Annotated in this window: 48 protein-coding genes; 24 read left to right on the top strand and 24 right to left on the bottom strand. The window is 57.9% G+C overall.

Annotated elements, in window-relative coordinates:
* From VGC62_RS09085 to glcC, 3 genes are all read right to left on the bottom strand, one after another.
* Window positions 1-749: 4-hydroxyphenylpyruvate dioxygenase family protein (locus VGC62_RS09085; protein ID WP_331186739.1), on the bottom strand; the 749-nt coding region annotated here is incomplete at its 3' end.
* A 141-nt stretch (window positions 750-890) separates the two neighbouring features.
* Window positions 891-1,523: a maleylacetoacetate isomerase gene (gene maiA / locus VGC62_RS09080; RefSeq protein WP_331186738.1), complete on the bottom strand. Its 633-nt coding sequence runs from the start codon at window positions 1,521-1,523 to the stop codon at window positions 891-893.
* Window positions 1,524-1,758: 235 nt separating this feature from the next.
* A complete protein-coding gene (glcC, locus tag VGC62_RS09075; RefSeq protein ID WP_331186737.1) occupies window positions 1,759-2,526 on the bottom strand; it encodes a transcriptional regulator GlcC in 768 nt (255 codons plus the stop codon).
* A gap of 237 nt (window positions 2,527-2,763) precedes the next feature.
* Here glcC and glcD point away from each other — a divergent pair, with 237 nt between their 5' ends.
* The 5 genes from glcD to VGC62_RS09050 all read left to right on the top strand — a co-directional run bounded on the left by glcD (window position 2,764) and on the right by VGC62_RS09050 (window position 9,346).
* Window positions 2,764-4,263: a glycolate oxidase subunit GlcD gene (gene glcD / locus VGC62_RS09070; RefSeq protein WP_331186736.1), complete on the top strand. Its 1,500-nt coding sequence runs from the start codon at window positions 2,764-2,766 to the stop codon at window positions 4,261-4,263.
* Window positions 4,263-5,360: a glycolate oxidase subunit GlcE gene (glcE, locus tag VGC62_RS09065; protein WP_331186735.1), complete on the top strand. Its 1,098-nt coding sequence runs from the start codon at window positions 4,263-4,265 to the stop codon at window positions 5,358-5,360. The genes glcD and glcE overlap by 1 nt, the downstream gene beginning before the upstream one ends.
* 2 nt (window positions 5,361-5,362) lie before the next feature.
* On the top strand, window positions 5,363-6,580 hold the full coding sequence (gene glcF, locus VGC62_RS09060) for a glycolate oxidase subunit GlcF (RefSeq protein ID WP_331186734.1): 1,218 nt from the start codon (window positions 5,363-5,365) through the stop codon (window positions 6,578-6,580).
* A gap of 42 nt (window positions 6,581-6,622) precedes the next feature.
* Window positions 6,623-7,030: a heme-binding protein gene (locus VGC62_RS09055; protein ID WP_331186733.1), complete on the top strand. Its 408-nt coding sequence runs from the start codon at window positions 6,623-6,625 to the stop codon at window positions 7,028-7,030.
* A gap of 138 nt (window positions 7,031-7,168) precedes the next feature.
* Window positions 7,169-9,346, top strand: a complete 2,178-nt coding sequence (locus tag VGC62_RS09050; protein ID WP_331186732.1) for a malate synthase G — start codon at window positions 7,169-7,171, stop codon at window positions 9,344-9,346.
* Window positions 9,347-9,472: 126 nt separating this feature from the next.
* On the opposite strand, the gene VGC62_RS09045 is transcribed toward VGC62_RS09050, so the two are convergent.
* Window positions 9,473-10,489: a LacI family DNA-binding transcriptional regulator gene (locus tag VGC62_RS09045; protein WP_331186731.1), complete on the bottom strand. Its 1,017-nt coding sequence runs from the start codon at window positions 10,487-10,489 to the stop codon at window positions 9,473-9,475.
* Window positions 10,490-10,764: 275 nt separating this feature from the next.
* Here VGC62_RS09045 and VGC62_RS09040 point away from each other — a divergent pair, with 275 nt between their 5' ends.
* The 3 genes from VGC62_RS09040 to csrA all read left to right on the top strand — a co-directional run bounded on the left by VGC62_RS09040 (window position 10,765) and on the right by csrA (window position 13,528).
* The gene (locus VGC62_RS09040) at window positions 10,765-11,283 is read left to right on the top strand and encodes a gluconokinase (protein WP_331186743.1); all 519 of its coding nucleotides are present in this window, start codon (window positions 10,765-10,767) and stop codon (window positions 11,281-11,283) included.
* 115 nt (window positions 11,284-11,398) lie between these two features.
* On the top strand, window positions 11,399-12,751 hold the full coding sequence (locus VGC62_RS09035; RefSeq protein ID WP_331186730.1) for a GntP family permease: 1,353 nt from the start codon (window positions 11,399-11,401) through the stop codon (window positions 12,749-12,751).
* Window positions 12,752-13,339: 588 nt separating this feature from the next.
* Window positions 13,340-13,528: a carbon storage regulator CsrA gene (gene csrA, locus VGC62_RS09030; RefSeq protein WP_062380972.1), complete on the top strand. Its 189-nt coding sequence runs from the start codon at window positions 13,340-13,342 to the stop codon at window positions 13,526-13,528.
* Between the two features lie 291 nt (window positions 13,529-13,819).
* Here csrA and VGC62_RS09025 read toward each other — a convergent pair whose 3' ends face one another.
* From VGC62_RS09025 to VGC62_RS09000, 6 genes are all read right to left on the bottom strand, one after another.
* A complete protein-coding gene (locus VGC62_RS09025; RefSeq protein ID WP_331186729.1) occupies window positions 13,820-14,062 on the bottom strand; it encodes a DUF465 domain-containing protein in 243 nt (80 codons plus the stop codon).
* A gap of 122 nt (window positions 14,063-14,184) precedes the next feature.
* Entirely contained in the window at window positions 14,185-15,120 is a 936-nt protein-coding gene (locus VGC62_RS09020; protein WP_331186728.1) for a ketopantoate reductase family protein, read from the bottom strand.
* 219 nt (window positions 15,121-15,339) lie between these two features.
* Window positions 15,340-16,770, bottom strand: a complete 1,431-nt coding sequence (locus VGC62_RS09015) for a pyridine nucleotide-disulfide oxidoreductase (protein ID WP_331186727.1) — start codon at window positions 16,768-16,770, stop codon at window positions 15,340-15,342.
* Window positions 16,771-17,617: 847 nt separating this feature from the next.
* Window positions 17,618-18,016 carry a hypothetical protein gene (locus VGC62_RS09010; protein ID WP_331186726.1) on the bottom strand — a complete coding sequence of 133 codons (399 nt, stop codon included), beginning with the start codon at window positions 18,014-18,016 and terminating at the stop codon, window positions 17,618-17,620.
* Between the two features lie 411 nt (window positions 18,017-18,427).
* Window positions 18,428-18,748 carry a DUF1652 domain-containing protein gene (locus VGC62_RS09005; RefSeq protein ID WP_414705771.1) on the bottom strand — a complete coding sequence of 107 codons (321 nt, stop codon included), beginning with the start codon at window positions 18,746-18,748 and terminating at the stop codon, window positions 18,428-18,430.
* A gap of 292 nt (window positions 18,749-19,040) precedes the next feature.
* Entirely contained in the window at window positions 19,041-19,517 is a 477-nt protein-coding gene (locus tag VGC62_RS09000) for a GNAT family N-acetyltransferase (protein WP_331186725.1), read from the bottom strand.
* Window positions 19,518-19,911: 394 nt separating this feature from the next.
* On the opposite strand from VGC62_RS09000, the gene VGC62_RS08995 reads away from it, so the two are divergent.
* Window positions 19,912-20,859 carry a hypothetical protein gene (locus VGC62_RS08995; RefSeq protein WP_331186724.1) on the top strand — a complete coding sequence of 316 codons (948 nt, stop codon included), beginning with the start codon at window positions 19,912-19,914 and terminating at the stop codon, window positions 20,857-20,859.
* 275 nt (window positions 20,860-21,134) lie between these two features.
* Here the strand turns inward: VGC62_RS08995 and dctM are convergent, their stop codons facing one another.
* From dctM to VGC62_RS08955, 8 genes are all read right to left on the bottom strand, one after another.
* The gene (gene dctM / locus VGC62_RS08990; protein WP_331186723.1) at window positions 21,135-22,418 is read right to left on the bottom strand and encodes a C4-dicarboxylate TRAP transporter large permease protein DctM; all 1,284 of its coding nucleotides are present in this window, start codon (window positions 22,416-22,418) and stop codon (window positions 21,135-21,137) included.
* Window positions 22,418-23,050: a TRAP transporter small permease gene (locus VGC62_RS08985; RefSeq protein ID WP_331186722.1), complete on the bottom strand. Its 633-nt coding sequence runs from the start codon at window positions 23,048-23,050 to the stop codon at window positions 22,418-22,420. The genes dctM and VGC62_RS08985 overlap by 1 nt, the downstream gene beginning before the upstream one ends.
* 101 nt (window positions 23,051-23,151) lie before the next feature.
* A complete protein-coding gene (locus tag VGC62_RS08980) occupies window positions 23,152-24,150 on the bottom strand; it encodes a TRAP transporter substrate-binding protein (protein ID WP_331186721.1) in 999 nt (332 codons plus the stop codon).
* A gap of 281 nt (window positions 24,151-24,431) precedes the next feature.
* Window positions 24,432-25,256, bottom strand: coding sequence for a CoA ester lyase (locus tag VGC62_RS08975; protein WP_331186720.1), 825 nt, complete (start codon window positions 25,254-25,256; stop codon window positions 24,432-24,434).
* A gap of 296 nt (window positions 25,257-25,552) precedes the next feature.
* Entirely contained in the window at window positions 25,553-26,752 is a 1,200-nt protein-coding gene (locus VGC62_RS08970) for a CaiB/BaiF CoA-transferase family protein (RefSeq protein WP_331186719.1), read from the bottom strand.
* 125 nt (window positions 26,753-26,877) lie between these two features.
* Window positions 26,878-28,227, bottom strand: a complete 1,350-nt coding sequence (locus VGC62_RS08965; protein ID WP_331186718.1) for an MmgE/PrpD family protein — start codon at window positions 28,225-28,227, stop codon at window positions 26,878-26,880.
* Between the two features lie 10 nt (window positions 28,228-28,237).
* Entirely contained in the window at window positions 28,238-29,401 is a 1,164-nt protein-coding gene (locus tag VGC62_RS08960) for an acyl-CoA dehydrogenase family protein (RefSeq protein WP_331186717.1), read from the bottom strand.
* Between the two features lie 70 nt (window positions 29,402-29,471).
* Window positions 29,472-30,311 (bottom strand): FAS1-like dehydratase domain-containing protein, encoded by an 840-nt coding sequence (locus tag VGC62_RS08955; RefSeq protein WP_331186716.1) that lies wholly within the window; start codon window positions 30,309-30,311, stop codon window positions 29,472-29,474.
* 128 nt (window positions 30,312-30,439) lie between these two features.
* Here VGC62_RS08955 and VGC62_RS08950 point away from each other — a divergent pair, with 128 nt between their 5' ends.
* Window positions 30,440-31,339, top strand: a complete 900-nt coding sequence (locus VGC62_RS08950; protein ID WP_331186715.1) for a LysR family transcriptional regulator — start codon at window positions 30,440-30,442, stop codon at window positions 31,337-31,339.
* A gap of 63 nt (window positions 31,340-31,402) precedes the next feature.
* Here the strand turns inward: VGC62_RS08950 and prpD are convergent, their stop codons facing one another.
* The 5 genes from prpD to VGC62_RS08925 form a co-directional block, all read right to left on the bottom strand.
* Window positions 31,403-32,887: a 2-methylcitrate dehydratase gene (gene prpD, locus VGC62_RS08945; protein WP_331186714.1), complete on the bottom strand. Its 1,485-nt coding sequence runs from the start codon at window positions 32,885-32,887 to the stop codon at window positions 31,403-31,405.
* A 201-nt stretch (window positions 32,888-33,088) separates the two neighbouring features.
* A complete protein-coding gene (locus VGC62_RS08940; RefSeq protein WP_331186713.1) occupies window positions 33,089-34,000 on the bottom strand; it encodes a LysR substrate-binding domain-containing protein in 912 nt (303 codons plus the stop codon).
* A gap of 175 nt (window positions 34,001-34,175) precedes the next feature.
* Window positions 34,176-36,647, bottom strand: a complete 2,472-nt coding sequence (locus VGC62_RS08935) for a TonB-dependent siderophore receptor (RefSeq protein WP_331186712.1) — start codon at window positions 36,645-36,647, stop codon at window positions 34,176-34,178.
* Window positions 36,648-36,755: 108 nt separating this feature from the next.
* Window positions 36,756-37,751, bottom strand: coding sequence for a FecR family protein (locus VGC62_RS08930; protein WP_331186711.1), 996 nt, complete (start codon window positions 37,749-37,751; stop codon window positions 36,756-36,758).
* 49 nt (window positions 37,752-37,800) lie between these two features.
* Window positions 37,801-38,301: a sigma-70 family RNA polymerase sigma factor gene (locus VGC62_RS08925; RefSeq protein WP_331186710.1), complete on the bottom strand. Its 501-nt coding sequence runs from the start codon at window positions 38,299-38,301 to the stop codon at window positions 37,801-37,803.
* A gap of 313 nt (window positions 38,302-38,614) precedes the next feature.
* On the opposite strand from VGC62_RS08925, the gene atpD reads away from it, so the two are divergent.
* The 13 genes from atpD to msrA all read left to right on the top strand — a co-directional run bounded on the left by atpD (window position 38,615) and on the right by msrA (window position 50,203).
* The gene (gene atpD, locus VGC62_RS08920; protein WP_349257082.1) at window positions 38,615-40,066 is read left to right on the top strand and encodes a F0F1 ATP synthase subunit beta; all 1,452 of its coding nucleotides are present in this window, start codon (window positions 38,615-38,617) and stop codon (window positions 40,064-40,066) included.
* Entirely contained in the window at window positions 40,056-40,445 is a 390-nt protein-coding gene (locus tag VGC62_RS08915) for a F0F1 ATP synthase subunit epsilon (protein ID WP_331186709.1), read from the top strand. Before atpD ends, VGC62_RS08915 begins: the two co-directional genes overlap by 11 nt.
* Window positions 40,438-40,773: an AtpZ/AtpI family protein gene (locus VGC62_RS08910; protein WP_331186708.1), complete on the top strand. Its 336-nt coding sequence runs from the start codon at window positions 40,438-40,440 to the stop codon at window positions 40,771-40,773. The genes VGC62_RS08915 and VGC62_RS08910 overlap by 8 nt, the downstream gene beginning before the upstream one ends.
* The gene (locus VGC62_RS08905) at window positions 40,766-41,068 is read left to right on the top strand and encodes an ATP synthase subunit I (protein ID WP_331186707.1); all 303 of its coding nucleotides are present in this window, start codon (window positions 40,766-40,768) and stop codon (window positions 41,066-41,068) included. Before VGC62_RS08910 ends, VGC62_RS08905 begins: the two co-directional genes overlap by 8 nt.
* A complete protein-coding gene (locus VGC62_RS08900) occupies window positions 41,058-41,765 on the top strand; it encodes a F0F1 ATP synthase subunit A (RefSeq protein ID WP_331186706.1) in 708 nt (235 codons plus the stop codon). The genes VGC62_RS08905 and VGC62_RS08900 overlap by 11 nt, the downstream gene beginning before the upstream one ends.
* 18 nt (window positions 41,766-41,783) lie before the next feature.
* Window positions 41,784-42,065, top strand: coding sequence for a F0F1 ATP synthase subunit C (locus tag VGC62_RS08895; RefSeq protein ID WP_331186705.1), 282 nt, complete (start codon window positions 41,784-41,786; stop codon window positions 42,063-42,065).
* A 3-nt stretch (window positions 42,066-42,068) separates the two neighbouring features.
* A complete protein-coding gene (locus VGC62_RS08890) occupies window positions 42,069-42,893 on the top strand; it encodes a F0F1 ATP synthase subunit B (protein WP_331186704.1) in 825 nt (274 codons plus the stop codon).
* On the top strand, window positions 42,890-44,431 hold the full coding sequence (locus VGC62_RS08885; protein WP_331186703.1) for an alternate F1F0 ATPase, F1 subunit alpha: 1,542 nt from the start codon (window positions 42,890-42,892) through the stop codon (window positions 44,429-44,431). The genes VGC62_RS08890 and VGC62_RS08885 overlap by 4 nt, the downstream gene beginning before the upstream one ends.
* Complete coding sequence (locus tag VGC62_RS08880; protein WP_331186702.1) at window positions 44,428-45,306, top strand: F0F1 ATP synthase subunit gamma; 879 nt, start codon at window positions 44,428-44,430, stop codon at window positions 45,304-45,306. Before VGC62_RS08885 ends, VGC62_RS08880 begins: the two co-directional genes overlap by 4 nt.
* A gap of 419 nt (window positions 45,307-45,725) precedes the next feature.
* Complete coding sequence (gene oxlT, locus VGC62_RS08875; RefSeq protein WP_331186701.1) at window positions 45,726-47,003, top strand: oxalate/formate MFS antiporter; 1,278 nt, start codon at window positions 45,726-45,728, stop codon at window positions 47,001-47,003.
* 15 nt (window positions 47,004-47,018) lie between these two features.
* Window positions 47,019-48,608 carry a gamma-glutamyltransferase family protein gene (locus VGC62_RS08870; protein ID WP_331186700.1) on the top strand — a complete coding sequence of 530 codons (1,590 nt, stop codon included), beginning with the start codon at window positions 47,019-47,021 and terminating at the stop codon, window positions 48,606-48,608.
* 229 nt (window positions 48,609-48,837) lie between these two features.
* Window positions 48,838-49,563, top strand: a complete 726-nt coding sequence (locus VGC62_RS08865; protein ID WP_331186699.1) for a dienelactone hydrolase family protein — start codon at window positions 48,838-48,840, stop codon at window positions 49,561-49,563.
* 133 nt (window positions 49,564-49,696) lie between these two features.
* On the top strand, window positions 49,697-50,203 hold the full coding sequence (gene msrA, locus VGC62_RS08860; RefSeq protein WP_331186698.1) for a peptide-methionine (S)-S-oxide reductase MsrA: 507 nt from the start codon (window positions 49,697-49,699) through the stop codon (window positions 50,201-50,203).
* Window positions 50,204-50,662: 459 nt separating this feature from the next.
* On the opposite strand, the gene VGC62_RS08855 is transcribed toward msrA, so the two are convergent.
* On the bottom strand, window positions 50,663-51,790 hold the full coding sequence (locus VGC62_RS08855; protein WP_331186740.1) for a GGDEF domain-containing protein: 1,128 nt from the start codon (window positions 51,788-51,790) through the stop codon (window positions 50,663-50,665).
* A 493-nt stretch (window positions 51,791-52,283) separates the two neighbouring features.
* Here VGC62_RS08855 and VGC62_RS08850 point away from each other — a divergent pair, with 493 nt between their 5' ends.
* Window positions 52,284-53,486, top strand: coding sequence for a pyridoxal phosphate-dependent aminotransferase (locus VGC62_RS08850; protein ID WP_331186697.1), 1,203 nt, complete (start codon window positions 52,284-52,286; stop codon window positions 53,484-53,486).
* The last annotated feature ends 13 nt before the right edge of the window (window positions 53,487-53,499 follow it).

Here is a 53,499-nt window from a genome sequence, read left to right as displayed (position 1 = left end):
ATCAGGTCGTCGGTAAAGAACGCGACGTGCTGGATACCTTCGCCGTTGAACTGCATCAGGAACTCTTCAATTTGCCCCGCACCTTTGGACGACTCTTCGTTCAATGGGATGCGGATCATGCCGTCCGGTGCGGACATGGCTTTGGAGGTGAGGCCGGTGTATTCGCCCTTGATGTCGAAGTAGCGAACCTCACGGAAGTTGAACAGTTTTTCATAGAAGGTCGCCCAATACGCCATGCGTCCGCGATAGACGTTGTGGGTCAGATGGTCAATAAACTTCAAGCCGGCGCCTTCTGGGTGACGGTCGACACCCTCGATGAAATTGAAGTCGATGTCGTAGATCGATGTGCCTTCGCCGAAGCGGTCGATCAAGTACAACGGCGCGCCGCCAATGCCCTTGATCGCGGGCAGGCGCAGCTCCATTGGCCCGGTGGCGATTTCGATCGGTTGCGCGCCCAGTTCCAGCGCCCGGTTGTAGGCTTTCTGCGAATCCTTGACCCGCAATGCCATGCCACACACTGAAGGGCCGTGCTCCGCCGCAAAATACGACGCCTGGCTGTGGGGCTCGTTGTTGAGGATGATGTTGATCGCGCCTTGGCGGTAGAGCGACACATTCTTCGAACGATGATTGGCGACTTTGGTGAAGCCCATTATCTGGAACACGGGCTCAAGTGTGTCAGGCGTCGGCGAGGCGAACTCGATGAACTCAAAGCCCATCAGGCCCATCGGGTTTTCATAAAGGTCAGTCATGGTCGTGCTCCGGGAAAAGTGAAAAGCGGGGGAAGCCGATGTCACTTTCCAGCGGGTGGCGCGCAGGGAATGCCCCGTACGCTGCGGGCGAGAAAATCGCCGAAGATCAACTGCAGACCAAAGTTTTTCATGGGAAAGAGGTTACTCCGGCTTATCAGGTTGCGCATCTGGATGGGCGTGCCGAAAAGCGCGATGCTCAAGCGTCCATTGCTCTACGCGACAGATACGCGGAAAACCGCTGAGGTCGACATTGAAACGTCGTGCCGCATATAACTGAGGCAGCAGGTAAACATCCGCCAACCCCACTGCACCGAAGCAGAAGCCTTCGTCGCCGATCAGGGCTTCAACCGTTTTGAAACCTTCGCTGATCCAATGGCCGATCCAGGCCTGCACCTCATCGTCATCATGACCCAGCCCGCGCAATCGATTGAGGACCGCGATGTTGTGCAGCGGATGGATGTCGCAGCCAATCAGCGCTGCTACTTCGCGGTGCCGGGCACGATGTAGCAAGCCGTCCGGCAACAGCGCTGGCAACGGAAAGCGTTCTTCAAGGTATTCGATGATCGCGCTGGACTGAATGATGACCTCACCGGAATCGAGCCTCAGCGCAGGCACCCTGCCCTGGGGATTGATGGCGATGTAGTTAGGCATATGCTGCTCGCCACCGTCGCGAACAAGATTCACCGGGATGGCGTTGACGTCCAGCCCCTTGAGCGCCAATGCGATACGCACCCGGTAGCTGGAGGTCGAGCGGTAATAAGTGAAGAGGTCCACGGTGCTTGCCTGCCGTTACGTTGTTGTTCTTGGATATTTTCGTAATCTATTTACGCATTGCGTAAATTGCGGGTTTGACCACCGACTGTCAAGGCATGGCGATGTGCGCAAGCGCAGACCAAGCCACCGTAGGAGCCGCCGAAGGCTGCGATGCAATGGGTCAGGCACACCGCAATCGCAGCCTTCGGCAGCGCCTACACACGAGGATGTATTTGTTGTGGGAAAGACGCCCAACTCACGTCCAGCCCTCCAGGCGCAACGTCGCGCGTACCAACCGCTGCTCTTCGTTCTCGATCTCGCGCAGGCTCTCGCAAATACTCTGGATATGCGCAATAGCGGCCTTGCGTGCCTGCTCCGGCAGGCGGCCGGTCACCGCGTTGTAAAGCCTTGCATGGTGGCGGTCGATCTGCTTTTTTTGCGCTTCACGGTGATAAAGATTGTTGACCGAGGCGAACACCGTGTTGAGCAGCAAATCGGTCAGTGAACGCAACGTTTGTACCAGCACCGGGTTGTGCGAGGCCTCGCAGATAGCCAAGTGAAAGGCATGATCGAGGCGCGCGTGACTGGATGCATCGAGCTCTTTGTCGTGGGCTGCCACCAATGCGTCATAGCTGCGGGTAATCAATACAAAGTCGGCGTCGGTTCCGCGCAATGCTGCCAGCCGGGCCGACTCGCCTTCCAGCAAGCTGCGAACCTCGAATAAGTCGTACAGCGTGCGTGGCTGCGAGCCGAATAAATGCAGCAGTGGCGAATTGGTGGTCAGGCCATTCATCCGGGCGACGAATGAGCCCTTGCCTTGCTGGGTATCGATGATGCCTCGGGCCCGCAACAATTTGAGCCCTTCGCGCAAGGCGGTGCGCGACACACCTAGTTTTTCGGTCAGGCGCCGTTCGGACGGCAACAGTTGGCCGACCTTCAAAACGCCGTCGACGATCAGCCGCTCAATGCGTTCGCTAACGACATCAGCGACCTGCGGCGCACGTGGTATTGCGGTGTTCTGCATAGTGACTCCAACTGGTATGACCAGCAGCGCTAATAAAAACTAAAAGCACTCGTCCTAATTTCAATTAATTGATTTATATAGATTTATATAAACAATTGTTGCTTATCCAGAAAATAAACTGGTTCGACCACTGCTCGAAAGCATGGACAGTAAAGCCGTAACGGCCAATGATGCAAGCCAGTAGAACGTTCATCCATAGAACGGCCTGATAAAAACAAACAGGGTTGCGAACCCAACATGAATATTTTGTATGACGAACGCGTCGATGGCGCGTTGCCTGCCACTGACAAAGCCCAGTTGCTGCAAGCCTTGCAGACCACTCTGCCTGATCTGGACATCCTTTACCGCGACGAAGAATTGCGTCCGTACGAATGCGACGGCCTTTCTGCGTATCGCACCAAACCGATGCTGGTGGTACTGCCAGAACGCATGGAACAGGTACAAACCCTGCTCAAGTTGTGTCACGCACGCAATGTACCGGTGGTCGCACGTGGTGCGGGCACCGGACTTTCCGGGGGTGCCCTGCCTCTGGAAAAAGGCGTGTTGCTGGTGATGGCGCGCTTTAACAAAATCCTGCACATCGACCCCGCCGCACGCTTTGCCCGCGTACAACCTGGGGTGCGCAACCTGGCGATTTCTCAAGCCGCCGCGCCATTTGACCTGTATTACGCACCCGACCCCTCCTCACAGATTGCCTGCTCCATCGGTGGCAACGTCGCCGAAAACGCGGGCGGCGTGCATTGTTTGAAATACGGCCTTACCGTTCATAACTTGCTGAAGGTCGACATCCTCACGGTCGAAGGCGAGCGCATGGTGCTCGGCTCCGAAGCGCTGGACTCTCCCGGCTTCGACTTGCTGGCGCTGTTCACCGGCTCCGAAGGCATGCTCGGGATCATCACCGAAGTCACGGTTAAGTTGCTGCCCAAGCCACAAGTCGCGCGGGTACTGCTGGCGGCGTTCGACTCGGTGGAAAAAGCCGGACGCGCCGTGGGCGACATCATTGCCGAGGGGATCATCCCTGGCGGCCTTGAGATGATGGACAACCTGGCCATTCGCGCCGCCGAAGACTTCATTCACGCCGGCTACCCGGTGGACGCCGAAGCGATCCTGTTGTGCGAACTCGATGGCGTCGAAGCCGATGTGCATGACGACTGCGACCGCGTACGCGCGGTCCTGGAAAAAGCCGGCGCCACCGAAGTACGCCAAGCCAAAGACGAAGCCGAACGGGTACGTTTCTGGGCCGGTCGCAAGAATGCCTTCCCGGCGGTAGGTCGACTGTCGCCGGATTACTACTGCATGGACGGCACCATCCCGCGTCGGGAATTGCCGGGCGTGTTGCAGGGCATTTCCGCGCTGTCTGAGGAATACGGCTTGCGCGTCGCCAACGTCTTTCACGCCGGTGACGGCAACATGCACCCATTGATCCTGTTCGATGCCAACCAGCCAGGCGAACTGGATCGGGCCGAAGCCTTGGGGGGCAAGATTCTCGAACTGTGCGTGAAGGTCGGCGGCAGTATCACCGGCGAGCACGGCGTCGGCCGCGAGAAGATCAATCAGATGTGCGCGCAGTTCAACAGCGACGAACTGACTTTGTTCCACTCGATCAAGGCGGCCTTCGACCCCAGCGGCATGCTCAACCCAGGCAAGAACATTCCGACACTGCATCGCTGCGCCGAATTCGGTGCGATGCATGTGCATATGGGCAAGCTGCCCTTCCCTGAACTGGAGCGTTTCTGATGGGCGCCGAACGTCAACCACACAACACGCTGCAGGATCACGACGCCAGCCAAGTATTGCTCGAACAAGTCAATCAGGCGATTCAGGTTGGCACGCCGCTGCGCATTCAGGGCGCCAACAGCAAGGCGTTTCTCGGTCGAGAAGTAGCCGGCGAAGTGCTCGACACCCGGCAACATCGGGGCATCGTCACCTATGACCCGACTGAGCTGGTGATCACCGCCCGCGCCGGCACGCCACTGAGTGAGTTGTCCGCAGCGCTCGATGCCGCTGGGCAAATGCTTCCCTGTGAGCCGCCGACCTTCAGCGACAACGGCGTTACTGACGCAACAGTGGGCGGGATGGTCGCTGCCGGCTTGTCAGGGCCACGTCGCCCATGGGCGGGCTCGGTGCGCGACTATGTACTCGGCACCCGCGTCATCACCGGGCACGGCAAACACCTGAAGTTCGGCGGCGAGGTCATGAAGAATGTCGCAGGGTACGACCTTTCGCGCTTGCTGGCCGGCAGTTTTGGCTGCCTGGGATTGATCACCGAAGTCTCGTTGAAAGTCCTGCCGAAACCGCGCCTGTGTACCAGCATCGCATTGGAAATGGACGTTGATCATGCCCTCGCTCGTTTGTCGGAATGGGGCCAACAGCCGCTGCCAATCAGCGCGGCCAGCCATGACGGCCGTGTGCTGCGCTTGCGCCTGGAAGGTGGCGAAGGCTCAGTGGCGGCAGCACATGACCGCTTGGGCGGCGAGTCTATCGACCCCGCTTATTGGGGCGAACTGAATGCGCATCGCCTTGAGTTCTTTACCGACGGCCGCCCGTTGTGGCGCTTGTCGGTACCGAACAATACCGGCGTACTGAGCCTGCCGGGCGATCAGTTGATCGATTGGGGCGGCGCGCAACGCTGGTTGAAATCCGACGCCACGGGCAGCGAAATCCGCGCCATCGTCAGCGAAGTCGGTGGCCATGCGATGTGCTACAGCCACGGTTTGGACGACAGCCCGTTTCAACCGCTGGCCTCACCTCTGCTGCGCTATCACCGCCAACTCAAGGCCCAACTCGATCCGCACGGAATCTTCAATCCGGGCCGAATGTACGCAGAGATCTGACCATGCAGACCACCTTGAGCGAACAGGCCAAACGCCTGCCCCGTGGCGAAGAAGCCGAAAGCATTCTGCGCAGCTGCGTGCATTGCGGGTTTTGCAACGCGACCTGCCCGACCTATCAGCTGTTGGGCGATGAATTGGACGGCCCGCGCGGCCGGATTTATCTGATCAAGCAGGTGCTGGAAGGCAACGAAGTCACCGAGAAAACCCAACTGCACCTGGACCGTTGCCTGTCGTGCCGTAACTGCGAAACCACCTGCCCGTCTGGCGTCAACTATCACAACCTGCTGGACATTGGCCGCGCCGTGGTGGACGCCGCCGTACCGCGCCCTCTCGGCCAGCGCTTGCTGCGCGACAGCTTGCGTGCGGTTGTGCCAAACGCCGGATTGTTCAAATCGCTGACGCAGATCGGCAATGCCTTCCGGCCACTGCTGCCCGGTAGCCTGAAAACCAAGTTACCCAGTGATATTCGTCCGGCAAAAGCCAGGCCGACGCAGCAACACGCGCGCCAGGTGTTGATGCTTGAAGGTTGTGTATTGCCTGCGTTGTCGCCCAATACCAATGCGGCCACGACACGGGTGCTGGACCGTCTGGGTATCAGCGTCAAATCCATTACGCAGGCAGGGTGCTGTGGCGCAGTGGATTACCACTTGAATGCGCAGGACGCGGGGCTTGATCGCGCTCGGCGCAATATTGATGCGTGGTGGCCAGCGATTGAAGCTGGCGCCGAAGCTGTCGTACAAACCGCCAGCGGCTGTGGCGCGTTCGTCAAGGAGTACGGGCACCTGCTGCGTGACGATCCGGCCTATGCGAGCAAAGCGGCGAAAGTCAGTGAGCTGACCAAGGATCTGGTGGAAGTGCTGCGCGCCGAACCACTGGAAAAACTGGGCTCCTGTACCAGCCAGAAACTGGCATTCCATTGCCCGTGTACGCTGCAACATGCGCAGAAACTCGGTGGCGCCGTGGAAGCGGTGCTCACACGATTGGGCTTCAACTTGACCAGCGTACCGGACAGTCATCTATGCTGCGGTTCGGCAGGAACCTACTCGATCACCCAGCCACAGCTTTCGAAACAGTTGCGCGATAACAAGATGAATGCGCTGGAAAGCGGCAAGCCGCAAGTCATCGCCACCGCCAACATTGGCTGCCAGACCCATCTAAGCGGTGCTGGCCGCACCCCGGTCAAGCATTGGATCGAACTGATCGAAGATGCTCTGCACTAACGCAGACGTCCTCAAAACCTACAACACCGTTAGGAGAACCGCATGAAAACCAAGTCCGTACTGACCCAGACCGAAGTCACCCAGATCATCGCTGCCGCCCGCGCAGAAGCGCAGAGCAACAGCTGGGTGGTGTCCATTGCAGTGGTCGACGACGGTGGTCACCTGCTGGGCTTCGAGCGCCTCGACGGTTGTGCGCCGATTGGCGGCTACATTGCCATCGAAAAAGCCCGCACCTCGGCCTTGGGGCGTCGTGAATCCAAGGGTTATGAAGAGATGATCAACAATGGCCGAACAGCGTTCACCACAGCGCCCCTGTTGACCTCGCTCGAAGGCGGCGTGCCAGTGATCGTCGACGGCGAAGTGATTGGCGCCGTGGGTATTTCCGGGGTCAAAGCCGATCAGGACGCACAGATTGCCAAGGCCGGTGTAGCGGCGGTGAATGCGGGCTGATCCTGCCCCTGCGCAATCCCCTTTAAGAGCTGACGAAGGCTGCGAAGCGGTATACCTGACACACCGGGATCGCAGCCTTCAAATCATCAGCTCCTACAGATCAAGCATCGACTGAACTATACAAACGGAGAACCCGAGATGACCGAATTCGTCAACCGCCAGCGCCTGAAGGTAGCGGCCAGTCTGCAACGTTTTGTCGACGAGGACGTGCTTCCCGGAACCGGACTCAACCCGGATATTTTCTGGGCCGACCTCGATTCGCTGGTGCATGATCTGGCACCGATCAACCGCGAGCTGCTGGCCGAACGCGACCGATTGCAGGCCGAGCTGGACAAATGGCACAAAGCCCGTCCCGGCCCAGTCAAAGATATGCCCGCTTACCGCGCCTTTCTCGAATCGATCGGCTATTTGCAACCGGTGCCTGCGCAAGTCCAGGCCGGCAGTAGCAAGGTCGATCAGGAAATCAGCGAGCAAGCCGGCCCGCAACTCGTCGTACCTGCCGCCAACGCACGCTATGCCCTGAACGCTGCCAATGCGCGCTGGGGTTCGCTGTACGACGCGTTGTATGGCACCGATGCTATTTCCAGCGCCAACGGCGCCGAAATCACTGCTGGCTACAACCCGTTGCGCGGTGCCAAGGTCATCGCCTTCGCTCGTGCGCTGCTTGACGACGCCGCCCCCCTGAGCAACGGCTCCCATGTTGATGCCACGGCTTACGCAATCGACAGCGGCAAGCTGTTGATCACCCTTGCAGATGGCAGCCAGACACCACTGGCGCAACCCGAGAAATACGTCGGATACCAGGGTCAGCCAGCCCAACCAACGGCGATCCTGCTGAAGAATCACGGTCTGCACATCGAAATCCAGATCGACCCGAAAAGCCCGATTGGCAGTACCGACCCGGCAGGCGTTAAAGACCTGCTGCTGGAAGCGGCACTGTCGACCATCATCGACTGCGAAGACTCGGTTGCGGCAGTGGATGCCGAGGACAAGATCGTCATTTATCGCAACTGGCTGGGGTTGATGAAGGGCGACCTGACCGAAGATTTGGTCAAGGGCGGCAAAACCATCACCCGCCGCCTCAACGCCGACCGCGAATACATCACTGCCGATGGCAACGCCCTGACACTGCATGGCCGTTCGCTGCTGTTCATCCGCAACGTCGGTCACCTGATGACCAACCCGGCGGTGGTTTACGACGGCGACAAGGAAATCCCCGAAGGTATTCTCGACGGTGTGATGACCAGCCTGATTGCGCTGCATGACCTGCAACTGCGTGGCAACTCGCGAGCGGGCAGTGTGTACATCGTCAAGCCGAAAATGCACGGCCCGAAAGAAGTCGCGTTTGCCGATCAGTTGTTCGGCCGCATCGAAGACCTGCTGAAGATCCCGCGCAACACCCTGAAGATGGGAATCATGGATGAGGAACGACGCACCAGCGTCAACCTCAAGGCCTGCATCGCGGCGGCCGCCGCACGGGTGGCATTCATCAACACCGGGTTCCTTGATCGTACCGGCGACGAAATTCACACGGCGATGGAAGCCGGTCCAATGCTGCGCAAGGGCGACATGAAAGCCACCCCGTGGATCAAGGCGTACGAGCGCAGCAACGTGCTGGTGGGTCTGGCGTGCGGCCTGCGCGGTCGAGCGCAGATCGGCAAAGGCATGTGGGCGATGCCCGACCAGATGGCCGACATGCTGGAACAGAAAATCGGTCACCCCAAATCAGGCGCGACCACTGCCTGGGTCCCCTCGCCTACTGCGGCGACCTTGCACGCGTTGCACTACCATAAGGTCGACGTTCGGGCGGTTCAGCAGGAGCTGGAGAAGGTCAGTCTGGACAGCGTCAGTGACGAGATCCTCAACGACCTGCTGACCATTCCCGTGGTAGCCGAAGCCAAGTGGACGACCGAGCAGATTCGCGAGGAAGTCGACAACAACGCGCAAGGTTTGCTGGGCTATGTGGTGCGTTGGGTCGAGCAAGGTGTCGGCTGTTCCAAAGTGCCTGACATCCATAACGTCGGGCTGATGGAAGACCGCGCAACGCTGCGTATTTCGAGTCAGCACATCGCCAACTGGCTGCGTCATGGGGTGATTGACGAGCATCAGGTACTCGAAACCCTGGAGCGCATGGCCAAGGTAGTGGACGGGCAGAACGCTGGCGATTCGGCTTATACGCCGATGGCAGCCAATTTCGATAAGTCAGTGGCGTTCCAGGCAGCGAAGGATCTAGTGTTCAAGGGAAGGCAACAGCCGAGCGGGTATACCGAGCCGTTGTTGCATGCGTTCAGGTTAGCGTTCAAGAACAAGCAGTGATTCAGGCGCTCCTGCATGAGAATGGATTCTCTGTAGGAGCGAACGTGTTCGCGAGGCATGCTGCCTGACACTGCGCAACAATCTCTCGCCAACACGTTGACTCCTACAGGGTATGCGCGGGCATTGCTACGTACTCTCGCGCACCACCAACTCAAACCCCAGATCAATCTGGGACTGTTGCACCGAGCCATCCAACAATCCCAAGAGCAATTGCGCGGCCCGCTGGCCCACAGCTTCGCGTGGGGTGCGAATGGAGGTCAGGCGCGGCACCATGTGCGCAGAACCGGGCAGGTCGTTGAACCCGATCAACGAAACTTGCTGCGGAATCTTGATCCCCCGACGCAGCGCTTCCAAGGCAGCACCTTGGGCCAAGTCATCGTTACAGAAGAAAATCCCGTCCACATCGGGGTGCTGCTCAAGCAACCGGGCGAACAGTTCCCCTCCCAACCCAATTGAAGATGGCTGCGGTGTCGAGACCTGCAGCGTCGCGTCATACACCCCGGCCTCCTCCAACACGGCGCGAAAGCCGGTCCCCCGTTGCAGTACTCGCGGGTCCAACTGCGCCGCGACATAGGCCAGACGACGGCGTCCGCGGCTCAACAAATGACGTGCGGCGGCAGCACCGGCCTGCTGCTGCGAAAACCCGACGCAAGCCTCGGCGCGATGCGCGTCGAGCTCCATCATGTGTACACAGGGCACACCGCTGGCAGCCAACAATTGCTGAGCCGCCAAGCTGCGATCAAAACCGGTCAACAACATGCCCCGTGGACGCTGGGCGAGATGGCTGCGCAGCAAATTCTCTTCTTCCTGCGGGCAATAGTGGTAGTTGCCAATGACCACCTCCAGGCCGCGCGGACGCAAGACCGCCTGAATCGCTTCCAGGGTTTCAATAAACAGTTGGTTGGACAACGACGGCACCAGCACCACCACCGTCTGGCTCTGCGACGAGGCCAACGCTCGGGCGGCCGGGTTGGCGACATAGCCTAGACTCAGCGCGGCGGCGCGGACTTTTTCTACCAACTCCGGCGCGACCGTGACGACCCCGCGCAACGCCCGTGAGGCAGTGATGGGAGACACCGTCGCCAACTGTGCGACTTCATTGAGCGTAGGACGACCGGTGGATCGGGAACCATTACGTGTCATGCGTTGCCAACTGGATAGGAACAAAAGCCGAAGGGGTTGCAAAATGTGTCGAATGGACTCTAAGGTAGCGCTATCTCTGGGAGTCTCGCAACGCTTTCTTTGCACGCCAATTGGCCAGGATCGATGCGACTCATGAACCACCGAGATACCCATAACAATGACTATACCCGGACACAGTGTGCCGACCATTGCGTGGCATGCGAGCAAGACAGCGCTGTCTTCGGGACGAGGTTTTTATGACTACAGCTCAACCTACAATCTCTGCCCTTGTGGTAATGGGTGTCTCCGGCTGCGGCAAAAGTGTCGTTGCCGCTGAAATCGCCCTGAACAGCGCAGGCCGCCTGATCGAAGGCGACGCCTTCCACCCCCAGGCCAACATCGACAAGATGAGTGCTGGCCACCCCCTCAATGACCAAGACCGCGCAGGCTGGCTGACCCGCCTGGGTGAAGAACTGGCCGCGGCCCTGCGCAACGGCGAGCACCCCATCCTGACCTGCTCCGCGCTCAAGCGTCGCTACCGTGAAACCTTGCGTGCGGCAGTGCCCGAGTTGGGGTTTGTGTTTTTGGAGCTGAGCAAGGAAGAGGCGACCGAGCGGTGCGCCCATCGCCCAGGGCATTTCATGCCAGCCAGCCTGGTGGACAGCCAGTTCGCCACCCTTGAGCCGCCGTATGGTGAAGACCGAACGCTGATCGTTGATGCCACGCAGTCGATCGAAGAGATCGGCAAGCAAGCCGCCGATTGGTGGAGCGCTTCAAAAACCGAATCCACCCCGGACGCTCTCACCGGCTCTTGATTGCAGTTCAGGTGTGAGCGGCAAAGACAGCGCTGTCTTTAGGGCAATAATGAGTGTGGACGACAGCGTCAGACGATAGCTCCAAAAAATAAAATACAACGGAGAACCCCCCACCATGTTCGGTATGACCCAAGACACGTATCTACTTGTGGATGCGTTGGTGACCATCATCGGCCTTGTGCTGTTGATCACCCAATTCAAAGTTCACCCCTTCGTCGCACTGACCATCGCAGCGGGCTTTCTCGGCCTGACGTCCGGCATGCCGGTGGACAAGGTCATGAAGTCGTTCCAGGACGGCTTTGGTGGCGTACTGGGCTTCGTCGGTATCATCCTTGGCCTGGGCACCATGCTCGGCAAGCTGATGGCCGATTCGGGCGGTGCCGATCAGATCGCGCAGACCTTGATCCGTCGCTTTGGTAAAGAGCGCGTGCATTGGGCGATGATGTTTTCGGCGTTTCTGGTCGGTATCCCGCTGTTCTTTGAAATCGGCTTTGTGTTGCTGATTCCGCTGGTGTTCATCGTGGCGCGTCGCAGTGGCGTGTCCGTCGTCAAAATTGGCATTCCGCTGCTCGCCGGTCTGTCCGCGGTCCACGGCCTGGTGCCTCCACACCCTGGTCCTTTGCTGGCCATCGGCATCTTCAATGCCGACATCGGCAAGACTATTTTCTATGGGCTGATTATTGCCCTGCCGACCGCAATTATCGCAGGCCCCATCTACGGCAAATGGATCTCCAAATATATCCCTGGTAATCCATCCAAGGAGCTGATGGACCAAATCGCCAAGGAGTCCACCAACGAGAACCTGCCAAGCTTCGGCATCACCCTGGTGACGATCCTGTTGCCGGTGTTCCTGATGCTGCTCAAGACCTTCTCTGACGTGGTGCTGCCTAACGGCCATATGTTCCGCGTGTGGATGGACTTTATCGGTCACCCGATTGCCGCCCTGCTGTTCGCCCTGCTGCTGGCGTTCTATACGTTCGGCTCGGCGCGTGGCTTCAGCCGTGAGCAAATCATCAAACTGCTGGACCAGAGCCTGGCGCCAGTGGCTGCAATTGTGCTGATTGTCGGTGCCGGCGGTGGTTTCAAGCAAATGCTGGTGGACAGCGGCGTCGGCAACCTGATCGGGCACATGGCCGTGCAGGCACAGATCTCACCGATCCTGCTGGCCTGGCTGGTGGCAGCTGTGATTCGCGTGGCAACAGGCTCAGCTACCGTCGCGACCATTACCGGTGCCGGGATCGTCGCGCCTGTGGTCGGCATGGTGCCGGGGGTAAACCGTGAGCTGCTGGTATTGGCCACCGGCGCAGGCTCGTTGATCCTGTCCCACGTCAACGACGCTGGTTTCTGGCTGGTGAAGCAGTACTTCAACATGACCGTCGCTGAAACGCTGAAGACCTGGACCGTGATGGAAACCATCCTCTCGGTGGTCGGCATCATCCTCATCATGCTGTTGTCGCTGGTGGTGTGATTTAACGCTGAATGAACCTTAACCTGCACACCCCATAACGGGTTGTGCAGGTAGTTTCCCCTTCCTCTCCCGACACCTGCGCTTTCCTTTGAGCGGCAATCAGCACCGTAGCAGCCCACACGCGTCTTCTTTTGCAATGCCAGCCAGCCCGTTGTAACGCCGTTAAAACAACACGCTGACGAAATTCCTTCCAAAGTCGCTATCTTAGACCTTCACGCAATTGTTAATTCTCCTACACTACGCCACGAGATACCCTACAAGCCACGGAATGAAAATTTCTTCACCCCACGGCATGAGTTCTTTGCATTAAATGTGAAAGGAGTGTGCAATAGTCGCCGCCCCGGACTCGGCAACCGAACTTTACGCCAGTAAACACGGGGATTCACTGCCAAAAGCAGGTAGAACTCGCATGCCGTTTGTCCCCACAGACCCATACCGATGACAAGAAAAAGAACCTGGGGAATTAAAGTCGTACCGATGACGTCATACTGATGGACGCATTTGGATGAACTCGGCAATATCCACCACCCAAAGGCTCACGCCAGCCTCCTGGTAGAGGCGCTTCATGAGGCCATCAAGGAAAAGATTATGTTGATACTCACCCGCAAAGTCGGCGAAAGCATAAACATCGGTGACGAGATCACCGTGACCATTCTGGGCGTACAAGGCCTGCAAGTAAGGCTCGGTATCAATGCTCCGAAAAACGTATCGGTTCACCGTGAAGAGATTTATAAACGTATTCAGGCCGAGATCGCACCTAATCAAGAGCCCCAATAACACGGGCTGACTGTCTCTGAAATGCAGTCTGCTTCACCCGCAAGCAGGCTGTATATACGGCATCCGTTGATGCAAGCGCAGGTTCCGGCAACATTTTCGTACCGCTGTTGCCGCTTCTTTTCCCGCTGTTCCTACACCCTCCTCCCGCGCTAACACTGTCCCTTGTGTTGCTGCACCTTCTGAAACGGTGCGCAAGACGCGTGTTCGCCAATTGCAGCACCGCAAAACCCTCAAAAACAAAGGCGACCGGACTATTTACCGGCCGCATTCGTTTGGATTCAGAACGATAAATCAAACCGGATAGGTCAGTTGCTTGACGATTTTATCCTTGGCCAACAAGCGTTTTTCCTTGAGCTTTTTCAGTTGATCGTCAGAGATATCCCCTAATGATCCAGATTCGGCCTTTACCACTTCTGCATCGATTTCATCGTACTGAGTCACCAGCTGGTTCAATTTCCGGTCACTGTTGCGACGGGTGGTCAGGTCTTGCTTGCTGATACTCAAATCCGCAAATAAATCGTGCTTGACTGGCATGAGGCACCTCTCTTTTAACAGCGATTGAACGTTGAGTTATGAGGGTAGCTCACGCAAAAGGTTCGGGGCGTTCACGAGTAGAGAGCAAATGCCCCCAGCCGATGTCGACGAACGATGGCCGGCTAGCGCTCGCGCAACCTGCGCGCTTCGTACGATTTCAAATGCAGGTAGATGAAATCCAGCGCAGATAACAGTGGCTTTTCATGCCCAATCGCTGAGCGTCTTGCCAGCATGTCACCGATCACATGCTCGACCTCAATCGGTGCCCCGCGCTCGATATCGCGCAACATCGAGGCGGTCATCTTCGATCCAGGCGTGGTCAACATCTTCTGAAAACGCTGACGAACCTCACTGCGCAACGCATAACCGGCATGCTCGGCAATACTGGCACACTCAGCCAACAGCTTAAGCACCAAGAACTCACCTCCGCACGCCAGCACGTCACCGACACTGGCGCGCATGGACCCGGTGATGCCCGCGCCGGTGGCAATGAAACACCACTTTTCCCACATTTCCTGAACGATCTGCTGACTCAGATTGGCGTCAAAACCTGCGTCAGCGAGCGCTTCGGCGACCCGCAGGATACGTGGTGTCAACGCGCCGCTGAGTTCACCAAACGACAGCTGGTTGGTGTCGTTCAGATGCAAGATGGCGCCCGAAACATCTCGATCCAACGAAATAAGGCACTGCCCACCGAGCACATTGACGGGGTCGAACCGTTCAGCGAGACGATCAAGATGGGCCATGCCATTAAGCAGTGGCAAGATCAGCGTGTCGCGGCCTACTGCAGCCGCAAACGCGTCCATGGCGGCATCGAGGTCGTGCGCTTTGCAACTGAGCACGATCAAGTCATAAGGCTGATCCAGCATGTGTGTCAGGACATACGGAGGCGACGGATAGCCAATATTGCCCAACGGACTGCGTACGACCAAACCGTCACGGTCCAACTCATCGGCTCGCCCCGGCCTGACCAGAAAGGTGACATCGCGCCCGGCCTCCAGCAATCGCCCGCCGAAATAGCCACCTATAGCCCCCGCTCCCACGATCAATATGCGCATGTGCCGTCGATCCCTTCCAAGCCAATCAAGATGCTGCCAACGCAACAAGAATAGATGAATGTCCAAACTCTAACCAAAAGCTAGATGACGGCCAACATCTTATTTTTCAGTCCTGCGCCTCTCTGGCGTCGCGCATTCACACGAAACAGCGCACCTTAGGGGCAAAAAAAATCCCGAAGAACCCATCAGGTTCTCCGGGATTTTTCACCACCCAGGCGATCAGGAATGCGCATTGGCCAATGCCGACCACAAAAATGGCATCCGGTGTTCTTCGCGATTGGGTACTAGCTTACGGCTGAGACTGATGGGTTCAAACATTGGTTCTTGTAAGCGCGCCAGCACCGCATCGATCACCGCACCACTGGCGTGATGGTGAAACTGCCAGACACCATAAATGCGACCATCAAATGAAGCCTCGCTGCCCAAATGAGGATCGACAGCCAAACCTGCCCCAAGCCCGAACAGGTGCAATCCGTAAAGGCGCTGACCGTTGCTGTCTAATGGGCATCCGGACGGATCCGAATCCAGGCCGCCTTTTACTTCGAGTAAGTCTATGGCGCCACCACCGGCGTAATTAAGTGCTGGCAACCGTGGCTGATAGCCGGTGCATTGCACCACCACGTCCGATTCGGCCAATGCCTGGCGGGCATTCTCGAATTGCGCGTGCGGGCCGTTTTCAGTCTGGAACAGATGAACGCGTACCCCAGTCTTGCCGATGCGCCCGCAAGACAACGCCTCCCGGCCAACATCCAGTGCGCGATAACGCAGACCTCCGGAACGGTTGATACGTCCCGAAATCGGGCAGACGTCTTGTTGCGGATCGAACACATAACCGGCCTGGGTCGCCGCTTCGGCGCTTTCATAAAACAAGCGGATAGGTGAGCGGTGAACCAACGTCACTTCCTTTAGGCCAGCAAACTCAAGCGCGTCCGCCAGGTTTTCCAGCATCGAGAAGGCGCTGTGAGAACCGCCGACAACGGTGATCCTGCCGTTGCGCGCCAACGTCGGCGCAAAATAGTTGCGCAGCTGCACAGCATTCATACGCAACAGTTCGTCGGCGCTTTGGATCTGCGCCGACGGTGGTATCGCCAGGCCCTGATCCGCCAGACTGTGCAGTAAATGCTGCGGGTCCTGACGCCCACCCAGGTTAAGTACCAGCGAACGACAGCGTATGCGCCGAGTCCGCCCTTCGCACTCGACCCAAACCTGATATTCGTCGCCATCACTGACCACTTCGGTGATGGTCGTGCTGCGCCACAACTTCACCCCGTAGTGCTCGACAATGAAATCCAGAACTCGCTTCGACGCTTCAGCGAGCAATTGGGCAACGTCCGACAACTGCGGCGCGCTCTGGGCCTGACGACGAATGCGCCAATAGGCCGGTGAGTGCTCCAGAGGTTCAAACACATCACGCAAGGCCGGGTCACGCAAACAGTCAAGGAAGACATCGCCCACAGAGTTAGCGGTAATGTTGTACTCACCCAAGCGCCCGGTGCCAGGATCAGCGCTCGCATCGACAATAATCAAGCCTTCCCTGGCCATTTCCGGCATTGCTCCGCTTTTCAACGCGTTGAACAGCATGCCCATTCCCGCAGGTCCGGCTCCTCCGACGACACAACCGCAAACGGTTTCCAGATGATCTCCGTACATAGTCACTTACTCCAAATTATCGATGTGTTAGCGCTGCCCAAATTTTTCTTGGGTTATGAATGAAGGCAGTATTTTTGGCTGCTCTACTGGCAACCTTTCAAAGAGTAAAACCGAGTGACATACAACGACGAAGTAACGCTCGGCAATGCAAGACATAACTACCGTAACAAGGTGCCAGAGCAGGCCCTCGACAAACGTCAACACACTAGATATTCATTTCCAGTAGCATGCCGGACGCCCGCCTTGTTGTAGCCTTGGCGGCAGTACAACAAAAACAAACATCAAAAGAAAAAGGCCTGACCGACTGCAACGTGGGCACGGCAACGGCGTGACGGGCAAGTAATCAGGGATGCTACCGCCACGTCGCCAAGTACCTCTGGATCAGGCCTTTCAGGTGAGAGTGCCCCGCGCCTCTCGCAACTACTGCAAGTAATTACCAGCGCGAAACTTGAGCAGATAGTTTCAAAAAATCAGGCAAGTGTCAATTTTTCGTGAAATCCTCACAAAGACAACTTAAGCATTGCAACCCATTGAATATCAGTGATATTAATTTTTGACGCCATAAATACATGATTCCTCAGGCCCACCATGCATTTATAAAATAAACCACATTGATTTTTTAAGGAGTTGCCGGCCTGCACTATAGAGAGAGCTCTATTAGTTGGCAGTTTTTTGTCGCCTGAAAACGTCGTTACTGCAAAACCTGCTTCCGTGTTATTGCGAAATAGTCTGAATCTGCGGATAATAAAGAAATGACGCCGGATTTTCTGTTCGCCGTCAACATGACCAAAGTTGACGTCACATCAGCGATCATTCAGACCGATTCAGGCTGTAAGAACGCAGGACATCAGTGAGCGCGACTGACGTCCTCGGAATGATTGCCTGCACCGTTGGAATAGCCGTGAAAGGTCTGACGGTCGAGCAATCCCTTTTCAGCGCTCGGCTCCTCACTCAGTGAGTCGACGTTATCGCGTTGCAGCCCAACCTGTTTTCCATACCGCAAGCCGTCGACACTCGGCGCAACCTCCAGTCGAGGCTCAGGAGGCAGTAATTGTTCACGCTCCGACTCGGTCATGGGCGGATGAAAGCTTGCGTTCTGTGCCTCTAGCCGCCGCAGCATCAGACCAATAGCGGCAACGCAAATGAGTACGACCAGCATCAGAATGCCGAGCATCAACAGCACCTTGCGCCGACTAACGCGCGTACGCATATAGCCCAGAAGAACCCGTTGCTCGTCAGTAACCATTCCCTCCCCCTTTATGGTGTCCTGATGGTCAATCTCAGGGACGGACGAACCTTGCTTCATCCCAACCACATGGTCAATCCCTGCACTATCAAACACTTCGATCCGTCACCCAGCAGGCCGAACCCGGCGGCAGGGATTTGCGCGTTCAAATGAACACTTCTTAAATACCCCGTAAAAGCAGTGACGCTACACGATGCGAAACCTGCACAGACGACAAATACATTTACTCACTGGAATAATCTTCACCTGACCTATAACAACCGAGGTTAACGCTTACGTACTCGCGTTAGTTCAGTTAAATTTTCGGCCACTCGTCGCCTGGATAAAGGACAAAATAAAACGCCCATCGTTCGTAAAGAACCATGGGCGCAGGAGCAATAGAAAACGGTTATTAGGTACAACGTAGCGTTATTAACTGGCCAGTGCGTGCGTGGGAGGGGGTTTTCCCAAGTCTAAACGCAATTGGATGATCAGGTCGCAGAGCGCGCGACTGGTGTCCAGCTTGTCCAGGGCAATCCCGGTTACGAACAGCTTAACCTGCTCGGTCTGGGGATCAATGACCTCAACCGTCATCGATTTGCCCGTCGACACGGTGCAGTTACAACGCAAAGGCAGAAACGCACTTTCAATAATGCTACGTAATTCAAGATCGGACAGCCTACAAGCGATCATTGGCTTTTCCTCCTGGCACACTGTCAAATGCCGGACATGTGCCGATTTATTCTTGCTCATGGCATTCTCGGGGACTTTATCCACTCGCTGTACGCTTTACTTCGCACAATTGGGGAGTAGGTAAGTTATACGCCCGGCCCCAATTTGAAGCAACTAAGAGACGACATTGCACTACAACAGTGATCCCGACACGACACAGAAAGAAAAAACGTTTCACTAAACGTAAATGGGTGAAAACGCGCTTGATTGTCGCTTCAGGCACTGCGCGGAGGAATAAAAAACAAAATACCCACCCCTCCAGAGATCCGACCACTCGTCGGCAAGTATCATTTGCCGACGAAGCCGGGAACCGCTAACCCTTAGGCAAGCGCAAATGGATCAATGCGACGCGAGCCCCTCTCTTGTCCTGCCGTTCTTCGATGGAAAACGGCTTGAATCCCATCTTTGGATAGAACAGCAGGCCGGGCACGTTATGGTTGAAGCAGGAGGCCGTCAGCTCACTGGCTTCATGTTTGCCGAACGCCAACTCAATCATGCATCCGATCATGTATCGGCCCACACCCTTGGAACGAGCATGCGGCGCGATAATCACGTTACCCAGTGAGCAACGCCCGCGGAAATCGTAGCGGGAAAAATTGGCAAAGCCGACGACCTCGCCGTTGAGCTCAATAACGGTGTTATCCGAACGCTGCTCAATGGAATCCCTCAGTTGCGCAGGCGTCAGGGGGAAGACCGCTTTGGGAAACATATAAAACAGCTCGTCGACGGACTGCGGCATATCGCAAATGACAGGGATGTCTTTTTCTTCCAGGGGACGGTGCAAAAACATGGGCGATTAACCTCTCGAAGAATCGGTTCGCAAAAGCAAACTATAGGACAAACGCGGCATGAGAGAGACGGTTTGGCGCGCTCGTTTCATAAACATATCCCGCAGAGCGCTTTAGCGGTCATCCACAGCCCGTTTTTGCTATTAACGCCTTATCTGGGCTTTAAGGCTGACTGTAAAAGCGCTACGCAACTCGTTGATGCCATTGGCATTAATGACCGGGCAGAACGCCTGTAAAAAAAAGATCGCTCATGCATTTTGCATGAGCAGGAGTGCCATTATCATTTTTAAGACATTGATATTTATAGAAATTTTTTATAACAGCAACTGGCACAGCCTCTGCACCTGTGAATATCGCAAAGACATAACAACATTATCTGCACGGAGCAGCACAACGATGAACTCCTCACCTGATACTTACCCTGCCGCTGTAGAACACGCCACCAACGCCTCAGGCGTTTCCTGGGGCGCCATATTTGCGGGGGCCGCAGGCGCCGCTGCACTGTCTCTGATTCTGATCTTGCTGGGTTCTGGATTGGGCTTCTCGGCGATGTCGCCGTGGGCCAATGAAGGGGCCAGCGCCAAAGGGCTGGGCATTTCAACCGTGGTCTGGTTGGCAGTGACTCAGATTCTTGCCTCGGGCATGGGCGGCTATCTCGCCGGTCGCCTGCGCGTGAAGTGGGCCAACCTACACGGTGACGAAGTGTACTTCCGTGATACCGCTCATGGCTTCTTGTCCTGGGCGGTCGCCACCTTGGTCGCCGCGGTGTTGGTCGTAGGCTCCGTGGGCAGCCTTGTCGGTGGAGGTGTCAAAGCAGGCGCGAGCGTGGTTTCAGGCGCAGCCAGTGCTGCAACTCAGGTCGCCGGCACCGCCGCGACCAACACCAGTAGCGATCAATACGGCTACTTCGTCGACAGCCTGTTGCGCGACAACCGCCCGGTTGCCGTCAGCGACGACGCAGCGCGCGGCGTTGTGGTGCGCATCTTCACCAAAACCCTGGCCAACGACGGTCAACTGACGGCTGAAGACCGCACCTATCTGGCTCAGTTGGTTGCGCAACGGACCAACCTCAGCCAGGCCGACGCGCAAGCACGTGTCGATCAGGTGTACGGCCAGACTCGTCAAGCCGTTGAAGACGTCAAGCTCAAAGCGAAACAAGCGGCCGACACCGCCGCCAAAGTCGCTGCGATGGCCGCATTGTGGACCTTCGTTGCCTTGCTGTGTGGTGCGTTCATTGCCAGCCTTGCAGCCATCTGGGGTGGTCGCCGCCGTGATGCCGTGACGTACCTGGAAGACCCCCGCTATACCGGCACCGCGTCCACCAGCGCGGCACCTATTCGTTAATCAGGAGAAAACCCATGCGCTCATTACTGTTGTTTTTCCTCGGCGTGCCAATCCCTGTGATCATTTTGATTGCGCTGTTCATGCATTGATCAATCGATAACCAAAAAAGGGAGCAGGTATCTGCTCCCTTTTTTGCTTTCTGAATTCTAGATCTACGTTCTGACTCCCACGCAGTACTGTCACTAAACACTGCCTACAAAAAGGCCCTCATCAACTCACGTCGACGAGGACCAAGGCACTGCGCTCACAGTTCAGTTTCAGGCGCCATACGCCGGTTATGGCATCCCCAACCAATTTGGCAAGGCCAGGGAAATGAATGGCACGTAGGTCACCAAAATCAGGAACAGCAACAGGATCGACAACCACGGCAGCGCCGCGCGGATGGTCTGCCCCAGCGTCAGCCCGGTCACCGCCGAGGTCACGAACAGGTTCAGCCCCACCGGCGGGTGTACCAGGCCGATTTCCATGTTCACCACCATCACGATCCCCAGGTGAATCGGGTCGATGCCCAGCTTCATCGCAATCGGGAAGAAGATCGGCGCCAGGATCAGGATAATCGCCGAGGGCTCCATGAAGCTGCCCGCGACCAGCAACACAATGTTGACCATGATCAGGAAGCCAATGGGCGTCAGCCCTTCGGAAATCACCCAGTTGGTGATCTGCTGTGGGATCTGCTCAGTGGTCAGCACGTGGGCGAACAACATCGCGTTGGCGATGATGAACATCAGCATGATCGTCAGTCGGCCCGACTCCAACAGCACCTTGGGGCAGTCCTTGAGCTTCATGTCCTTGTAGACGAACAGCGCGATGAACGCCGAGTACACTGCCGCCACCGCCGCCGCTTCAGTCGGGGTGAACATGCCGCTGTAGATGCCGCCAAGGATAATCACCAGCAACAGCAGACCCCAGAACGCCCGTTGCGCAGTGTGCAACCACTGGCGCAAAGACACTCGTGGCTGGGCAGGTAGTTTCTTGACCCGAGCGACGATGTAAATCACCACCATGAGGATCACGCCCAACAAAATGCCTGGCACCACACCCGCGATAAACAGCTTGCCGACCGACGTTTCGGTAGCTGCCGCGTACACCACCATCACAATCGACGGTGGAATCAAAATCCCCAGGGTCCCGGCGTTACAGATGATCCCTGCACCGAATTCCTTCGGGTAACCGGAACGCACCATGCCCGCCACAGCGATAGAGCCCACCGCTGCCACCGTGGCTGGCGAGGACCCGGACAACGCCGCAAACAGCATGCACGCCAATACCGCGGCAATCGCCAGACCGCCACGAATATGGCCGACACAGGCGTTGGCGAAATCGATCAGCCGCTGCGCGACCCCGCCAGTGGTCATGAATGCACCCGACAACAGGAAGAACGGGATGGCCAAAAAAGTGTAGCTGTCGGATGTTTCGAACAGCTTGATTGCCAATGAACTCAACGAGTCCTGGCTGAACATCAGGATCGATACGGCGCCGGACAAACCCAGCGAAATCGCGATGGGCACGCCCAGAAACATGAACACGAACAGCAACAGGAACAAACAGATAACCGTCATCAGTGTTGCTCCTCGCCAGGGTGCGCCAGTTTGCTCGCTTCTGCCGCTTCGTCAGCCAGGCCCAGGCCTGTCTGGCGATGGGTATAGATGCGGTACATGATTTCCAGATAACGGGCGATGATCAGCGCAAAGCCTATAGGCACGATGACTGTGATGTAGGCGACCTTGATGCCATAGCGGTCGAGGTCTTCGGCGCCGATGCCCGCCACGAACAGGGCCGACACCCATTTATAACTCGCCACCAGGAACAGCCCGGCGTAAACCATGCAGCACAGGCACGCGAGCATCGACAGTACGCGCTGCACCGGTTTGCTGGTTTTCTTGACCAGCACATCCACGCCCAGGTGGCCCGCCGTGCGCACGCCGTAGGCGATGCCGAAGAAAATCAGCCAGCCGAAGATGGCCTTGGTCAGCGCCACGCTCCAGGTCATGCCTTGGGCGTAACCCATCAAGTGATCGCCAATCCCTGCAAAAAAGTCGCTACTGACCGCCCACTGATCGCTGAGGGTATAAAACAGCGTGTAGATGTTGTTCAGCGCCACATAGACAAATGTCACCAGCGTCATGGCCGCCAGCAGAAAGGCAATCATGCCTTCCTCCAGATGCTCCCAGACTCGCCTGAGCGATTGCATAAGAATTCTCCGAACGTCGAGAGAGTGACCACCCCGAACCAGGTGGTCACGCAGGCATCACTGCCTGTACAGATCACGGCTTCTATAGAACAACCGTTGATTCAAGGCGCCTTGTTGGAGTCGTCAGCAGCCTTGATCAGGTCCGCACCGATTTCATCGGCGAACTTGTCCCAGACCGGCTTCATGACTTCGCGCCATTTCGCCCGTTGCTCTGGGGTCAGCGAATCGATTTCGCTGGTTTTGGCGTCGATGATTTTCTGCTTGGCAGTCTGGTTCAGCGCTTCGGCCTGTTTGTTCACCTCAACCGTGACCTGATCCATGATTTTCTGCAGCTCGCCGCGCACGTCTTCAGGCAGGCCGTTCCAGAACTTGGAGTTGGTGATCACCATGTAGTCGATCAAGCCATGGTTGGTTTCGGTGAAGAACGGCTGGACTTCGTTGACCTTCTGGCTTTCATAGTTCGACCAAGTGTTCTCGGTGCCGTTGACGGTGCCGGTCTGCAGGCCCTGATAGACCTCGGCAAAACTCATCTTGCGCGGGTTGGCATGCAGGGCCACGAACTGCGCTTCCAGAACACTGGAAGCCTGCACGCGGAACTTCAGGCCGCGAGCATCCTTGGGTTCGATCATCTTTTTGTTGGCCGACAACTGCTTCAGGCCGTTGTGCCAATACGCCAGACCGTGGATGCCTTTATCGTCCATCGCACTCAGCAGGGCTTTACCTTCTGGACCTTGTTGGAAGCGATCGACAGCGGCCAGATCATTGAACAGGAACGGGAGGTCAAAGATTTGCACTTTTTTGGTGTACTGCTCGAACTTCGCCAGCGAAGGCGCGAGCATCTGCACGTCGCCCAGCAGCAGTGCTTCCATCTCTTTGCCATCACCGAACAGCGAGGAGTTGGGGTACACCTCGACCTTCACTTTGTCTTTGAGTTGCGGGTCAGCGGCGACCAGCTTCTGGAACATCAAGGCGCCCTGGCCTTTCGGAGTGTTTTCCGCCACGACGTGAGCGAACTTGATGACAATGGGATCGGCTGCCTGAGCCAGGCTGGCCATAGAGACTGCGGCGGCGCAGAACAGCGCCTGGGTCAGCTTCAACATCGATATCACCTTTTTATTGTTGTTAGGAGCATTCAGCCTCTGAAGGGCCTTTGTTTCGAAGCAATGTTTCAAAGCGGTTGTGGCCTAAAGATGGCTCAATCCAATGCGTTTAGAGAATTAGCTTTTATGTAAGCCGGCGTTCGGAATTGCTGAACGCTTTTCTACTTTTTTGCCGCAACGCCCGCAGCGCACGCGTAATACCCCTCGAAAGTTAGCAGGCCAACAACAAAGTGCCACTATTGAGACGGGGTAAAAACGTGAAACTTCATCCCTGTGGGCACTCAAACCGCCGCCAGGGCCAATAAACGCTGAGCGCGAATCAACACCGGGGCATCGACCATCTGTCCGTCGAGCTGAAACGCACCTGCACCGTTGGCTCGCGCGCTGGCATCTACCACCTTCTGCGCCCAGCTCAAATCATCGGGGCTGGGTGCCAATGCCTGGTGAATCACCGGCACTTGTTTCGGATGAATGCACAGCGCGCCGCCGTAGCCCATGTCATAAGCGTGGCGTGTTGCACGTTGCAGTCCTTGTGGGTCGCCAATCGCCGGAAACACCCCATCGAGGGGCGGCAGCAAATCAGCGCCCCGCGAATGCAGTTGCACTGACATTCGCGCCTGATCGAGGACCCGTTGTGCAGCCGCCGTCCCCGTGTTCAGGTTGAGATCAAGTGCCAGATCAAGACCGCCAAAAGACAAGCGTTCGACCCCTTCGGCATGGGCAATCTGCCCGAGTGCCAACAGGCCCTTGGCACTTTCAATGATCGGCCAGATCGGTTTGCCGGTCTGCCAGACGGCGGCGACATGGGCTGCGCTTTCGACTTTTGGCAGCAATACCCCCGCGACACCTGCATGCTGTTTGCAGAAGGCCAGGTCTTCAGCGTGTTCGGCATGATCGGGCGCATTGACCCGCACCCAGACCGACGCGTGTGGGTTGTTCTGAAAGAAGGCCGCGAGGTTATCTCGGGCCTGGCGCTTGAGCAGCTCTTCGACGGCATCTTCAAAATCTACGATCACCGCATCGGCGCCTGCAGCCAACGCCTTGGCAAAACGCTCGGGTCGACTACCGGGCACAAACAGTGCGGAGCGGACGATGGATCGGGACATGGTTGTTGTTCCTCGTTTGTGAATCAAAAGGCCGCGCATTCCCTTGTAGGAGATCGCCCGTCGCGCAGCAAACTCTGGACCTTGTTGGAGGCTTGGTCTGGGGGATTAAGGCGGGGATTAAGGGGACTGATTTATTTATCGTGCTGTTTGATAAATCAATCTGTCCCCGCCGAACTCATATGCCCGCCCCGGGGACAGATTAATTTACGGTGAAGCGATGTAAATAAATCAGTCCCCTTAATCCAGTCCCCTTAATCCATTTACAGGGGAGGCAGCAGCGTTTGCCAGGCTGCGCGCTAAACCACTCCGGCCGCCAACAGCCGCACCTGCTCATCGGCAGAAAATCCAAGCTCGTCGAGAATGCTGCCCGTGTGCTGCCCCAGCCCAGGCACGCCATCCATGCGCGGGGTAAACGCGGCATTGCGCCCTGGTGGCAGCAGCGCTGGTAGTTTGCCGGACGGGCTGTCCACTTCGCGCCAGCTGTCGCGGGCCTTGAGTTGCGGGTGGTCCCACACGCCCTGCATGTCGTTGACCCGCGCGTTGGCGATTTGCGCCTCCTCAAGGCGCGTCACCACTTCGTCGACCGTCAACCGCGAGAAGCCCTCGACGATGATCTGGCGCAGTACATCGCGGTTTTCCGAACGCTTGAAGTTGGCCGAGAAACGCTCATCGGTCGCCAACGCTTTGTCCAGCAGCACCTTCTCGCAGAACAGCGCCCACTCGCGTTCGTTCTGCAGACCCAACATGAGAGTGCCGCCATCGCCAGTGGGAAACGGCCCATATGGATAAATCGTCGAGTGCGAAGCACCGGCACGTGGCGGAGGCGGCGCGCCGTTGTAGGCGTAATACATCGGGTAGCCCATCCACTCGACCAGGCTTTCCAGCATCGACACATCGATGCGGCTACCGACACCGGTCTTGTCACGCAACATCAGCGCCGACAGGATGCCGGTGTAGGCGTACATGCCGGCAGCGATGTCGGCAATCGAGCAACCGGCCTTGGCCATTTGGTCTTCTCCGGGGCCACCGGTCACCGACAAAAAGCCGCCTTCGCTCTGGATCAGCAGGTCGTAGGCTTTCTTCTTTTCATACGGACCGCCTTCGCCGTAGCCGGAGATGTCGCAGACGATCAGCCTCGGAAAACGCTCATGCAGCGCCTCGAACGACAACCCCATGCGCGAAGCCGCACCCGGCGCCAGGTTCTGCACCAGCACGTCAGCCTTGCCCAGCAACGATTGAAGGATGTCACCCGCCTCGTCCTGCTTCAGGTCCAGGGTCAGGCTTTCTTTAGAACGGTTGGTCCAGACAAAATGCGAAGCCAGGCCGTCGACGCGCTGGTCGTAGCCACGGGCAAAGTCGCCGCTGCCAGGGCGTTCGATTTTCACCACCCGAGCGCCAAGATCGGCCAGTTGCCGGGTGCAGAACGGCGCCGCGATGGCGTGTTCCAGGCTGATGACCGTGATGCCGTCCAGCGGACGGGGATTGTGTTGAGTCATGTTGGTTTACCTATCCGTTGCACGGCCCCCCTGTAGGAGCCAACTTGTTGGCGAGTCGGACAACGCGGTGTGTCAGGCGCGACGCCTCGCAAACACGTTCGCGCCTACAGGGGAATACGGTTGCTTTAGATCAAATCACCCAATGTCTGCGCATCACGTAGATGCCAGACCTTGTCGATCAACGCCTGCCCCTGCTCAACCGTACGTGCGCCGGAGAACGCCAGCAGACGCTGGAACTTGTCCTCCAGTTCAGGGCGCGACAAGGTATTGCCCGGATCGCCTTTGGGATCGTCAATCGCAGCGGTCAAGGTGCGACCGTCAGTGGTGGTGACGATCACTCGCCCCAGCCAACGTGCGGGATAAGCGCCATCGACTTCAGGGTCCAGTTCCATGGTGACCTTCTCGCGAAAGGCGGCAACATTGGCATCGGTCAACGCCAGGTCGCGGAACTCGATCAACTGCGCACTGCCATGCACAGCAATCAGGCCCAGCACGGCGCCCATGGAAAACTTCGCCTGATGCACCGTGGTCGGCACCACCACCCGACCGAGCACGTCGATAGCGCCCTGATGTACGCGGGTCACTACTTTGGCGATTTGGTCATGGCGCAAACCTTCGCGCTGCATCAACTGCAACAACGCATCGGCGGCCGGGTGGGTGTGACGGCAAGAAGCGTGGAACTTGAACGAGGTTTCCACCAGCGCCCAGCGGCTGCCGAGGCGGTCCGACAATTTGCTCGGATCGGCGTCGGTGGACATCCCCGCCGCCATGCCTTGATCGCCTTCAAGAATGTTGCGTGCGCCAGTCAGACCGTCTTGCGTCATATACGCCGCAAGCAAGCCATCGGCAGCCGCCTTGGCGGTGTGCAGTTGTTTCGAATCAGCGGCGTCACGCAGGAACTCCCACAGGCCAGCGGCTTGAGTACCCGCAGTGCCCAGCAGGTTGATGAACTGCTCTTGATCAAAGTCGAGCAGCTTGCCGACCGCCACAGCCGCCGCCAGGGTGCCGACCGTGGCGGTGGTGTGGAAAATCCGGTAGTGCGAGCGGCCCATGAACTCGCCGATGCGAATCCCGGCTTCGTAACCGGCCACCGAGGCCAACAGCAAATCCTTACCGGACGTGTTCAGGTCTTGCGCCGCTGCCAGCGCTGCCGAGAACACCACCGTCGCGGGGTGCAAGACCGAGCTGTTGTGCAAGTCGTCCTGCTCGACCAAGTGCGAAGACGCGCCGTTGACCAGTGCCGCGAAGTACGCTGAGGTGCCGCGTCCGCTGACCAGGATTTTCGCAGGACCTTCAGCCGGTCCCATGCGTTGGGCGTAACGCTCGAACAACGGAATCGGACGGGCGCCCTGGCTGGCCAGCGCCGAGCCGATCCAGTCCAGGAACAGGTCTTCGGTACGGTCGAGTACAGCACCCGGAATCTGCTCGTATTTCAGGTCGGCGAGGAACGCCGCCAAGGCTTGAGTGTGGCTCATGTGCATGTCCTCAGAAGCTGCGTGGCAGTTCGAGCAAGTGCTCGGCGACGTAGGAAAGAATCAGGTTGGTGGAGATTGGGGCCACCTGATAAAGGCGCGTCTCACGGAATTTGCGCTCGACGTCGTATTCGCAGGCGAACCCAAAACCGCCATGGGTTTGCAGGCAGGCGTTGGCCGCTTCCCACGACGCTTTGGCCGCCAGGTATTTCGCCATGTTGGCGCTGGCACCGGCGTTCTTGCCGCTGTCATATTCTTCGCAGGCGCGCCAGCGCATCAGGTCGGCGGCCTCCACTTCGATATGCGCTTCGGCAATCGGGAACTGCACGCCCTGGTTCTGCCCGATTGGACGACCGAACACCACGCGATCACGCGCATAGGCGCTGGCTTTTTCGATGAACCAGCGACCGTCACCGATGCATTCGGCGGCGATCAGCGTGCGCTCGGCATTCAGGCCGTCGAGGATGTACTTGAAGCCCTTGCCTTCTTCGCCAATCAGGCTGTCGGCTGGCAGCTCAAGGTTGTCGAAAAACAGCTCGTTGGTTTCGTGATTGACCATGTTGGCGATGGGCTGAACGGTCAGGCCCTTACCGATGGCTTCGCGCAGGTCGACAATGAAAATCGACATGCCTTCGGATTTTTTCTTCACCTCGGCCAGCGGCGTGGTGCGCGCCAGCAGGATCATCAGATCGGAATGTTGAACCCGCGAGATCCACACCTTCTGGCCGTTGATCACGTACTTGTCGCCCTGTTTCACAGCGGTGGTCTTGATCTTGGTGGTGTCGGTGCCGGTGGTGGGCTCGGTCACGGCCATCGATTGCAGGCGCAGTTCGCCGCTGGCGAGTTTGGGCAGGTAATAGCTTTTCTGCGCCTCGCTGCCGTGTCGCAGCAGGGTGAACATGTTGTACATCTGGCCGTGGACGGTGCCCGAGTTGCCGCCACACGCGTTGACTTCTTCCAGGATGACCGAGGCTTCGGCCAAGCCCAGGCCCGAACCACCGTATTCGGTAGGGATCATCGCCGACAGCCAGCCGGCGTCGGTCAGCGCCTTGACGAAAGTTTCAGGGAAGCCCTTTTCTTCGTCGATCTTGCGCCAGTAGGCCGCATCGAATTCGGCGCACAAGGCGCGCACGCCTTCACGGATGGCATTCAGGTCTTCGTCGTCGTACGGATTCATTGTTGTGCTCTCGGGATCTGTCAGGGTCCGCCGTCCATCGTTCATGGGCGACGAGATCGGAAAATGGGGGTCAGTCGAACGTCACTTCGGCGCTCTGCGCCACACCGGCTTCGTTGCCCGCCCACAGCTGCGCCTTGCCGGGCTCGACGATGCGGCCGCCGACGCGAAATGGCGTTGGCGCGTTCAACGGGCGCACGCCGCGATAGGCGAAGTGACGCACCCGTTTTTCAGGGTTAGCGCGCGCGAAGGCGCGCAGATTGAAGGTCGCGATCATCGGACCGTGAACCACTAGGCCCGGGTAGCCTTCAACGTCGGTGACATAGGGATAGTCGTAGTGGATGCGGTGGCCGTTGAAGGTCACGGCGGAGTAGCGAAACAGCAAGGTCGGGGTTGGCGAGATGACTTCATTCCAATCGCCTTGCTCCGGCGCTTCGCCGCTGTTGAGCTTGGGAGGGTTGGGCTCGCGATAGACGATGTCCTGCTCTTCACGCACGCACAGCTGACCGTTTTGCGAATAATCGTGGCGCACCGTGACAAACAACAGCGAACCGGTGCGGCCGTGCTTTTCTTCGATGTGCAGGATGGTCGACAAACGATGGGCCTGGGCACCGACTTTCAGCGGCTCAATGAACTCAACCCGGCCGCCGGCCCACATGCGATTGCGGTTATCGGCAGGCGGTAGAAAGCCGCCACGGGCGGGATGACCGTCCGTACCCAGTTGCGGCTCGAATACCGGCTCCTGGAAAAAGCACCACTGCCACAATGGCGGCAGCACATCGCCATCGGCGGGCGTAGGCTCGCCAAACGTCGCGGCGATGCGTTTGATCAGGTTATGGCTCAGGTGATCCTGAGTCTCTTCGGTACGACCGATCCAGGCACTGAAATCCGTAGGCGAATCTGAAGCACTCATAACTAAGCAGCCTCTGCGTTTGTTGTTATCGGCAGATCATGCGAGGGGCTTGGCATTCTGTGAATTTGCATTTGCGTAAGGCGGCGTTCATGTATCCTGAACGCCTTCTGTAATGCTCGGATACAACCATGCACTTCGACCTGGCTGATTTGCGTCTTTTCATTCATATCGGTGAATCACCGAGCCTGACCCAGGGCGCCCGTCGCGCGTTTCTTTCGCCTGCCGCCGCGAGTGCGCGGATCAAGGCGCTGGAAGGTCAACTCGGGACCCGCTTGCTGTATCGCGACAGCCGTGGCGTGGAGCTGACACCGGCCGGGCAAAAGTTGCTCAGGCATGCGCGGCTGATCATGAGCCAGGTGGATTACCTGAAAAGCGAGTTCACCCATTTCGGCACTGACTCCGCAGGGCATATCCGCATTTTCGCCAATACCACGGCGGTCACTGAGTTCCTGCCGGAAGTGCTGGCGGGTTTTCTGGCGAAACGGCCGGGGGTCACGGTGGATCTGCAAGAACGGCTGTCGCGAGACATCGTGCGCGGCGTGCTCGATGGCAGCACTGACATGGGGATCATCGCCGGGCCCGTCGAGGCCGCCGGGCTACAGGTGATCCATTTCAGCACCGATAGGCTAGTGCTGACAGTACCCGTGGGGCATGAGCTGGCGAACCAGAAGAAAATCACCCTGAAACAAACACTGGCGTTCCAGCACATCGGTTTGCATGAGGGCAGCACACTGCTGAGTTTTCTGCGCGACCATGTGGAGCGGATCGGCCAGAGCCTGTCGCTGCGGATTCAGGTGTCGAGCTTCGAAGCGATCTGTCGAATGGTCGAGGCTGGGGTCGGCATTGGCATCATCCCCGAGTCCGCCGCTGTGCGGCACAGCCGGACCATGCAACTGGTGACCATCGAGCTGGACGAGCCATGGGCGATTCGCGAGCGCAGTATTCTGGTCCGCGAACTGGATGCATTGCCGGGGACTGTTAGAGCGTTGATTGCAACGTTGATGCCGCCAGAGCCGGTCATTGCATAATCGGCGGGCTCATGCGCCAAGACTGATTTCCTGGCGGCGACCAGCTCGGCAATATCACCTGAATCAAATAACGAATAAATCCACAAACCTATGCACGGGCGTGGCCTCCAGCCGCGCCTGATCCTTGCACAAGGCAAAAATCTCGGCGCTGCGCTGACCCGCCAAGCGTGTCGCCAGGTTGTCCTTGAATTTGGCCTCTAGCAACGGAATCCCATCAGCCCTGCGGCGCCGATGCCCGATCGGGTATTGGACCACCACCTGTTCGGTGCTCGTGCCGTCCTTGAAAAACACCTGCACTGCGTTGGCAATCGAGCGCTTGTCGGGCTCCAGGTATTCACGGCTAAAACGCTCATCTTCGACAATCACCATCTTGTCGCGCAGCACATCGATGATCGGATGCGCAGCGTGAAAGCTGTCTTCGTACTGTTCAGCCACCAGATTGCCAAACGCCAGTGGCACGGCGGTCATGTACTGAATGCAATGATCGCGGTCTGCCGCGTTGGCCAGCGGGCCAACCTTGGAAATGATACGGATCGCTGACTCGTGGGTGGTGATGACGATTCTGTCGATCTCCTGCAAGCGATTTCGCACCAGCGGATGCAACGTCACCGCGGCTTCACAGGCGGTCTGCGCATGGAATTCCGCCGGGAAGCTGATCTTGAACAGCACGTTTTCCATCACGTAAGTGCCAAACGGCTGGGACAGGCTGAACCTCCGTTTGTCCTCAGGTTTAAGCGCCAGGTCCTTGTTGGTATGACTGAACAGCACGTCATAGAACCCCCATTGCGGCGCGGTCAACACGCCAGGGATGCCCATCTCTCCGCGCATCGCGATGTCAGCCAGACGTACCCCTCGGCTGCTGGCGTCGCCTGCCGCCCAGGATTTACGCGAGCCGGCGTTGGGCGCGTGGCGATAAGTGCGCAGCGCCTGGCCATCGACGAACGCATGGGACAAGGCCGAAAGCATCTGCTCGCGATTAGCCCCCATCAGTTTTGCAGTGACAGCGGTCGAGGCGACTTTCACCAGCAGCACGTGATCGAGGCCGACACGATTGAAGGAGTTTTCCAACGCGATCACGCCCTGAATCTCGTGGGCCATGATCATGCCATCCAGCACGTCGCGCACGGTCAGCGGCGCATCGCCGTTGGCGACACGCTTCTGCGACAGGTGATCGGCGACTTCGAGAATGCCGCCCAGATTGTCCGAAGGATGCCCCCATTCGGCGGCCAGCCAGGTGTCGTTGTAGTCCAGCCAACGAACGATACAGCCAATGTCCCAGGCGGCTTTCACAGGGTCCAGACGAAAGGAAGTACCCGGCACTCGCGCCCCGAACGGCACAACAGTGCCTTCGACGATAGGCCCCAGGTGTTTGCTGCATTCGGGGAATCGCAGTGCCAGCAGACCGCAACCCAGCGTGTCCATCAGGCAGTTGCGCGCCGTGTTCAGCGCCTCTTGGGAGTCGACCTTGAAGTTCAGGACATAATCAGCGATGTCCTGCAGAACCTGGTCGTAGTCGGGGCGGTTGTTCAGATCGACGTTGCTGGTCATCTTGGTTCACCTTCAAATCTTCTGAGTCTGGAACACTGCGTTCGCGAGCAGGCGCGTGGTCAAGGACTCTAGACATTTCACAGTGGGAGCGAGCCGGGCGGCGTTCCGTTTGCTCGCGATGGGGCCAGAACAGACTACAGAGATACGTTATAGGCGTGCGTGTTTCTCAGTCTTCGCAGTGTGTTGTACGACAGACCTCGGTCATGCTTCAACCCGGCGCAGATGCTCGAACAACAACCGGCTCACCGGCGACAGGGTATTGTGCTCGCGGGTGACCAGAATCAAGGTGCGTTCAGACCAGTCGTCACTCAGCGGCACGGCCCTCAAACCCAGCGCTCGGCCGAAGAGTTCATACGCTTTGTGCGGCAGCACGCCGATACCCATGTCTGCCTGGACCATCCGGCATACCGCATCGAAGCCAGGCACATGGATGCGCAAACGTAACATGCGCCCCGCCGCCCTGGCTGCCGCATGGATTCGCATGTTAATTGAGCTGGCCGCATGCAGCCCGACCTGATCGAAATCCAGCGTCTCGGCAAACCCCAACCGTTCGAGCCCGGCCAGCGGGTGATCGGCACGCATCACCACCACCAGTTTGTCGCGTCGATACGGCACGCTGAGCAAATTCTGCACGTCGGTGTCTTCGGAGCAGATACCGATGTCGGCGACGCCATCGACGATGCCCTGCACCACACCATCGCTGGGACGCTCTTCGAGATCGACCTTCACCTGGGCATGGCTGGCGACAAAGTCGTGCAGATCTTCGGGCAGAAATTGAATGATCGCCGACAGATTCGCCAGCATCCGCACGTAACCGCGCAGGCCCTGAATATGCTCACCCAGCTCCAGGCCAATTTTCTCGACGTCGAACAGCATGCGCCTGGCGTGGTGCAGCAAGGTCTCGCCCGCTGCGGTCAGGGTCATGCCTTTGGCGTTGCGCACAAACAATCCAATGCCCAGCGCGGCCTCCAATTCCATCAGGCGCTTGCTGGCCGCCGACACGGCAATCGCCTCACGCGCGGCAGCACGGGTTAGCGTGCCCTCTTCGTGTACCGCAACGAACACCTGCAGGGTGATCAGATCAAGACGACGGATGAGGTTTTTTTGCAGCATCAGGGCGCAATCCTGGTGACGGAGTGGGTCCAGAGGATAGCGTCAATCGGCTAGGTTGAGTTGGCCACTACCACTGGCTCATCGCGGGCAAACACCCTGCGGCCGAGGATTCGCAGCAATTGTACAAGTACGCTTGCCCGCGAATCGTCAGCCCGGAAAACGCAATATAGGGTGCTTAAAACCCCACGCTCGCTTGTACGAAGAACGTCCGGGGCTGGCCCAGATAGATCCCCGAGTTGTTGTCGCTCGAGCGCGTGAAGTACTGGTGATCGAACACGTTTTTCACCCCCGCACCCAGCTTGAGGTTGGACATTTGCTTGCCGAAATCATAGGCCCCGCGCAGGTTCCAGGTCATGTAACCAGGGATGTTGCCGTATTGCCCGTCAGCGCTCGGCTCGGTGATGTAATTGCCGGTGAAACTGCCGTCAGCGTTTGTGCCTGTGCCCGGCGCGCGTTGTTTGGATTGCGCGAAGCCATCGATGTTGTAGGTCCAGCGGTTGACCTCGTAACGCAGGCCGACCGTCGCCACCTGACGCGAATAGAACGGCAAATCACGCCCTTTGAAGCCGGGAATTTCGCCCTCGTAGGTGGCTCGGGTGTAGGTAAAACCGGCATTGGCGGTCAGGCCCTGCAACCGTGAATCCAGATCGCTCAAGTCGTAATGCGCCGATGCTTCGATACCTTGGTGCTTGGTCGCACCGAGGTTGGTCCAGCCCACATCGTTACTGATGTATTGCAGTTCATCGTCGAAATCGATGTAGAACGCCGTCAACTCGCCGCCCCAGATGCCGTTGTCAAAGCGGGTGCCGAGCTCGTAGGTCCGGGCCTTTTCCGGCTGCAAGCCATTGGCCGTTTCGTTGCCGGAACCGCCCTGCGCCAACTGGAAATACTCCAGGCTGCCGAACGAGGTTTCGTAGTTGGCGAACAACTTCCACTCGTCGGAGAGGTGATACATCACGCTCAGCGCTGGCAGCGGCTCGTTGTTGTTGACGCTGCGATCCTTCTCCGTCACCCGCACGCCGTTGGTGCCCAACACCGAGCGTTCATGCCAGTCGGTGCTGATGCTCTCGAAGCGGATGCCAGGCGTAACGGTCCATTTTCCGATGTCGATTTTATCGTCCACATACACCGCAGTCGCTTCCGTGCCGCCGGTGCGGTCCTGGTAAACATGGCCGTCCGAGCCTGGGACCACGGTCGCAATGTTGTCCACCAGGCCCAGGCGCGAAGCCTGCTCATGCATGGCTTCTTTCAGGTAGCGAACCCCGACGCTGGCCTCTTGGGTGGTGGGGCCCACATCAAAAACGTGGGACACACGCGGCTCGACACCGACGGTGTGGTAACTGCGCGGGAATGAGCCAAGGGTTTTCTGGTCTCGCGCCGCGATGTTGGAACCACGGAAGCTGTCGGTGTAGTAGGTCAGCACTTCGAACTGGGTGGACTCGTCGATCTGGCGCTTGTACTTGATCGACACGTCTTTGCGCCGACCACTGAAGTTGTCGTTGTTGCGGTCAGACTGATACGGATTGGCGTCGAACTGCGCCTGGGTCAGACCGCCCGGCATATCGGCCTTGGCGTCGTAGTAATGGAAGTTGACCGACAGGTCGTCCTCGTCAGTCAACGCCCAGTGGGTCTTGAGCAGCAGGTCGTCGATGTCATTGTCATTATTGCTGGCGCGATAACCGTCGCCGTTAACCGTGGAGTACAACAGCGCTGCGCCCAGACCATTATCGGCCGTGCCGCCGATGAACATCGTTTCGAGGTTCTTGTAGCCGCCGTGCTTGCTGGTTTCGATGGTGGTGCTGACGTCACCACTCAACTCCTTGGGGATGGCGCGGGTCACGAAGTTGATCACCCCACCCACGTTCTGCGGGCCATAACGCACAGACCCTGCGCCGCGTACCACATCGATGCTCTCCAGGTTGCCCGATGAAATAGGCGCCATCGATAACTGCGGTTGACCATAGGGCGCGAACGCCGCTGGCACGCCATCGATCAATACCGTGGAACGCGGTGACAGGCGCGAGGTAAGACCGCGCACACCGACGTTGAGGGAAATGTCGCTGCCGCCGGTGCCGTTGGACTCCTGCACCTGCACGCCCGGAATCCGCCGCAACACATCACCGACGTTCTGCGCGCCCTGCTCGACCATGGCCTGACGCCTTACCACAGTGCGTGCGCCAGGATGATTCTGTACCACCGCCTGATCGGCATCGCCCAGCCAGTCACCGACGACTTTGATGTCCATCGGCGCGATTTCCATGCTGCCCGGTGTGGTGCTCGCGCTGCTGCCTTGAGGCCGCAGCACCACCGTGTCAGCGGATATTTCATAGTCCAGGCCACTGCCTTTGAGCAACGCGCGCAAGGCTTGCTCCGGTGAAATGTTGCCGTCGACCGCAGGGGCTTGTTTGCCCGCGACCAAATCAGGACTGAAGAACAACTGCAGCGAGGTCTGCTGCCCCAACTGACTCAACGCAGCGCCCAATGGCTGCTGTTGAATATGCACGGCCACGGGTGCCGAATCGGCGTAGCTGCCACTCGCCCCTGTGCCGACCGCAAAGGCCAGCACCCAAGGAAGCCAGCGCGAAGAAGGTGCCGGCAATGAGCGGCTTACAGCCAGTTGAAGCGCGTTGAACTTTTTGTTTTTCACGTAGGCTTGTCCAGAAGATTGCAAAAGGCGCCGCCGCATTTTGATTCCGTTAAATGCTAAGCAATCGCAGTTGGACAAGAAGACGAAGAACTCGAAATAAACCTGAATTTACTTCGAAAATATTTCCTGACTGCCGTCGGAAAGAGTACGAACGGCCACCGGCAGGATACTGGGCAGCGCTCGCAGCAACGCGTCAGTGTCGTCGGATTTGAACACGCTGGTCAGACGAAGATTCGCCGTTTTATCGTTGGCGACCCGCAGTGGTTTGTCGCGGTAGCGCGAGACCTCCTGTACGACCTCGGCGAGCGGAGCGTCGTTGAACACCAGCTTGCCGCTGCGCCAGGCCGTGATCGCCGATGTGTTTACCGCACTTGCAGGCGTCACCGTGCCATTGGCATCGATTCGCGATCCAAGACCGGCCGTCAGCGTGACCCGATTGCCCTGCTGATCTGCGTCGCCCTTGACCTTGACCGTGCCAGATTCGACAGCGACCAGGGTTTGCGCAGGATCGCGGCGCACGTCAAAGCGCGTCCCCGTCACGGTGATCGAGCCATTGCCGGTCTGCACGACAAAAGGCCTGGACGTGTCGTGCTCGACGCTGAACATCGCTTCGCCCTGCGTCAATTCAACCTGGCGGCTGCCGCGCTCGAAATGCACGTTGATGCGCGTTCGGCCGTTCAAATCCAACACAGACCCATCAGGCAATGCGATTTGCCGGCGTTCGCCCAAGACCGTGGTGAACTCAGCGTTGTAATCCGGCTGCCGCGTGAGACCGAAAAACAGTGCAGAGCCCAATGCCACCGCCACCAGACTGGCGGCGACCGCATAACGGGTGAACGTGTTGCGTCTGGGTGGCTGCAACACGACCGGTGCATCGGGTTCGCACAAGGCTTGCAGACGCGCCTTGGGCAATAGGTCGGCGGCGCCCCATAGACTTTGCAGCAGTCGGTACTCATGGGCATGCTGATCGTGCTCGCTCAGCCAGGCCTGAAAGCGCACGTGCTCCTGCGCCGACAGCTCACCGTCGTTGATCCGGGCGAACCACCATGCCGCCTGATCACGTACATTGTCGGCAGCACCTGCACCGTCACGGTCCGTCGTCATGAAATATCCAAAGCAAATGAAAGATGGGCCGGCCCCTGGTGAGCATGCGTCATGGCGCAGATGCATCCAGCCGTTCGCGCAAATGGCGAAGGGTTCGGATCATATACTTTTCCACCATGTTTTTGCTCAAGCCCAATCGCTCGGCAATTTCCAGCTGAGTCAAACCTTCCAGCTTCTGCCAGATAAATACCTTGCGGCAGTTAAGCGGCAATTCGGCCAGCGCCATTTCAATGGAGTCGGCCAACTGGATGGCACGCATGAACGCCTCCGGGTCACCGCAGTGGCCTGCTGAACTGTCGGTGGATTCAATTTCCAGCAAGGTGCGTCGGTCCTCCCGCCTCCAGGTGTCGACCGCAATGTTGCGTGCGGTCTGATGCAAATAAGCGCGGGGTTGTTCGACGCCGGTGCTGTCTGACTCAAGAACCCGGACGAACGCATCATGGGTGAGGTCTTCTGCCTCCTGACGGTTTTTCAGGCGACGCGTCCAGGTGCCAATGAGCTCTTCATAATGATCAAGAAAGCCTTTGCTTCGTGGCAGCTTGAGAGTCATGGCGGCGGGCTGTAGGTGCATAGGCCGCAGATAGTAATAGTTCCTATTACCGTGCGCAATTGATTCCCGCTGCCGGTACACTCGGGCCTCGCTAAATTGGCCGATGACCGTCTTCAGGTCGACAACACAGGTCATAGCGCCGCAAAATCACGCTCGTCTTCCAAGGGTGCAAACAACCCACGCAGGTCAATTTTTCTCCACATATTTCATGCAGTAATTGCAGCGTGCGCCTAAACGTTGTGTAAACATGGCAAACGTATAGCCAAATGACCACTCACGTCGCCCCGTCGGGTCAGTACATCAGAGGGCATGCATGACCAACAATGCCGATTCATTGGCCGATTCATTGAATGCCGGGGTGATTGTCTCGGTGCGTGGCAGCGTCGTCGATGTGCGCTTCCAGGCGCGTTTGCCGGCAGTGCGTACCCTGCTGCATACCGGAACGAACGGGGAAATCAGGATCGAGGTCATGGCCCACCTCGATGCGCAGTGTGTGCGCGGGATCGCCCTGACACCGACTCAGGGCCTGGCCCGTGGCATGCTTGTCAAAGACACCGACGGCCCCTTGATGGCACCGGTCGGCAAGGAAATCCTGTCGCGCATGTTCGACGTGTTCGGCAATGCCATCGACCGCTTGCCCACGCCGCAAGTGACGTGGCGCAGCGTACACTGCGACCCACCCTCACTGGCCACCCGCTCGACCAAATCCGAAATTTTCACCACAGGCATTAAAGTCATCGATGTGCTGATGCCCCTTGAGCGCGGCGGCAAGGCGGGGTTGTTCGGTGGCGCGGGTGTCGGCAAGACGGTGCTGCTGACCGAAATGATCCACAACATGGTGGGTCAGACCCAGGGCGTCAGTATCTTTTGCGGCATCGGCGAGCGTTGCCGTGAAGGCGAAGAGCTCTACCACGACATGAAGCAGGCCGGTGTCCTGGAAAACATGGTGATGATCTTTGGTCAGATGAACGAACCGCCAGGCGCGCGTTTCCGGGTCGGCCATGCTGCATTGACCATGGCTGAGTATTTCCGCGACGACGAACACCGCGACGTGCTGTTGCTGGTCGATAACATTTTTCGCTTTATCCAGGCGGGCATGGAAGTGTCCGGCTTGCTGGGCCAGATGCCGTCGCGCCTGGGGTATCAGCCGACCATGGGCACGGAGCTGTCGCAACTCGAAGAGCGCATCGCCAATACCGACAGCGGCGCCATTACCTCAATCCAGGCGGTGTATGTGCCCGCCGATGACTTCACCGACCCGGCCGCCGTACACACCTTTTCACACCTTTCGGCCTCCATCGTGCTGTCGCGCAAGCGAGCCAGCGAGGGCCTATACCCGGCCATCGATCCGCTGCTGTCGAACTCGACGATGGCGATGCCTGGCGTCATCGGCGAGCGGCATTACGCCCTGGCGCAGGAAATCCGCCGCACCCTCGCGCAATACGCCGACCTGAAAGACATCATCGCCATGCTCGGCCTGGAACAGTTGTCGGCCGAGGATCGCAAAGTGGTCGGGCGGGCACGGCGCCTGGAACGCTTCCTCACCCAGCCGTTTTTCACCACCGAGCAATTCACCGGCCTCAAGGGCAAGCTGGTCAGCCTCAAAGACTCCCTGGATGGCTGCGAGCGCATCCTGCGCGATGAGTTCAAGGATGTGCCGGAAAGTGCGTTGTACATGATCGGGGCCATCGACGAGGCACTGGTCAAAGCCAAACCCCAGGCGCCAGAGGAGGAGAAAAATGCCGGCAACGCACATGCAACTTAAAATCCTCCTGCCCTTTAAAGTCTTTGCCCAAAAGCAGGAGGTATTGCGCATCGTTGCCGAATCGCGCAGTGGCTCCCTGGGCCTGTTGCCGCAGCGGCTTGACTGCGTGGCCGCCCTGACACCGGGCATATTCATCTATGAAACAGCGGCAGAAGGCGAAGTGTGCGTGGCTGTCGACGAAGGGATTTTAGTCAAGGCGGGCGATCAAGTGCTGGTCTGTGTACGCAATGCTGTTGGCGGCACTGACCTTGGGAAGTTGCATGAGGCCGTCAAGCAGCAATTTCTCAATCTGGACGAGCAAGAACGCACGATGCGCGAGATTCTGGCAAAACTGGAAGGCAATTTCGTGCTCCGTCTGGCGGCCCTGCACCATGACTGAAGACGAAAAAAACAAACCCACCCGCGACAACGCGTTCAGTCAACAGATTGGAGCCAAGGCTGCGCGCAAGCTCAAGGCGCAGCGCCAGGTCAGCCGTACGGTCTGGTCGGGGCTTGGCATGATGGGGCTGGTCGGCTGGTCGGTATCGCTGCCAACTCTGCTGGGCGCGGGACTGGGGTTTTGGCTTGACAAACACTACCCTGGCGGGCATTCGTGGACACTCGCGCTGCTTGCACTGGGGCTTGGGCTTGGCTGCTTAAATGCCTGGCATTGGGTGGCAAAAGAGGGTCGGGAAATTCGCGATCAGGAGTCGGATCAGGATGAGTGATTTTTTCAATCTGGCCCCGGTACTCGTTGTGGGCATGGTCCTTGGAGCGGTATTTTTCGGTGGCTTGTGGTGGACGGTGCGTCACGCCGCGTCCTCGCGCTGGGTTGCACTGTGGTTTTTCGGCAGTCTGGTGGTGCGAACCGTTATCGCATTGACCGGCTTTTACTTGGCCTGCGGCAGCGACTGGCGCCGCTGGTTGGCGGCATTGTTGGGCTTTAGCATTGCGCGCGTTCTGGTGACGCGACTCACTCGTTCAGCTTCACTTGTGGCAGGGGATGGTAGCCATGCACCTTAGCCCGGACGACATCATTTACTGGCAATACGGTTTTTTCAAAATCAACGCAACCATCGCCTTTACCTGGGGGCTGATGCTATTTCTGGCGCTGGGCTCCAGGCTGGTGACACGTAGGCTGTCACATGGTCTGGAACGCAGCGGCTGGCAGAACTTGCTGGAAATCATTGTCACCGGCATCACTAACCAGTTAGGTGACGTGGGCCTCGTCGAGCCGCGCAAATACCTGGATTTTGTCGGTACGCTGTTCCTGTTTGTCGCGTGTGCCACGTTGTTCACGATTGTGCCGGGTTATGAGCCGCCAACCGGCTCACTGTCGACGACCACGGCGCTGGCCATCTGCGTGTTCATCGCCGTGCCGTTGTTTGGCATCGCCGATGGCGGCGTGGGCCAGTACCTTAAGACCTACATGGAACCCACGGTGATCATGCTGCCGTTCAACATCGTCAGCGAACTCTCCCGCACCCTGGCGCTGGCCGCCCGCCTGTTCGGCAATATGATGAGCGGGACGATGATCCTGGCGATTCTGCTGACGATCACCCCGTTTGTCTTCCCTATCGCCCTCAGTGCCCTGGGGCTATTGACCGGCATGGTCCAGGCTTACATTTTCAGCATCCTGGCGGCGGTCTACATCGCGGCGGCGACGCGATCACGCAAGCCCGTTGCAGCCTCCTCTCCCCTACCGAACCCACCTGTTTGATCCACCCAAGGAATAACCATGGACAGCATGACGATTATTGCAGTGGCCTCCATCATTACCGCCGGCCTGACCATCGCCATTGGCAGCATCGGCCCGGCGCTGGGTGAAGGGCGTGCCGTGGCGACAGCCTTAAGCTCATTGGCGCAGCAACCCGATGCGGCGGCGACCATCACCCGGACCCTGTTCGTCGGTCTGGCGATGGTCGAGTCCGTGGCGATCTATTGCTTTGTGGTGTCGATGATTCTGCTGTTTGCCAACCCGTTCTGGAATTTCGCCATTACCCAGGTCGCCGGAAAATAAATCATGCTCATCGACTGGTTCACTGTCGCGGCCCAAGTGCTCAACTTCCTGATACTGATGTGGTTGTTGAAGCGCTTTCTTTACCACCCGATCCTGGCGGCCATCGATGCGCGCGAGCAACGTATTGCAGCGCAACTGGCCGATGCCGAGGCCAAAAAAGCCGAAGCCAACGCGGCGCGCGATGAGTTCCTGAACAAGAACCTGGCCTTCGACAAAGAGCGCGCCGGCCTGCTGGAGCAGGCAACCGGCGAGGCGAACACGCAACGTCAGCGCCTGCTCGACCAGGCGCGCCAGGACGCCACGGACCTGAACGCCAAGCAACAGGAAAATCTGCAAAACCAAGCCCGCAGCCTATCCAGCGAAATCGGCCGCCGCACCCAGGATGAAGTCTTCGCCATTGCCCGCAAGACCCTCGAAGACCTGGCAGGGGCGACTCTGGAAGAGCGAATGGTCGATACCTTTATCGGGCGCTTGCGGGCTTTGAACCCCGAGGAAAAACCAGCGTTGCTCACAGCACTCAAGGCCTCGACAGAGCCGGTCATCGTGCGCAGTGCCTTTGACTTGCCAGAGGCACAGCGCAGCGCCCTACACGCCGCGATCAACGAACTGGCAGACACGGCCAGAGACGTCCAGTTCGAAATCGCCCCGGACCTGGTGAGCGGTATTGAACTGAGCACCTCGGGGCAAAAAGTGGCCTGGAGCATTGCCCAGTATCTGGCGCAGATGCAAAGGAGCATCAGCGAACTGCTGGCAGCCAGGCAGCAGCCCACCGCCGAGCCACTGACAGCGGAACAAAACGCTGGCTCAAAAGAAGGGCAAGTGTCATGAGTAGCGAGTCTCTCAAGGACTCTCTGGAGTCGGCCTTCGCCGATATCGGTCAGGTGCGCGAGTCTTTCTCGGCGCAGTTGCAACCCCGGGAAACGGGCCGGGTTATCGGGGTCGCCTCTGGCATTGCCATGGTCAACGGCTTGCCCGGTGTGGGCTTTGAGGAACTCCTGAAATTTCCGGGCGATGTCTACGGCATTGCGTTCAATGTCGATGAACACGAAATCGGCGTAGTGCTGCTGGGCAACTACTGGGCGCTGCAAGCCGGCGATGAGGTCGAGCGCTGCGGACATGTGGTGGATGTGCCGGTCGGCGATGGCCTGATTGGCCGGATCATCGACCCTACGGGGCGGCCGCTGGATGGTCAGGGCCCGTTGCTGACCAGCGCACGCCTGCCCATCGAACGGCCTGCGGCGCACATCATGGATCGCTCGCCGGTGACCGCGCCCTTGCAGACTGGCATCAAGGTCATCGACGCATTGATCCCGGTCGGGCGCGGCCAGCGCGAACTGATTCTAGGTGACCGGCAAACCGGCAAAACGGCGATTGCCATCGAGACGATCCTCAATCAGCACGATCAAAACGTGCTGTGCATTTATTGCAGCATCGGCCAACGCGCGTCAGGCGCCGCCAAGGTCATTGCTACCCTGCGTGAACAGGGTGCATTAGCCTATACGATCGTCGTCGTCACCGAGGGTAATGATCCTCCTGGCCTGACCTACATCGCGCCTTATGCGGCGACCAGCATCGCTGAGTACTTCATGGAACAGGGCCGTGATGTACTGGTGATCTACGACGATCTGACCCACCATGCCCGCGCTTACCGGGAACTCTCGCTATTGCTGCGCCGGCCACCGGGTCGCGAAGCCTTTCCCGGAGACATTTTCTACATACACTCGCGCCTGCTGGAGCGTGCAACTCGCTTGCGCCCTGAACTGGGGGGTGGCTCGCTGACGGCGCTGCCGATCATTGAAACCGAGGCCCAGGATATATCCGCCTACATCCCGACCAATCTGATCTCCATCACTGACGGGCAGATTTTCCTCTCGCCTGCGCTCTTCGAGCTGGGCGTACTCCCGGCAGTGGATGTTGGCAAATCAGTTTCCCGTGTCGGCGGCAAGGCGCAACTGGCCGTTTATCGTTCCGTCACTGGCGACCTGAAACTGGCCTACGCCCAGTTCGAAGAGCTTGAAACCTTTTCCCGCTTCGGTGCCCGCCTGGATGAAGACACTCACAAGCTGATTGAACATGGATTACGCATTCGTGCCTGCCTCAAACAACAGGAATTCGCCCCGCTGTCGGTGGCCGAACAGATAACCGTGCTGTTGGCACTGACCGCTGGCTGTTTCGATGACGTACCGCTCGGGCAGATGGCGCAAGCCGAACAGGCCATACACGCCGCCGCAGCGACAATACCGACCCAGATCAGTGCGCGTTTTGGCGGGGCAGACAAGTTGAGTGACGCTGATCGGGCGACAGTCATCCAGATCGCCCGCGATACCCTGGCAAGCTTTGTACCCCCTGCCGGGAAGGCACCATGAGCGAAACCCCGGCCAGCCTGAATCGCAAGATCACCAGCGCCACCGACCTTGAATCGGTGGTGCGCACCATGAAAGCCGTAGCCGCCTCAAGCATCAGTCAATATGAAAGCGCCGTGAGTTCGCTGGATGATTATTACCGCACCGTGCAACTGGGCCTGGCGGCGTGCTTCAAGGATCGGGCGAGCGCAGGCGGGCAAGACATGCACAAGGAGGGAGGCACCATTGGTGCCATCGTCTTCGGTTCGGATCAGGGGCTGGTCGGCCAGTTCAACGATCTGCTGGTTGAGTTCGTCATCGATACGCTGGACAAACTGCCGGGCAAAAAGAAGGTTTGGGCGGTCGGCGAACGCATTCAGTCGCGCCTGACCGACAGCGATTTACCCCTGGGCCAAAGTTTCACCCTGCCGACCTCGATCAATGAAATCACGCCACTGATCAGCCACGTGTTGCTGGAAATGCAGGCCCGTCGCGAGCAGGGTGAAATTACCCAGGTCTACCTGTTTCACAACCGTCCCAAGTCAGGCTCGATTTATGAACCGGCCAGCCTGCGGCTGTTGCCGTTGGACCACACCTGGCAGAGCAATCTGGCGGCCATGCCTTGGCCGTCCAACAACCTGCCTGAAGTCATCAATGGCGTGCAGCACACATTGCCCGCGTTGATTGCCGAGTATCTGTTTGTCTCGCTGTTTCGCGCCTGCGCCGAATCGCTGGCCAGTGAAAACGCCAGCCGCCTGGCGGCCATGCAACGGGCTGAGAAAAACATAGGCGAACAATTGGAAGACCTTAACCGGGACTTCCATCGCTTGCGCCAGAGCGCAATCGATGAAGAGTTGTTCGATGTGGTGTCTGGTTTTGAGGCGCTGGGCAAGCCTTAACTTCTGCTGCGCTGCCGTACAACACTGTCGCGTTGACGTAGGAGCACCGGCAAAGCGCGCGTTAGCACCCTGCAGACTCATTTTGGTGCGAGGTCTGGCGCAGTGATTTTGCGGTTGTCCTTTAGCCGATACTTTATGTCTGACTAGCGCTAGATGCACACTGCGCTCAAGCGTACAGTGGGAACCTTCACGACATTAGCGTTATACCTTCTGACTGTTTTAAATTATTTATTCTGCCATGAACGCGGAAGTATCTACTGTATCCGTCATTATCGTTAATTGACGTAATTTACGGCTAAACAGCACTTCCCCCACTCAACTTAGTTACGTTCAAATTATTCATAACAACCCACAAATAATAATTGGCATGCGACTTGCAAAATCCCGAATCATTGTCACTTGAATCGGGAATGTCATTGATGGATAACACCACACTTACGCTAGAGCCGCTAAAGGCCAAGGCATTCAGCTCACGCTGGTACCAACTTGTGATTGGCATGATATGCATGATGGCGATCTCCAGCCCGCAGTATGTCTGGACATTATTTACCGGACCGTTGACTGAAAAACTTGGCGCATCGTTGGCGCAAGTGCAAGTAACCTTTTCCTTGCTTATTATTCTGCAAACGTTCTTTTCACCGGCTCAAGGCTATTTAGTTGACCGCTTCGGTTTACGTAAATTGATTGCCACCGGTTGTGCGCTGTCCGGACTGAGCTGGGTATTGGCCAGCCAGGCTGACTCGTTGACCTCGCTGTATCTCAGTTATGGCCTGCTTGGTGGGCTGGGCACCGGCATCGTTTATGTGGGGATTGTCGGTTTGATGGTGCGATGGTTTCCGGATCGTCGGGGGCTTGCGGCCGGTGCCGTGGCGGCCGGGTACGGCATGGGCGCGATGCTGACGACGTTCCCCATCAGTAACAGCCTGAAAAGCGCGGGCATGGAAACGACCCTGATCACGTTCGGCCTGATCCTCGGCGTGGTGGGTTTGCTGGCGTCGCAGTTTTTGCGTCAGCCACCGGCCAAACTCGCCGAAACACCGCTGCCTACGCTGGGCAAAGCAGTAGCGGATGTGCCACCGAGCAAGATGCTCAAGACGCCGATCTTCTGGCTGATGTTCGCGATGTTCACCATGATGTCGACCTCGGGCCTGATGGTCACATCGCAGATGGCAAGCTTCGCCAAGGACTTCGGCATGACCAGTGTCATGGTGATGGGCCTGGCCGCGCTGCCGCTGGCATTGACGATCGATCGCATCTGCAACGGCCTGACCCGGCCGCTGTTTGGCTGGATCTCGGACCGCTGGGGTCGGGAAAACACCATGGCGTTCGCCTTCTTCCTTGAAGGTATCGCCATGACGTTGTGGCTACTGACCAGCGATAACCCAGTGCTGTTCGTGCTGCTGTCGGGCGTGGTATTTCTGGGCTGGGGAGAAATCTTCTCGCTGTTCCCCTCGACGCTGACCGACACCTTCGGCACCCGCAACGCCACGACCAACTATGGTTTCCTTTACATGGCGCAGGGCATCGGTTCAATCTTTGGCGGCCCTGTCGCGGCCCTTCTGCATCAGCAAACCGGGAGCTGGATACCGGTCTTCAGCGTGGCGATCTGCTTCGACCTGATTACTGCCGCACTGGCGCTGTTTGTTCTCAAACGTATGCGCAGCAACTGGCTGATGAAAAACGCCCGTAGCCTGTGACAAAAAGGATTTCCAATGCTTAACACGACTCTGGCGGCACGCGGTATTGCCGTCGCACCTCATAGCCTGGCGGCGCAATCGGCCTTGGCGGTATTGCGAGCAGGCGGTAACGCCATCGAAGCGATGGTGGCAGCAGCGGCTTCGATTGCGGTGGTGTATCCGCACATGAACAGTTTGGGCGGCGATGGTTTTTGGTTGATCGTGCCACCCGAAGGCCCACCAGTGGCCATTGATGCCAGCGGTCCGGCGGGCAGCCAGGCGACTCTGGAACGATATACCGGGATGAAGCGAATTCCGATTCGTGGCGCCGCTGCGGCCTTGACCGTAGCCGGAACGGTTGGCGGATGGCAGGAAGCCTTGGCGGTGTCTGCCGAGCGGGGTGGCAGCATGCCGTTACCGAGCTTGCTCGCCGATGCTATCCACTACGCCACGGACGGTATTCCGGTGACGCCTTCGCAGTATATGGCCACCTCTGCCAAGCAGGCCGAGCTGCAGGACATCCCCGGGTTCGCCGAGACATTTTTGCAGGACGGCGCGCCTCCGGTCGCAGGCAGCCTGTTCAAACAGCCGCGCCTTGCCGTCACATTGAAGACCTTGGCCGAGCAAGGTCTAGACACCTTCTATCGTGGCGCTTTGGCAGACTCCATCGCCAACGACTTGCAGGCGCTGGGTGCGCCAGTCACCCGTGAGGACCTGGCCAAATACCGCGCCAAACGCGTGCGCGCCCTGGAACTCAAGCACAGCGCAGGCACTGTGTTCAATCTGCCGCCACCCAGCCAGGGGCTGGTGTCGCAGTTGATTCTGGGCGTGGCCGATCACGCAGGGCTCAGTCAGTTCGAGGCTGACAGCGCCGATCATATTCACACCTTGGTGGAGTCGACCAAACTGGCGTTTGCGGTTCGTGATGCGCACATTACCGACCCGGAGCATATGAGCATCGAACCACAATCCTGCCTGGAACCGGATTACCTGCAAGACCTGGCCGAACGGATCGATCCGTTGCACGCCGCGACATGGGGTGAAGGCAAAGGACCGGGCGACACCATCTGGATGGGCGTCATCGACAGCAGCGGGTTGGCGGTTTCGTTTATCCAGAGCATCTATCACGAGTTCGGCAGTGGCGTCGTTCTACCCGCCAGCGGCTTGAACTGGCAGAACCGCGGCGCTTCATTCAGCCTTGATGCCACTCACCTGCTGGCGCTACTGCCCGGCAAAAAACCCTTTCACACGCTCAACCCGGCAGCGGCACGTCTGCATGACGGCCGGACCCTGGTCTACGGCACCATGGGCGGCGATGGCCAACCACAGACGCAAGCGGCGGTATTCAGCCGATACGCGGTCTTCGGCCAACCCTTGCAGCAGGCGGTAACAGCGCCGCGCTGGTTGTTGGGGCGAACCTGGGGTGACACCACCGATACGCTCAAGCTCGAATCACGCATTGCACCAGAAGTGGTTGCCGAGCTTGAAGCGCGCGGCCATGAGGTGGAAATCCTGCCGGCATTCAGCGAAACCATGGGCCATGCCGGGGCGGCGGTGGCCTTGCCGAACGGCACGTTTGAAGGGGCCTTCGATCCGCGCAGCAACGGCGCGGCAGCAGGCTATTAAGCCAGACAGGGGTTGTAGGTTATCAACACGCTACCCTCGCAGCAGCATGATCACCGCAGCAAACAAAAAGACGCCAACCGCCTTCGGCGTTTAGACCGCCCACAATCAAATGCGGCGAACGATGGTTGAAGCTCAATCTGGTCGGTTGAGGTGAGCGCCAGCAGCAACACTTCGTTGTATGCTGGTGCGCACTTCATCGAGTCAGATCGTTAATCAACAGGAGGCCATCATGACGCATGCATCGACCCTGCCCAGCACCGGAAAAACAATCACCTATAGCCGTCCCGACGGGAAGCAAGTCAACGGTTATCTGGCCAGCCCGGAAAAAACCGAAGGCGCCCCGGCGATTGTAGTCATCCAGGAATGGTGGGGCCTGAACGATCAAATCCGTGGCGTCGCCGACCGCCTCGCGGCCTCAGGTTATCTGGCGCTGGTACCGGATCTGTATCGCGGCAAGTCGACGGTCGAGGAAGAAGAAGCGCACCACTTGATGGGCGAGCTGGACTTCAGCGACGCGGCGACCCAAGACATTCGCGGCGCTGTGCAATACCTCAAAGGGCATAGCCAGAAGGTTGCCGTGACCGGCTTCTGCATGGGCGGCGCGTTGACGCTGCTTGCCCTTAACGCCATTCCCGAGTTGTCGGCCGGGGTGGTCTGGTACGGTTGCCCTCCGCTGGAATACCTTGATGCCAAGGCTATCAAGGTGCCGGTGCTTGCACACTGGGCGGACCAGGACATCTTCTTCGCGCCCGAAATCGTCGACGAACTGGAGGCTAAATTAAAAGCAGGCGGCGTGAATGCACAATTCCATCGCTACCTGGCCCACCATGCGTTTGCCAACGAAACCGCTGTCGGTTTCGGACGCATTCCAGGCACTCAATACGACCCTGTCTGGGCTCAATTGGCCTGGGATCGGACGCTGACCTTCTTCGGCAAAACCCTGTGGAATGATTGACACCTGATCGCCTCGGCCAATGCATTGACCGACGGTGCGCTAATCCAGAATGCGTTTCTGACGGTCAGCATCAAATAACGTCAGACGATTGAAGCATTTCAGCGACCAGCTCACTGATTGAGAGGATTGAAACATGACAACGCAAACCGAAACCGCCCTGCTCGCGGGTGGCTGCTTCTGGGGCATGCAGGATCTACTGCGACGCTACCCTGGGGTGATTTCCACCCGTGTCGGTTACAGCGGCGGCGATGTACCCAACGCGACGTATCGCAACCACGGTACGCATGCAGAAGCGATAGAGATCGTATTTGACCCAAGCCAGATCAGTTATCGGCAGATTCTGGAGTTCTTTTTTCAGATCCACGACCCGTCGACACCCAACCGCCAGGGCAACGATATCGGCGTCAGTTATCGTTCGGCAATCTTCTACCTTGACGACGAGCAAAAGCGTGTGGCCGAGGACACGGTGGCGGACGTCGACGCGTCGGGTCTCTGGCCTGGCAAGGCAGTCACCGAAATCGCCCCGGCCGGTCCGTTCTGGGAAGCAGAGCCTGAGCATCAGGATTATCTGGAACGCATTCCCAACGGTTACACCTGCCACTTCATTCGGCCGAACTGGAAGCTGCCAGTGCGGGGCTGACAATATTGGAAGATCGTTCGTATCAAGGCTTACTTACCCGGCAAATCAATCGCCCTTACAGGCGATTGATTCAAACATCGATCAACACAACACCCGGCTGCACAAAATAAATACAAGATGAACTGCTTGGGTGTTTAACCGACTTTCTTTTCGGTGCAGCCCACACTGATCCGTATTTTTCTTCCCTACCTGCGTCTGTAATGAAAACAGTTCCTGGCCGACAATAGCGTTGCCATCAGGGACTTGCGGGACCGACCTGATTAATAACTCTGCTTCGCTGTCCCGCACACTAATCGCTCAGGGGGAACTATGGCCAAGCTCGCATTTATTCTGGTTGGATTTTTGGCATTAACAATTGGGATCGGTATCCTCGCGACAATTCCCCCGGCTTAGGCTAAGGGAACGAGCGAGTTATCTACGTCAACGCGCGCAGAAAGATAGAGGGTTCGTTGAGAACAGTTACTCCGCGACAGCGATTCGATTACGTCCTCGCGCTTTAGCGCCATACAACGCTTTATCGGCACGGTTCATCAAGTGGTACAGGTCTTTATCGTCGGGCTGCATCAAAGCCACACCGAGGCTGGCGGTCATACTGTGGACTGGCTCGTTTTTCAATTGAGCAATAGTCTGAACTAACTGCTCGGCAATACTCAGGGCAACTTCCATGGACGTATCAGGGAGCAGAACAGCGAACTCCTCGCCACCCAGCCGACCGTGGAGGTCAGCGGCACGAAAGGACGCGGCAATGACCACGCCAATCTGACGCAGCACTTCGTCCCCCACCTGATGACCGTGTGTGTCGTTGATGTGCTTGAAGTGATCCATGTCCAACATCAATGCGCACAATGACCGCTGGGTACGCCTGCAGTCGCTGTACAACTGCTGGGCGCCTTCAAAAAAAGCACGGCGATTCTTAAGGCCCGTGAGCTCATCGGTCTGTGCGGCATGGGTGGAAATACTGTGCGCCCGCTCCATTTCACGGGTTAAACGAAACGCTTGCTCCAGTGCGTCAGAAAGTTTGCGTGTCGCGCTGACCACAAAAGAAGCGAAGACCAGGACCGACAATGCCATCCCCACCTGCATCACTGACGATTGAAACAGCAGCCAGACAGTACACGGCAGTAACACTAACGCCATCGACACTAAGGTCATGCGCCGATAGGCCGAGTAGCAGGACACCGCTGCAACCGACATCCCTACCGTAAACAACATGACCAGGGCCTGCGCCAACAGGTCGTTCGCTGGCATCACCGCTAACGCGCCTATCCCCCAGACGCCTGCCGATAGCACCAGCGTGAACCAATAGGTGAACTCCCAGCGTTGCGGCGTGCGTTCATGCTTGGGGCCGCGAAAATAGGCAACAAACATCGCTACACGCAACAACGTTGAAACTGTCAGCAAAGACAACCACCAAGCAACGGCACCGTGCTCAAAACGATCCCAACACAACCAGCACAGCATGACTGCGCCCATATAGCTGCCGCCTGCCGCATACACCGATTGAAGAAATAACTGCTGCAACCGGTCAACGCGTACCTGCTGCGCGATAAAAGAATCTGAGGCACACTGAAACCCAAGGCAATCCATCTGATCCGCCCGACCACGACAAAAAACCATTGTGGCATCCCGCTATCATCGCGAACAGCGGAATAACGTACTCCAATGCCCGCTCACGGATTATCTTTATCGCCTCCCCTTCCGACAGCGATCTAGCCATGCTCGTTGCTGTTGTGGCCCTCCTCCAACACTGCTAGCTCATCGGATTTTGCGTCCGACAATAGAGTGAGCACCAAAGCAACCTTGTCACAGGCACGATAAGACGCTATTTGAAACATTCCTTAAAAGTATTAATTAATATAAATAAATATCGCTAATAGTGTGCATATCTTCTGTCTAGTATGGGCAGCCACTACTGGTCACGCGTCAAGAAGGTGTCATGCCTAGCGCGAAATCAGCGTACTCCCACCTCATCGCTTGGCTGTTGCGGGACGGATTAACGTTCTGCGTGAGGTCGCGCCCCCCATAACAAACCTGGATTGAAAACGCACTGGCCGCAAAAGGCCTATTGGAGCATTGATACATGTCCACTTATTTGTCAGATCGGGTTCAGAGCATTAACCCTTCCCCCAGCATCGCCGCGAACACGCTCGCTCAAGAACTCAAGCGCCAAGGGCGCGATATCGTCAATCTGACAGTGGGTGAACCAGACTTTGACACACCCGCCCACATCATTGAAGCCGCCGCCCAGGCGATGCAAAAGGGAGACACCCATTACACCGCAACCCCAGGCACACTGGCTCTGCGCCAGGCCATCATCACCAAATTGCAGCGTGATAACGGCCTTGAGTACACCGCTGATGAAATCGTGGTGGGGTGTGGGGGCAAACACGTTATTTTTCATGCCTTCGCTGCGACGTTAAACCCAGGCGATGAAGTTATCATTCATGCACCTTACTGGGTTTCGTATCCTGATCTGGCGGTATTGCACGAGGCCAAACCGATTGTAATCAAAGGTCAGCAGGCTAATGGATTCAAATTGCTGCCCGCCGAGTTAGAAGCCTTTATCACAGCAAAAACCAAATGGGTGGTCATCAATTATCCAAACAACCCTACCGGCGCGGTTTATACCGAAGACGAGCTGAGAGCCTTGGCGGCTGTACTTGAGCGCTATCCGAGCATTCTGGTAATGGCCGATGAAATCTATGAACACTTTGTGTTCGGCGTCAAACATCAGTCGTTGTTGAAAGTCGCGCCACAGCTTAAGAAACGCCTGTTGATCATCAATGGCGCCTCCAAAGGCTATGCCATGACAGGCTGGCGTATTGGCTTCGGTGCCGGACCTCAGCCGCTGATCCAGGCGATGAGCAAACTCCTGTCGCAATCAACCACCTGTCCAAGCTCGATCAGCCAGGCTGGCGCAGTGGCCGCTTTCGCAGGGACTCAAGAGCCCATCGCAACTATGGCCGCGACCTACGCCCGACGTCGCGACCTGATGCTCGAACACCTGGAAGGCATTGAAGGCGTCTCCTACTGCAAACCTGATGGTGCCTTTTACGTCTACCTCAATGTCGAGAATCTGCTCGGCAAAGCAGCACCTGGGGGCAAGGTTCTTAACAATGACCAAGACGTAGCCGAGCATTGTTTGATGGCAGCGGGCGTCGCTACGGTGTGCGGAGCGGCCTATGGCCTGTCGCCCTATCTGAGATTGTCGTTTGCCAGCGATGAGCAATCGATTATCGAAGGCTGCGCACGAGTGCGTAATGCCGTACAGATGCTCAAGTAACACCCTTTTCAGA

This window comes from Pseudomonas sp., assembly GCF_036404235.1.
GTDB lineage: Bacteria > Pseudomonadota > Gammaproteobacteria > Pseudomonadales > Pseudomonadaceae > Aquipseudomonas.
Note: the sequence above shows the minus strand (reverse complement) of the source record. Positions and strands in the feature narration are given on the sequence as shown.

What these genes read in the sequence shown, in the direction of transcription:
- glcC (WP_331186737.1), bottom strand. Translation starts at nt 2,526, where the DNA reads ATGCAGAACACCGCAATACCACGTGCGCCGCAGGTCGCTGATGTCGTT.
- glcD (WP_331186736.1), top strand. Translation starts at nt 2,764, where the DNA reads ATGAATATTTTGTATGACGAACGCGTCGATGGCGCGTTGCCTGCCACT.
- glcE (WP_331186735.1), top strand. Translation starts at nt 4,263, where the DNA reads ATGGGCGCCGAACGTCAACCACACAACACGCTGCAGGATCACGACGCC.
- glcF (WP_331186734.1), top strand. Translation starts at nt 5,363, where the DNA reads ATGCAGACCACCTTGAGCGAACAGGCCAAACGCCTGCCCCGTGGCGAA.
- VGC62_RS09055 (WP_331186733.1), top strand. Translation starts at nt 6,623, where the DNA reads ATGAAAACCAAGTCCGTACTGACCCAGACCGAAGTCACCCAGATCATC.
- VGC62_RS09050 (WP_331186732.1), top strand. Translation starts at nt 7,169, where the DNA reads ATGACCGAATTCGTCAACCGCCAGCGCCTGAAGGTAGCGGCCAGTCTG.
- VGC62_RS09045 (WP_331186731.1), bottom strand. Translation starts at nt 10,489, where the DNA reads ATGACACGTAATGGTTCCCGATCCACCGGTCGTCCTACGCTCAATGAA.
- VGC62_RS09040 (WP_331186743.1), top strand. Translation starts at nt 10,765, where the DNA reads ATGGGTGTCTCCGGCTGCGGCAAAAGTGTCGTTGCCGCTGAAATCGCC.
- VGC62_RS09035 (WP_331186730.1), top strand. Translation starts at nt 11,399, where the DNA reads ATGTTCGGTATGACCCAAGACACGTATCTACTTGTGGATGCGTTGGTG.
- csrA (WP_062380972.1), top strand. Translation starts at nt 13,340, where the DNA reads ATGTTGATACTCACCCGCAAAGTCGGCGAAAGCATAAACATCGGTGAC.
- VGC62_RS09025 (WP_331186729.1), bottom strand. Translation starts at nt 14,062, where the DNA reads ATGCCAGTCAAGCACGATTTATTTGCGGATTTGAGTATCAGCAAGCAA.
- VGC62_RS09020 (WP_331186728.1), bottom strand. Translation starts at nt 15,120, where the DNA reads ATGCGCATATTGATCGTGGGAGCGGGGGCTATAGGTGGCTATTTCGGC.
- VGC62_RS09015 (WP_331186727.1), bottom strand. Translation starts at nt 16,770, where the DNA reads ATGTACGGAGATCATCTGGAAACCGTTTGCGGTTGTGTCGTCGGAGGA.
- VGC62_RS09010 (WP_331186726.1), bottom strand. Translation starts at nt 18,016, where the DNA reads ATGGTTACTGACGAGCAACGGGTTCTTCTGGGCTATATGCGTACGCGC.
- VGC62_RS09005 (WP_414705771.1), bottom strand. Translation starts at nt 18,748, where the DNA reads ATGAGCAAGAATAAATCGGCACATGTCCGGCATTTGACAGTGTGCCAG.
- VGC62_RS09000 (WP_331186725.1), bottom strand. Translation starts at nt 19,517, where the DNA reads ATGTTTTTGCACCGTCCCCTGGAAGAAAAAGACATCCCTGTCATTTGC.
- VGC62_RS08995 (WP_331186724.1), top strand. Translation starts at nt 19,912, where the DNA reads ATGAACTCCTCACCTGATACTTACCCTGCCGCTGTAGAACACGCCACC.
- dctM (WP_331186723.1), bottom strand. Translation starts at nt 22,418, where the DNA reads ATGACGGTTATCTGTTTGTTCCTGTTGCTGTTCGTGTTCATGTTTCTG.
- VGC62_RS08985 (WP_331186722.1), bottom strand. Translation starts at nt 23,050, where the DNA reads ATGCAATCGCTCAGGCGAGTCTGGGAGCATCTGGAGGAAGGCATGATT.
- VGC62_RS08980 (WP_331186721.1), bottom strand. Translation starts at nt 24,150, where the DNA reads ATGTTGAAGCTGACCCAGGCGCTGTTCTGCGCCGCCGCAGTCTCTATG.
- VGC62_RS08975 (WP_331186720.1), bottom strand. Translation starts at nt 25,256, where the DNA reads ATGTCCCGATCCATCGTCCGCTCCGCACTGTTTGTGCCCGGTAGTCGA.
- VGC62_RS08970 (WP_331186719.1), bottom strand. Translation starts at nt 26,752, where the DNA reads ATGACTCAACACAATCCCCGTCCGCTGGACGGCATCACGGTCATCAGC.
- VGC62_RS08965 (WP_331186718.1), bottom strand. Translation starts at nt 28,227, where the DNA reads ATGAGCCACACTCAAGCCTTGGCGGCGTTCCTCGCCGACCTGAAATAC.
- VGC62_RS08960 (WP_331186717.1), bottom strand. Translation starts at nt 29,401, where the DNA reads ATGAATCCGTACGACGACGAAGACCTGAATGCCATCCGTGAAGGCGTG.
- VGC62_RS08955 (WP_331186716.1), bottom strand. Translation starts at nt 30,311, where the DNA reads ATGAGTGCTTCAGATTCGCCTACGGATTTCAGTGCCTGGATCGGTCGT.
- VGC62_RS08950 (WP_331186715.1), top strand. Translation starts at nt 30,440, where the DNA reads ATGCACTTCGACCTGGCTGATTTGCGTCTTTTCATTCATATCGGTGAA.
- prpD (WP_331186714.1), bottom strand. Translation starts at nt 32,887, where the DNA reads ATGACCAGCAACGTCGATCTGAACAACCGCCCCGACTACGACCAGGTT.
- VGC62_RS08940 (WP_331186713.1), bottom strand. Translation starts at nt 34,000, where the DNA reads ATGCTGCAAAAAAACCTCATCCGTCGTCTTGATCTGATCACCCTGCAG.
- VGC62_RS08930 (WP_331186711.1), bottom strand. Translation starts at nt 37,751, where the DNA reads ATGACGACGGACCGTGACGGTGCAGGTGCTGCCGACAATGTACGTGAT.
- VGC62_RS08925 (WP_331186710.1), bottom strand. Translation starts at nt 38,301, where the DNA reads ATGACTCTCAAGCTGCCACGAAGCAAAGGCTTTCTTGATCATTATGAA.
- atpD (WP_349257082.1), top strand. Translation starts at nt 38,615, where the DNA reads ATGACCAACAATGCCGATTCATTGGCCGATTCATTGAATGCCGGGGTG.
- VGC62_RS08915 (WP_331186709.1), top strand. Translation starts at nt 40,056, where the DNA reads ATGCAACTTAAAATCCTCCTGCCCTTTAAAGTCTTTGCCCAAAAGCAG.
- VGC62_RS08910 (WP_331186708.1), top strand. Translation starts at nt 40,438, where the DNA reads ATGACTGAAGACGAAAAAAACAAACCCACCCGCGACAACGCGTTCAGT.
- VGC62_RS08905 (WP_331186707.1), top strand. Translation starts at nt 40,766, where the DNA reads ATGAGTGATTTTTTCAATCTGGCCCCGGTACTCGTTGTGGGCATGGTC.
- VGC62_RS08900 (WP_331186706.1), top strand. Translation starts at nt 41,058, where the DNA reads ATGCACCTTAGCCCGGACGACATCATTTACTGGCAATACGGTTTTTTC.
- VGC62_RS08895 (WP_331186705.1), top strand. Translation starts at nt 41,784, where the DNA reads ATGGACAGCATGACGATTATTGCAGTGGCCTCCATCATTACCGCCGGC.
- VGC62_RS08890 (WP_331186704.1), top strand. Translation starts at nt 42,069, where the DNA reads ATGCTCATCGACTGGTTCACTGTCGCGGCCCAAGTGCTCAACTTCCTG.
- VGC62_RS08885 (WP_331186703.1), top strand. Translation starts at nt 42,890, where the DNA reads ATGAGTAGCGAGTCTCTCAAGGACTCTCTGGAGTCGGCCTTCGCCGAT.
- VGC62_RS08880 (WP_331186702.1), top strand. Translation starts at nt 44,428, where the DNA reads ATGAGCGAAACCCCGGCCAGCCTGAATCGCAAGATCACCAGCGCCACC.
- oxlT (WP_331186701.1), top strand. Translation starts at nt 45,726, where the DNA reads ATGGATAACACCACACTTACGCTAGAGCCGCTAAAGGCCAAGGCATTC.
- VGC62_RS08870 (WP_331186700.1), top strand. Translation starts at nt 47,019, where the DNA reads ATGCTTAACACGACTCTGGCGGCACGCGGTATTGCCGTCGCACCTCAT.
- VGC62_RS08865 (WP_331186699.1), top strand. Translation starts at nt 48,838, where the DNA reads ATGACGCATGCATCGACCCTGCCCAGCACCGGAAAAACAATCACCTAT.
- msrA (WP_331186698.1), top strand. Translation starts at nt 49,697, where the DNA reads ATGACAACGCAAACCGAAACCGCCCTGCTCGCGGGTGGCTGCTTCTGG.
- VGC62_RS08855 (WP_331186740.1), bottom strand. Translation starts at nt 51,790, where the DNA reads ATGGATTGCCTTGGGTTTCAGTGTGCCTCAGATTCTTTTATCGCGCAG.
- VGC62_RS08850 (WP_331186697.1), top strand. Translation starts at nt 52,284, where the DNA reads ATGTCCACTTATTTGTCAGATCGGGTTCAGAGCATTAACCCTTCCCCC.